Annotated in this window: 46 protein-coding genes; 30 read left to right on the top strand and 16 right to left on the bottom strand. The window is 62.5% G+C overall.

The window, feature by feature from the left end:
* The first annotated feature begins 129 nt into the window (after nt 1-129).
* The 6 genes from ACFCU0_RS01605 (at nt 130) to ACFCU0_RS01580 (ending at nt 6,131) form a co-directional block, all read left to right on the top strand.
* On the top strand, nt 130-1,500 hold the full coding sequence (locus ACFCU0_RS01605) for an alpha,alpha-trehalose-phosphate synthase (UDP-forming) (RefSeq protein WP_434971909.1): 1,371 nt from the start codon (nt 130-132) through the stop codon (nt 1,498-1,500).
* 144 nt (nt 1,501-1,644) lie between these two features.
* Complete coding sequence (otsB, locus tag ACFCU0_RS01600; protein ID WP_434971908.1) at nt 1,645-2,361, top strand: trehalose-phosphatase; 717 nt, start codon at nt 1,645-1,647, stop codon at nt 2,359-2,361.
* A 368-nt stretch (nt 2,362-2,729) separates the two neighbouring features.
* Nucleotides 2,730-3,602, top strand: coding sequence for a sulfurtransferase (locus ACFCU0_RS01595; protein WP_434971907.1), 873 nt, complete (start codon nt 2,730-2,732; stop codon nt 3,600-3,602).
* A 146-nt stretch (nt 3,603-3,748) separates the two neighbouring features.
* Nucleotides 3,749-4,168, top strand: coding sequence for a SufE family protein (locus ACFCU0_RS01590; RefSeq protein ID WP_434971906.1), 420 nt, complete (start codon nt 3,749-3,751; stop codon nt 4,166-4,168).
* Between the two features lie 661 nt (nt 4,169-4,829).
* On the top strand, nt 4,830-5,276 hold the full coding sequence (locus ACFCU0_RS01585; RefSeq protein ID WP_434971905.1) for an Hsp20/alpha crystallin family protein: 447 nt from the start codon (nt 4,830-4,832) through the stop codon (nt 5,274-5,276).
* 207 nt (nt 5,277-5,483) lie between these two features.
* On the top strand, nt 5,484-6,131 hold the full coding sequence (locus ACFCU0_RS01580; protein ID WP_434971904.1) for an NUDIX hydrolase: 648 nt from the start codon (nt 5,484-5,486) through the stop codon (nt 6,129-6,131).
* Nucleotides 6,132-6,284: 153 nt separating this feature from the next.
* On the opposite strand, the gene fahA is transcribed toward ACFCU0_RS01580, so the two are convergent.
* Both fahA and ACFCU0_RS01570 read right to left on the bottom strand, forming a co-directional pair.
* Nucleotides 6,285-7,568, bottom strand: a complete 1,284-nt coding sequence (gene fahA, locus ACFCU0_RS01575; RefSeq protein ID WP_434971903.1) for a fumarylacetoacetase — start codon at nt 7,566-7,568, stop codon at nt 6,285-6,287.
* Between the two features lie 74 nt (nt 7,569-7,642).
* Nucleotides 7,643-8,650 (bottom strand): hypothetical protein, encoded by a 1,008-nt coding sequence (locus tag ACFCU0_RS01570; RefSeq protein WP_434971902.1) that lies wholly within the window; start codon nt 8,648-8,650, stop codon nt 7,643-7,645.
* A gap of 569 nt (nt 8,651-9,219) precedes the next feature.
* Between ACFCU0_RS01570 and ACFCU0_RS01565 the strand changes: the two genes are divergently transcribed.
* Complete coding sequence (locus tag ACFCU0_RS01565) at nt 9,220-10,440, top strand: tetratricopeptide repeat protein (RefSeq protein WP_434971901.1); 1,221 nt, start codon at nt 9,220-9,222, stop codon at nt 10,438-10,440.
* A 303-nt stretch (nt 10,441-10,743) separates the two neighbouring features.
* A complete protein-coding gene (locus tag ACFCU0_RS01560; RefSeq protein ID WP_434971900.1) occupies nt 10,744-11,916 on the top strand; it encodes a cystathionine gamma-synthase in 1,173 nt (390 codons plus the stop codon).
* Nucleotides 11,917-11,932: 16 nt separating this feature from the next.
* Here ACFCU0_RS01560 and ACFCU0_RS01555 read toward each other — a convergent pair whose 3' ends face one another.
* The 5 genes from ACFCU0_RS01555 to ACFCU0_RS01535 form a co-directional block, all read right to left on the bottom strand.
* Entirely contained in the window at nt 11,933-12,424 is a 492-nt protein-coding gene (locus tag ACFCU0_RS01555; RefSeq protein WP_434971899.1) for a DUF427 domain-containing protein, read from the bottom strand.
* Between the two features lie 33 nt (nt 12,425-12,457).
* A complete protein-coding gene (locus ACFCU0_RS01550; protein WP_434971898.1) occupies nt 12,458-14,008 on the bottom strand; it encodes an HAL/PAL/TAL family ammonia-lyase in 1,551 nt (516 codons plus the stop codon).
* 9 nt (nt 14,009-14,017) lie between these two features.
* Nucleotides 14,018-15,637 carry a class I adenylate-forming enzyme family protein gene (locus ACFCU0_RS01545; RefSeq protein WP_434971897.1) on the bottom strand — a complete coding sequence of 540 codons (1,620 nt, stop codon included), beginning with the start codon at nt 15,635-15,637 and terminating at the stop codon, nt 14,018-14,020.
* Between the two features lie 316 nt (nt 15,638-15,953).
* Nucleotides 15,954-16,427: a PAS domain-containing protein gene (locus ACFCU0_RS01540; protein ID WP_434971896.1), complete on the bottom strand. Its 474-nt coding sequence runs from the start codon at nt 16,425-16,427 to the stop codon at nt 15,954-15,956.
* A 134-nt stretch (nt 16,428-16,561) separates the two neighbouring features.
* The gene (locus tag ACFCU0_RS01535) at nt 16,562-18,205 is read right to left on the bottom strand and encodes a hypothetical protein (RefSeq protein WP_434971895.1); all 1,644 of its coding nucleotides are present in this window, start codon (nt 18,203-18,205) and stop codon (nt 16,562-16,564) included.
* A gap of 396 nt (nt 18,206-18,601) precedes the next feature.
* On the opposite strand from ACFCU0_RS01535, the gene ACFCU0_RS01530 reads away from it, so the two are divergent.
* Both ACFCU0_RS01530 and ACFCU0_RS01525 read left to right on the top strand, forming a co-directional pair.
* Complete coding sequence (locus tag ACFCU0_RS01530; protein ID WP_434971894.1) at nt 18,602-21,997, top strand: PAS domain S-box protein; 3,396 nt, start codon at nt 18,602-18,604, stop codon at nt 21,995-21,997.
* 425 nt (nt 21,998-22,422) lie between these two features.
* Nucleotides 22,423-23,109: a response regulator transcription factor gene (locus ACFCU0_RS01525; RefSeq protein ID WP_434971893.1), complete on the top strand. Its 687-nt coding sequence runs from the start codon at nt 22,423-22,425 to the stop codon at nt 23,107-23,109.
* A 101-nt stretch (nt 23,110-23,210) separates the two neighbouring features.
* Here the strand turns inward: ACFCU0_RS01525 and ACFCU0_RS01520 are convergent, their stop codons facing one another.
* The 4 genes from ACFCU0_RS01520 to ACFCU0_RS01505 all read right to left on the bottom strand — a co-directional run bounded on the left by ACFCU0_RS01520 (nt 23,211) and on the right by ACFCU0_RS01505 (nt 28,750).
* Nucleotides 23,211-23,918 carry a hypothetical protein gene (locus ACFCU0_RS01520; protein ID WP_434971892.1) on the bottom strand — a complete coding sequence of 236 codons (708 nt, stop codon included), beginning with the start codon at nt 23,916-23,918 and terminating at the stop codon, nt 23,211-23,213.
* Between the two features lie 87 nt (nt 23,919-24,005).
* A complete protein-coding gene (locus tag ACFCU0_RS01515) occupies nt 24,006-24,494 on the bottom strand; it encodes a PAS domain-containing protein (protein ID WP_434971891.1) in 489 nt (162 codons plus the stop codon).
* 139 nt (nt 24,495-24,633) lie between these two features.
* Nucleotides 24,634-25,161, bottom strand: a complete 528-nt coding sequence (locus tag ACFCU0_RS01510; RefSeq protein WP_434971890.1) for a PAS domain-containing protein — start codon at nt 25,159-25,161, stop codon at nt 24,634-24,636.
* 142 nt (nt 25,162-25,303) lie between these two features.
* Nucleotides 25,304-28,750: a hypothetical protein gene (locus ACFCU0_RS01505; RefSeq protein ID WP_434971889.1), complete on the bottom strand. Its 3,447-nt coding sequence runs from the start codon at nt 28,748-28,750 to the stop codon at nt 25,304-25,306.
* Between the two features lie 493 nt (nt 28,751-29,243).
* Between ACFCU0_RS01505 and ACFCU0_RS01500 the strand changes: the two genes are divergently transcribed.
* A complete protein-coding gene (locus tag ACFCU0_RS01500) occupies nt 29,244-29,681 on the top strand; it encodes a hypothetical protein (RefSeq protein WP_434971888.1) in 438 nt (145 codons plus the stop codon).
* 57 nt (nt 29,682-29,738) lie between these two features.
* Here the strand turns inward: ACFCU0_RS01500 and ACFCU0_RS01495 are convergent, their stop codons facing one another.
* Together ACFCU0_RS01495 and ACFCU0_RS01490 are read right to left on the bottom strand one after the other, a co-directional pair.
* Complete coding sequence (locus tag ACFCU0_RS01495; protein WP_434971887.1) at nt 29,739-30,569, bottom strand: hypothetical protein; 831 nt, start codon at nt 30,567-30,569, stop codon at nt 29,739-29,741.
* Between the two features lie 164 nt (nt 30,570-30,733).
* Nucleotides 30,734-32,059 (bottom strand): hypothetical protein, encoded by a 1,326-nt coding sequence (locus tag ACFCU0_RS01490; protein ID WP_434971886.1) that lies wholly within the window; start codon nt 32,057-32,059, stop codon nt 30,734-30,736.
* Nucleotides 32,060-32,635: 576 nt separating this feature from the next.
* On the opposite strand from ACFCU0_RS01490, the gene ACFCU0_RS01485 reads away from it, so the two are divergent.
* The 16 genes from ACFCU0_RS01485 (at nt 32,636) to pyk (ending at nt 46,827) form a co-directional block, all read left to right on the top strand.
* Nucleotides 32,636-33,616, top strand: a complete 981-nt coding sequence (locus ACFCU0_RS01485; protein ID WP_434971885.1) for a helix-hairpin-helix domain-containing protein — start codon at nt 32,636-32,638, stop codon at nt 33,614-33,616.
* A gap of 39 nt (nt 33,617-33,655) precedes the next feature.
* Nucleotides 33,656-33,925: a gas vesicle protein GvpG gene (locus ACFCU0_RS01480; protein WP_434971884.1), complete on the top strand. Its 270-nt coding sequence runs from the start codon at nt 33,656-33,658 to the stop codon at nt 33,923-33,925.
* Between the two features lie 38 nt (nt 33,926-33,963).
* Complete coding sequence (locus ACFCU0_RS01475) at nt 33,964-35,829, top strand: ArsA family ATPase (protein ID WP_434971883.1); 1,866 nt, start codon at nt 33,964-33,966, stop codon at nt 35,827-35,829.
* Nucleotides 35,830-35,881: 52 nt separating this feature from the next.
* Nucleotides 35,882-36,193 carry a gas vesicle protein gene (locus ACFCU0_RS01470; RefSeq protein ID WP_434971882.1) on the top strand — a complete coding sequence of 104 codons (312 nt, stop codon included), beginning with the start codon at nt 35,882-35,884 and terminating at the stop codon, nt 36,191-36,193.
* A 37-nt stretch (nt 36,194-36,230) separates the two neighbouring features.
* A complete protein-coding gene (locus ACFCU0_RS01465; protein ID WP_434971881.1) occupies nt 36,231-36,626 on the top strand; it encodes a gas vesicle protein K in 396 nt (131 codons plus the stop codon).
* A 126-nt stretch (nt 36,627-36,752) separates the two neighbouring features.
* Nucleotides 36,753-37,139 carry a gas vesicle protein gene (locus tag ACFCU0_RS01460; protein ID WP_434971880.1) on the top strand — a complete coding sequence of 129 codons (387 nt, stop codon included), beginning with the start codon at nt 36,753-36,755 and terminating at the stop codon, nt 37,137-37,139.
* A gap of 494 nt (nt 37,140-37,633) precedes the next feature.
* The gene (gvpA, locus tag ACFCU0_RS01455; protein ID WP_434971879.1) at nt 37,634-37,855 is read left to right on the top strand and encodes a gas vesicle structural protein GvpA; all 222 of its coding nucleotides are present in this window, start codon (nt 37,634-37,636) and stop codon (nt 37,853-37,855) included.
* Nucleotides 37,856-38,133: 278 nt separating this feature from the next.
* A complete protein-coding gene (gene gvpN, locus ACFCU0_RS01450; protein WP_434971878.1) occupies nt 38,134-39,105 on the top strand; it encodes a gas vesicle protein GvpN in 972 nt (323 codons plus the stop codon).
* Between the two features lie 248 nt (nt 39,106-39,353).
* Nucleotides 39,354-39,545, top strand: a complete 192-nt coding sequence (locus tag ACFCU0_RS01445; RefSeq protein ID WP_434971877.1) for a hypothetical protein — start codon at nt 39,354-39,356, stop codon at nt 39,543-39,545.
* 114 nt (nt 39,546-39,659) lie between these two features.
* Complete coding sequence (locus ACFCU0_RS01440; RefSeq protein ID WP_434971876.1) at nt 39,660-40,409, top strand: GvpL/GvpF family gas vesicle protein; 750 nt, start codon at nt 39,660-39,662, stop codon at nt 40,407-40,409.
* Nucleotides 40,410-40,440: 31 nt separating this feature from the next.
* Nucleotides 40,441-40,989: a hypothetical protein gene (locus ACFCU0_RS01435; protein WP_434971875.1), complete on the top strand. Its 549-nt coding sequence runs from the start codon at nt 40,441-40,443 to the stop codon at nt 40,987-40,989.
* A 147-nt stretch (nt 40,990-41,136) separates the two neighbouring features.
* The gene (locus ACFCU0_RS01430) at nt 41,137-41,943 is read left to right on the top strand and encodes a GvpL/GvpF family gas vesicle protein (RefSeq protein ID WP_434971874.1); all 807 of its coding nucleotides are present in this window, start codon (nt 41,137-41,139) and stop codon (nt 41,941-41,943) included.
* Nucleotides 41,944-42,125: 182 nt separating this feature from the next.
* Entirely contained in the window at nt 42,126-42,845 is a 720-nt protein-coding gene (locus ACFCU0_RS01425; protein WP_434971873.1) for a GvpL/GvpF family gas vesicle protein, read from the top strand.
* A 151-nt stretch (nt 42,846-42,996) separates the two neighbouring features.
* A complete protein-coding gene (locus ACFCU0_RS01420; protein ID WP_434971872.1) occupies nt 42,997-43,791 on the top strand; it encodes a TerC family protein in 795 nt (264 codons plus the stop codon).
* A 136-nt stretch (nt 43,792-43,927) separates the two neighbouring features.
* Nucleotides 43,928-45,172 (top strand): site-2 protease family protein, encoded by a 1,245-nt coding sequence (locus ACFCU0_RS01415; protein ID WP_434971871.1) that lies wholly within the window; start codon nt 43,928-43,930, stop codon nt 45,170-45,172.
* 224 nt (nt 45,173-45,396) lie between these two features.
* Entirely contained in the window at nt 45,397-46,827 is a 1,431-nt protein-coding gene (gene pyk / locus ACFCU0_RS01410) for a pyruvate kinase (RefSeq protein WP_434971870.1), read from the top strand.
* Nucleotides 46,828-46,888: 61 nt separating this feature from the next.
* On the opposite strand, the gene malQ is transcribed toward pyk, so the two are convergent.
* The 3 genes from malQ to ACFCU0_RS01395 form a co-directional block, all read right to left on the bottom strand.
* Nucleotides 46,889-48,394 carry a 4-alpha-glucanotransferase gene (gene malQ, locus ACFCU0_RS01405; RefSeq protein WP_434971869.1) on the bottom strand — a complete coding sequence of 502 codons (1,506 nt, stop codon included), beginning with the start codon at nt 48,392-48,394 and terminating at the stop codon, nt 46,889-46,891.
* Between the two features lie 115 nt (nt 48,395-48,509).
* On the bottom strand, nt 48,510-50,447 hold the full coding sequence (locus ACFCU0_RS01400) for a PH domain-containing protein (RefSeq protein ID WP_434971868.1): 1,938 nt from the start codon (nt 50,445-50,447) through the stop codon (nt 48,510-48,512).
* Nucleotides 50,448-50,542: 95 nt separating this feature from the next.
* Nucleotides 50,543-51,067, bottom strand: coding sequence for a PH domain-containing protein (locus ACFCU0_RS01395; protein ID WP_434971867.1), 525 nt, complete (start codon nt 51,065-51,067; stop codon nt 50,543-50,545).
* Between the two features lie 508 nt (nt 51,068-51,575).
* On the opposite strand from ACFCU0_RS01395, the gene ACFCU0_RS01390 reads away from it, so the two are divergent.
* From ACFCU0_RS01390 to egtB, 3 genes are all read left to right on the top strand, one after another.
* The gene (locus tag ACFCU0_RS01390) at nt 51,576-55,118 is read left to right on the top strand and encodes an ATP-binding protein (protein ID WP_434971866.1); all 3,543 of its coding nucleotides are present in this window, start codon (nt 51,576-51,578) and stop codon (nt 55,116-55,118) included.
* 205 nt (nt 55,119-55,323) lie between these two features.
* Nucleotides 55,324-56,145 carry an SDR family oxidoreductase gene (locus tag ACFCU0_RS01385; protein ID WP_434971865.1) on the top strand — a complete coding sequence of 274 codons (822 nt, stop codon included), beginning with the start codon at nt 55,324-55,326 and terminating at the stop codon, nt 56,143-56,145.
* Between the two features lie 318 nt (nt 56,146-56,463).
* Nucleotides 56,464-57,671, top strand: a 1,208-nt coding sequence (gene egtB, locus ACFCU0_RS01380) for an ergothioneine biosynthesis protein EgtB (protein ID WP_434971864.1), incomplete at its 3' end; no start/stop codon positions are given.

Below are 57,671 nucleotides of genomic sequence, written 5' to 3'. Positions count from 1 at the left end.
TCCTGCGTGAAATATGCTATTGTAAAGATGAGACGACGTGCGGGATCGCGACGAACCGATCCGCGCGGGCGAAATACGATTCGTGTGTCTAACGTCCTTTTGTCCTCGCTCCTTAGGGAATTTTCGACCTTGAGTCTTACAGTCGTTGCGAACCGTGTCCCCATTCGGCAGACCGATGATGGATGGAAAACTTCCGTTGGCGGGCTTACTACGGCGCTTCTTCCGGTCCTTGAGCAGCAGGGAGGCGTCTGGGTCGGGATGGGTGAGGACGCGGAATTGCCCGTCCGGCAACCGTATCCGCAGGATGATCCCGACTTTCTCGTGCGTCGCGTTCCCCTGAGCGAGGAAGAGCTGGAGAACTACTACTACGGGATGGCGAACCGGGTGCTCTGGCCGGTGTCGCACTACCTGATCCAGCATCTGGAGCTCAAGAACGAGTTCATCGACACCTACCGAAGCGTCAACGAGCGCTTTGCCCAGGCCGTGCTCGAGGAGAGTCCTGACGACCCGGGAGAGATCATCTGGATCCAGGATTACCATCTCATGCTCGCGCCCCGCCACATACGCGAGGAACGGCCCGACGCGACGATCGGGCATTTCTGGCACATCCCCTGGCCGGCCATGGAGGTGTTTCGCATCTTACCCTGGTCCCGCGAGCTTCTTCGCGGCATGCTGGGCTGCGATCTCATCGGATTTCACGTGCAGGAGTACGTCGACAATTTTATCGAGAGTGCGGAGGTGCTGCTCGATGCTGAGGTGACAGAGGACACGGTCACCTACACCGGGCAAACGACGCGCGTCGAAGCCCATCCCATCGGCATCGACGTCGACCGGTTCCGGCGCATGTCGGCCACCGATGAGGTGAAACAGAAAGCGGCCAAACTACGCGACCGGCTCGGCACGCAGAACATCGTTATCGGTATCGACCGGCTTGATTACACCAAAGGCATTCTCTCGCGGCTGACCGCATTTGAGCGGTTTCTCGAAGAGAATCCGCAGTACCACGGAAAGGTTAGCTTCTATCAGATCGCCACGCCGAGCCGCACGAAGGTCGAATCGTACCAGCAGCTCAAGCGGGAGGTGGACGAGGCCGTCGGTAGGATCAACGGGCAGTTTGCCCGCGACAACTGGGTGCCCGTCAACTATCGGTATCGCACATACACACAGTTTGAGCTCTGCGCCTTTTACCGGGCGGCCGATGCGGCGCTTATCACACCGCTTCGCGACGGCATGAACGTCGTCACCCAGGAGTTCATCACCGCCACGCAGAGCGGGGCACTGATCCTGTCGGAGCTTACCGGAGCGGCGTATCTCCTGCCGGAAGCGATACAGGTCAACCCGTACGATCAGGACGGGCTCGCCGGCGCGATCAAGCGTGCGCTCGAAATGCCAGATGAGGAGCGCCGTCGCCGGCTCACCTCGCTGAAGACGTCGGTCGACGAACTGGACGTCCACCGGTGGGCGGGTCGCTTCTTGGACTCCTTCACGACCCCCGCGTAAGGACGCCCGGTCGTCGCTGCACGGATTGTCTCCCGGGCTCTACGCGGTCCCCGTCGTGCCCGATTGCGCGCGGGTTGGCCGAAGGCTCCGCGCCCCGACGGGCCTCCATCTGTCCTTCTTGTTTTTCGACATGATCGCTCTACCATGCCTCCCACGGTCGAAGCCCCCCTTTTCTTCCTGGATTACGACGGGACCCTCGCCCCGATCGTCGAGGACCCGGACCAGGCGATGCCCCATCCGGCGATTCCGCCGATCCTGGAGGTCCTCGACAACGCCTATCCGGTATGGATCGTCACGGGACGCGATATTGCCCAGCTTTCCTCGTTCATCGATCGGCCCCTGCGTGCGATCGGGCTTCACGGCGCCCAGTCCGGCGTGATCGGTCGAGAGGTGGAGTACCTCGTCTCGGACGAAGCGGCCGACGCCATCGCCTCGCTACGTGCCTCGCTTCCCTCCCTCGACGGGATCCGGGTGGAGGACAAGAGCCAGGCGTTCGCGGTCCACTATCGGCACGCGTCCGATGAAGAGGAGGCACGCGAACGTCTCCGTGCGTGGACGGACACCATCCCGGAGATGCTGGAGGCCATTTGGGGGAAAAAGGTCGTCGAGCTCCGGCCGAAAGGCTGGACCAAAGGCACGGCCGTGCTCCGAATCAGTGAAGAATACCCGGACAGGACGTCCGTCTACATCGGTGACGATGTCACGGACGAAGATGCGTTCGATGCGTTGCACGAACTGGACCGGGAAGCCGTGACCGTCAAGGTCGGGGATGAACCCACGGGGGCGGCCTATCGTCTTGCAGGGCCGGACGAGGTCGTCGCCTATCTGAGGACATATGTAGATGTTGGTGAAGAGAATTGAAACGATGTCGGCCGATCGACCGCGACGGATCGCAGCCGTTCGCGGCCCGTGAACAATTGCCGGGGTAGGTCGTGGTACACGGTACCTGAACAACGTCGACAAACTGTCGCAGTCCCGAGACTATGCTCACCGCCGTCCTCCCGTGTTGTTGCTGTTTCCCGATCCTCGGGAGGGGGATGTCTGCTGCCGGTGGCATGGGCTCGCACTGAGTTCATCGACTCGTTGTGCAGGACTGTCGCCCCTCTCGGTACCGCCGCGGGGGGCTTTGCTATGCCCGTTCGCGGGACCCCGCCGCATCGACGCCGGCACACCGAAGGTCGCAGCGCTGATTTCACCCTCGTACCTCAACCGACACTGATATTCAGACTATGGCCGATTACGCACAACCCGATGTGCTCGTCACGACCGACTGGGTCGCCGAGCACGTGAACGACACAGCGTCCGTCCGCCTCGTCGAGGCCAATGAGGACGTGCTTCTGTACGAAACCGGACACATTCCGAACGCCGTCAAGATCGACTGGGTGCAGGACCTGCAGGACGATACGGTCCGTGACTTCATCGGTCCGGATGCGTTCGCCAATCTGTGTGAGGAAAAAGGCATTTCGGATGACACCACGGTCGTGTTTTACGGCGACCGAAACAACTGGTGGGCCTGCTACGCCTTCTGGGTCTTCAAACTCTACGGCCACGACAATGCCGTCATCATGGACGGCGGCCGGAAGAAGTGGGTCGATGAAGGTCGGGAGATGACGAAGGAGAAGCCCGAATTTGACCGAGGGACTTACACCGCGCCGGATGGACCGAACGTCTCGATTCGTTCGTTCCGCGATGAGGTGCTCGAGCACCAGAAGAAGCAGGGTCAGATGGTGGATGTCCGGTCCCCCGAGGAATTCCGTGGCGAGATCACGCATCTGCCCGACCTTCCGGAAGAAAGTTCAATGCGCGGAGGACATATCCCGGGCGCCCGGAATGTCCCGTGGTCGACGGCCGTCAATGAGGACGGCACGTTCAAGTCTCGCGAAGAGCTCGAAGCGATCTACGAGCGCGGCGAAGCCCTCGACCGCTCATCTGAAACGATCGCCTACTGCCGCATCGGCGAGCGGTCCAGCCACACCTGGTTCGTCCTGACCTATCTGCTCGGATTCGACAACGTTAGCAATTACGACGGGTCGTGGACCGAGTGGGGAAATCTCGTCGGTATGCCCATCGAACGTGGAGATGCAACGCCGGTGGAAGCGTAGACGACGCTTCGCCTCCCACGATCTCATAACGATCCGCGCCGGGGCATCGCCGTTAGAGCATGCCCCGGCGCGCATGTGTTGGATAGAAAGCGCTCCTCCGGCTGTATACGTATTGTGTGTCTCTTTTCTCAAAAACCGTACTGCGCATGAATCGACTCGAGGAGATCGCCGAGCCTTTTCAGATGGCCGACCGCGACTTTCGTCTGGAGCTTTTACTGGAATACGCGGACAAGCTGCCGCCGCTGCCCGACGACTATACAGAACTGCGGGATCAGGGCCTGAACATGGTCCACGAGTGCCAGTCGCCGGTCTTTCTGATGGCGGAGGTCCGAGACGGTACGGTCCACGTCATCGGCGATGTACCCCGCGAAGCCCCAACGGCCCGGGCGTTCGTCTCCATTCTGCGAGAGGCGTTCCACGGCGAGTCCCCGGAGGAGGTGCTGGATGCGCCCCCCGACGCGCTACGGGTGCTCGGTTTGTCGCAACTCCTCGGCATGCAACGCACTCAGGGCCTCAGCGCCATCTACGGCCGCCTGCGGAAGCAGGTGAAGGAGAAAATGGTTTGAAGGTGTTAATGGTTGAGAACCTGTTTGGCGGACTGTCTGCGGCCTGCGACTTCGCGGATCTCGCTCCACGAAGCTACTGCACTCGCCCGGTAGCTCCACTACAGGGCTTGTTTGAGCGCGCCGTGGAGGCTTCGACCGCTATGTCTCGGCGTCGCGTCCATCCACCAAACAGGTTCTGAATGCGTTAAAGTGTTGAGGTGTTAAGGTGTGTGGATAGGTGTCTATGTCTGTATGTGTATTGGCTGCGGGTGTTGGGGCGGGAGGTTGATGTGATGGGTGGTCTGGAACCTTCAAGTATTGATCCCCAACCGTCAATCCTCAATTCCCAATCCCCGATCCGTACGAGCCAACGCTCCAACGCTCCAACGAGCCAATGCATCAACGCCTAAGCGGGCCAACGGAAAAACGCGCCGACGCACAACTGGCAGGGATTCGGTTCTGGAGCTGTCGATTCGGCAAACGGAGAGAATCCGGGGCGTCACGGCGTCAGGCGGTGGTTTGGACGGGTCGGAAAGAGTGGCAGACGGCGGCGACGCGAAGGGGAATGGTACACGGATTGTCTATGAGATAGACAGACGTAGTTCGGTCGCGCGAGAACCACATATGGCGCGACCGGCTGCCGCCGAACCCGTTTCATCGCATATCCAGAAGACCAACAGCCATGACCAAGCTGATCCGCACACAGAATCGCAACCTGTCGTCTCTCCAGCAGGAAATCGACCGCCTCTTCGAGGGCTTCTTCTCCTCTCGCGTCACGGACGAGGATTCCTCCCGGTACGCGTCCATGTGGTCCCCTCGAACGGACCTCGTGGAGACGCCGGAAGCCTACCGCATCGAGCTTGATGTGCCCGGAATGAGCCGCGAGGATATCCACATCAATTTTCAGAATGACCGCCTCACGGTAAGCGGCGAGCGGTCGCACGAGACGCGGGAAGAGAATGAGGAGCGCGTTCGCGTGGAGCGCTCATTCGGCAACTTCTTCCGGTCGTTTACCCTCCCGAGTACGGTCAACGCAGAGCACATCTCCGCCGAGCACGATAATGGCGTGTTGACCATCACGGTGCCGAAGGCGGAAGAGAGCAAGCCCCGTCGGATCGCAATCAAATAGCGACCGACTCGGACGCTCTATCGCACACGAGGCACGTGCGGCAAGCCGACGCCCTGGATCGTCCGACCGGGGTGTCGGCATTTTATGCCTATCGTACGATCCGGCGGGCCGGCCGGGAAGGATCCCCGCCCCGTCGCCCGTGTACAGCGACGTGCATCACCGGGTGCGATGACGCACCGCCCTTCCTCTTGCCCAACGCTGTTCTGGATGGCTGCCCCGTCTCTTCCCGTTTCCATTGACGAACTGGCCACACGGCTGGGTGCCCGTCTCGAGGCTGACCTGCCGGGGATGGACGCGCAGGTACAGATGGCTCCCCGGTACCGTGCGAGGAAAACGGCCATGTCCATCAGCGACCGGGACTGCCGGGAGGCCGGCGTGCTGGCCCTGCTGTATCCGGACGACGAACCGCATCTCGTGCTCACGGTCCGCCGTGACGATCTGCCGGATCATCCCGGGCAGGTGTCCTTCCCCGGCGGGCAGCGCGAAGCCGGGGAGGCGTTGCCGGAAACCGCCCTCCGGGAGGCGAACGAGGAGGTGAACCTGTCGCCAGAGCCCGTCCGGTTGATCGGCGCGCTGACCCCGCTCTTCGTCCCGCCGTCCAACTTCTGCGTGCATCCGTTCGTGGGGACCCTCGATCACCGTCCTGATCTACGCCCGACGGACCGGGAGGTCGGGGCGATCCTGCATGTGCCGGTCGCTCACCTCCTGGATCCGGAGACGCGAGTGGTCGAAACGTGGACGCTTCACGGCACGGAGATCGATGTGCCGTTTTACCGCGTCGGTGATTACACCGTCTGGGGCGCCACGGCCATGATGCTGTCGGAGCTCCTCGCATGCGTGGGCGACGCCGTCTGAGCGCCCCGCACCCCGATCGAACGTCAGCCGGTTCGAAGGCCGTCATTAGCAAGCCGCCGGTCGTCGACGAAAAAAACCGCAGCCGCCTCCGGAGAGGGGCAGCGGCTTGCCGTATGTGACCGCATCAAATGGACGACGGCGCCGTGACAACGACTATTGTGCGGGCAACACGTTTCCTTCCGCCGTCCCGAAGCCGACGCGGTAGCCGTTCCCGCTTGCGTGCCCGGACATGACGACAGTATCTCCGTCCTGCAGGAACGAGCGTGTTTCTCCAGAGGGCATCTCCAGCGGCCGTTCGCCGCGCCAGGAAAGTTCCAGCATGGATCCGTAGCTGTCCTCGGTCGGACCCGAGATCGTCCCGGAGGCGAGCATGTCGCCCGGACGCAGGTTGCATCCGTTCACCGTGTGGTGTGCCACCTGCTGGGCGACGCTCCAGTACATGTAGTTGAAGTTGGTTTCACAGATGGTATGCGGGGCGTCCATCTGGTCGGTCTGCAGGCCGACGCGGAGCTCGATGTCGAAGTTCTGCGGACCGGACTGTTGCAGATAGGGGAGGGGCTCCGGGTCCTGTTCAGGGCCATCGACGCGGAACGGCTCCAGGGCCGCCATCGGCACCACCCACGGCGAAATCGTTGTTGCGAAGCTCTTCCCGAGGAACGGCCCCAGCGGCACGTATTCCCACTTCTGAATGTCTCGGGCGCTCCAGTCGTTGACGAGCACCAGACCGAAGACGTGATCGCCGGCCTCGTCGATGTCGATGCGGGAACCGAGGTTGTTGCCCGGACCCATCAGCGCGCCGACCTCGAGCTCAAAGTCGAGCAACTGGCTCGAGCCGTAGACGGGCGGCTGGTCTTCGTCCGGCTTGAGCTGGCCCTTCGGCCGGCGTACCGGCTGGCCGCTCGGAATGATGGAGCTGGCGCGTCCATGGTACCCGACCGGCAGGTGAAGCCAGTTCGGCTTGAGTGCGTTCTCTGGACCGCGAAACATGGTGCCGATGTTCGTCGCGTGCTCCCGCGACGAGTAAAAGTCGGTGTAGTCGCCCACGTCCACGGGCATCATGAGATCCACGCTGCTGCGGTCGAACAGCACGCGTTCCCGCAGGTCCGCATCATCGCGCAGATCCGGTGTATCCGCGCGGAGGAGGTCGTGCACTCGCTCCCGAACCATCGACCAGATCTTGTTGCCGAGTCCCATCAGCGGGTTCAGCGTCGGCTGATGGAAGGGCATGTTCGACTGAAGCGCCTCATGGTCGAACAGACCGGCATCCTGGCAGCCGGCGAGGTCGAGCACCTGGTCGCCGATGGCAACGCCGACGCGCGGAATGTCGGCCGAGCCGGGCCGGAAGACGCCGTACGGAAGGTTCTGAATGGGAAAATCGCTTCCCGAATCGACTTCGATGAACGAAGGGATCGACGGATCGGTCGTAGGGTCAGGCATACAGGCGGTGCGTGTGCGTGAGAGAGTGCAGGTGAAGCGAAAGAGAGGGTCCGTCCCGGGTTACATATCCCGGGTTACATCAGGTCGAGATCCTGGAGGTCATCGACCGGCTCCTCGAAGCTGCAGCTTCCGAACGACGTCAGCAGCGACTCCCGCGCATGGTCCACGCCGTCGATCGGGCACCGGACGTCACGCCAGGCGAAGGCGTCTTTGTGAAACTGGAAGTTTTCGGCGTTTTCCTCCTTCAGGATCGTGCGGACCCCTTCCTCGTCGAGGTTGTGCTCGCTGGCCATAGCGGCTGCGCCAAACACGTTGAAGAAGCCATGCATCATGGTGCCGACATCGTCGTCGTGATGCCGTACCGGGTGGTGGAGGCCGGCTGTTGCTTTCATGCGAATGCCCGCGTCGCGGCAGGCTACGATGGCGTGAGCGACATGCTCGACGTCCGGAACGTCTTCCGGGTGGACGCCGCCACATCGCATCTTGAGGCCGATTGTGGTCCGGGCGGGGAGGGGCTGGCGGCTGTTGAACTCAGCCGCGGCCGCTGCGAACCGCTCGATCGCGTCGTGCGTCTGCGGGGCGAGCGGGATTTCGAGAAACAGGTCCAGTTTGGCGATGCCCGCGCGCGCGGTCGCCGCATCAACGGCATCCAAAAACGTTTCGATGGCTGATGTCTCCGCGGTAAGAAGGGCGGCGGGGAGGCGAACCTCCATCACCTCTGCCTGAGCCGATCCGGCGTGGTGCTCATCGAATGCGTCGATGACGGCCAGGTCGGACTCGTAGGCCGAGAGGAAGTCGCCTTCCGTTGCACCGCCGGTTCCGAGGACGGAAAAGGCAAAGGGTTCGTTCTGACGGAACTGCCCGGAATAGGAGGACAGCTCCTCCAGTCGGCTCACCGGGATGACGAACCGACTCAGCATCCAGCGCTCGTACTCCTGCCGGTACTGCATGTAATTGTGCATCGCCTCGTCCAGCGGCAGATCCGCCGGGGGGAAGAGGCCCGCGTAGTCGACGATGTCATGCAACAGCGCGCGCAGACTCGGATTGATCAGGGAGTCGGCGGCAGACTCGGTGGTTTCCATGGCAGGCGAGGAGGCGGAGGAAAAACGCGAGATCCGGATGCGACGCGTCCCGTACATGGGAGCGCTTCCAGTAAAAAGAAAAACAGGGGGTCCGATTTCAATGCCGTACCCGGGGGACTTCACGAAGGTATGAAGGAAAACAGTTGCATGCGCCGGGGAACGCCATTACCTTATCCCGACAGATCTAACCGCTGTGCTGTTCTTGCCTTCCTCATCCCGGGGTGGCTTCCGTAGGACGGAGCTTATGACGGGGCGGGGTTCGCGTGTGGTCCGCGAAGAGCAGATGATCGCCAGCAGAGCGTGGGTGTGCGACGGCGCGGATGGGGGGCCGGTTTCAGCCGGCCGCCGGAGGATCGCTTACCGCCACGTGACGCCCTGAGGCAGCATGCCGTCCCAGACGGTTTATTCGGCCTGTCGAACGCCATTCCATGTACGCCCCGGTCGTGTGCAAGCACGCCATCGACGCGTCATTCGGTGGATGTTCTTCGCACGCACCCATCGGCCCCGACAGACGCCGGACACGACGCATTCCTTCCCCACGACCGATTCGTCAAACCAAACGGTATAGAATGAATACGCGACTATCCGCACTCTTCGCCCTGCTCGTCGCCGGGCTCCTCGTCCTTGGCGGCTGCTCGGGTGGCAATCCGAATATCAGCGCGGCCGAGGACGCCATTGAGGCCGGCAACAACGATCAGGCCATTCAGAGCGCCGAAGCGGCTCTCGAGATGGACTCGACGAATGCCGAGGCGTACTCGCTCATCGCACAGGCCTACGTCAACAAGGCCAAGAACACGATGACGCCGAGCGAACGGTCTGAGCTCTTCACGCAGGCCCGCGAGGCCCAGGAAAACGCCGTTCGCTTCGATCCCGGTACGCGCGGCGACGTCCAGCAGCGCCGTCAGGTTGCCTACATCCAGGAGATGCAGCAGGGCATCGACGCATTCAACACGGCACGCGAATCAGGCGACTCGACCGATTACTCCCAGGCCGCTGCCTACTTCGGCGGTGCCAACGCACTGGAGCCGGATTCCCTCGACGCTCACCTGAATGAGGCCTACGCCCTGCTCAACGCCGGGCAGCAGCCACAGGCGATCGAGCCGCTCGAAACGTACGTTTCGCGAGCGGACAGTGTCGGCGAAAGCCCGTACACGATTCTCGGCCAGGTGTATCTCACGAACGAGAAGCCGGAGGACGCGATTACGCTTCTGACGGAGGCAACCCAGGAGTACCCGGACAATGAGGAACTCCAGTCGCTGTTGCTGAACGCGTTCAACCGGATCGGTGACACCGAGCGCGCCATGGAGGCGTACAGCAAACAGATCGAGCGCAACCCCAACAACGCTCAGTTCCGCTACAACTACGGTTCGATGCTTCTGACGGCCGATCGGTACGAAGAAGCCATCGAGCAGCTCGGGAAGGCAGCCGAGCTGGATCAGGACAACCCGCGGGTCTTCTACAATCTCGGTGCCGCCCATATCAATCGTGCGGCTGCGATCGATGACAGCATCACCGTCATGGAAGATCGTGCCCGCGAGGCCGAGCGCGACCTGACCGCCGAAGAAGATCAGATGATCGAGGATATGGTGGATGAGCGTGGCGATCAATTCCAGAGTGCCGTGCAGCCTCTCGAGAAAGCTTACCAGCTGACCGAGGAAGGCGATGAGTACCACCAGGACATCTGCCGTGCTCTCTTCCAGGTGTACGTCAACACCGACCAGCAGGACAAGGCCAAACAGGTCGAAGCCTGCGCGGGTATGGGTGACGGCGCCAGCGGCTCCATGGAGTAGCGCAAGCGCATCATCCGTTCGTCCCGTCCGGCGGGACACCGGGTATGGCCCGGCTCCATCCAGGGGCCGGGCCTTTTTGTTGCGTGACGTTTCTACGTGCCGGATTCGTTCAGTCTCAACGCTCCGCGCGTGAGATGCGCATGCAAGGAATGCGTGATCTCCGGCGCTTTCCCGCGGACGGCCGGTCACGCGATGCGTTCTACCGGAACGTTTGCAGGAAGCAGCGTTTTCCTCCGGAGCCGGTCCTGGCAGGCCGCTGCATCACCGGTTCATCGTATTCATCCAGACCCCAGACCTCCCCGCATGGCTGACGACTCCTCCTCCCACCCGCTCGGATTCGGTACACGTGCTGTTCACGCCGGTCAGCAGCCCGACCCCGCGACCGGTGCGGTGATGACGCCGATCTATCAGACGTCTACATACGCACAGGAAGCGCCGGGCAAGCACAAGGGACACGAATACTCGCGCGTTACGAACCCGACGCGTACGGCACTGGAAGGCAATCTTGCCGGGCTGGAGAATGCGAAGCACGGCATTGCGTTCAGTTCCGGTGTTGCCGGCATCGACGGGATCATGAAGGGGCTGCGTCCCGGCGATCATGTCGTGGCATCCGACGACCTGTACGGAGGCACCTTCCGGCTTTTCCGTCAGGTGTTCGAGCCATTCGGGCTGTCGTTCTCGTTCGTTGATATGACGGATCTGGAGGCGACGGAGTCCGCCATGACGGACGACACCAAACTCGTCTGGGTTGAAACGCCAACGAACCCGCTGATGCGAGTCGTTGACATCAAGGCCATCGTCGAGCGTGCCAGCGCGCGCGACATCGATGTCGCCGTCGACAATACCTTTGCGTCGCCGTACCTGCAGCAGCCTCTCGCACTGGGTGCCGACCTCGTTCTGCACTCCGCCACGAAGTATCTCGGCGGCCATTCCGACCTCATTCTGGGCGCCGTTTGCACCAACTCCGATGAGTGGGCGGAGAAGCTTCGCTTTCAGATTAAAAGCACCGGTGCCAATCCCGGGCCGATGGATTCCTTCCTCGTGCTTCGCGGGACCAAAACGCTGCACCTGCGCATGGAGCGCCACTGCTACAACGCGCGTCATCTCGCCGATTACCTGACCGACCACCCGAAGGTTGGGCGCGTCCTGTATCCCGGTCTGGAAAACCATCCGGGACACGAGATCGCGAAAACGCAGATGAAGGACTTCGGCGGGATGATTTCGTTCGAACTAGTGGACGACAGCATCGAAAAAGCCGTGGACGTGCTTCAGAGCACGAACGTGTTTACGCTTGCCGAAAGCCTGGGCGGAGTAGAAAGCCTGATCGAGCACCCGGCGTCGATGACGCACGCATCGATTCCCGCTGAGGAGCGGCAGAAGATCGGCCTGACCGATTCGCTGATTCGGATCAGCGTCGGCGTGGAAGACGTGGCCGACCTGCAGGCGGACCTGGATTCCGCACTCCAGGGTGTGTGACAGCTGGGGTCTCCGATTACCAGCCGATCGTACCGGGCCCTCCCTTAAAGGGGCCGACGACGGAATCGGTGACCCACCCACCGTAGAAGTCGCCTTCCTGGGCGTGTGCTTCCTCGTCGCCGACGAAGCATGCGCCCATTTTGCTTGCGTAGAACGAGATGTGATCCTGCAGATCGGCGTACTCGGGTCGGGGTGATGGATAGGCCCAGGCTGCCTGCCGGGCGGTTTTGTCGTTTACCGCGACGGTGTAGTAGATTGCCCGTCCCTTGTACTCGCACATCGATGTACGGCTCTCGCGCTCCAGATGCTGCATCCCCACGTCGTCGGGCGGAAGGTAATACGTAGGCGGATGGCTTGTCTCCAGTATCCGGAGGGCATTCGTCGTGTCGGCAATCGTTTCCCCGTTAAACAGCACGCGGATGCGCTCCGATACGGGTTCGAGAGCTGGAGGACGCGGATAATCCCACACGGATTCCTGTCCGGGTCCGGGTTCGATGCGTCGACTCATGGCAGCCGGGAAGTAGGGGGGAAAGACGGTCGGTTATGCGGACGTCGTCGCCGGATTATTCGCGGGGTGCAGCCAGTGAAGGGAAAGCCGTTCGATCTCGGAGCGTAGGGGACGGTCCTCCACGACGGCGGCGACCGGTGGCATCCACGGCGGCGGGGCCGGGGAGCGGCCCGGGGCGCGATCGGCTTCTCGGAGGTGCGTCAGTTGGGCAAGGGCGATGCCCAGGACGCCAAGAATCGGCGCGAGGCGTTCGGTTTGGCCGTAGGCTGTGCGCCCGGAGAGCGTCCCCATCGAGACGACGTCCTGGTTGTCCCCGTTGGTCGGGATCGAGCTCGTCGCACTCATTTGCGCGTGGTGACGGAGTTCTGCAACGAGCGCGGTTGCCGTGATCTGCGCCCCGGCGAGGCCGCTCGTTTGGCCCGGCGTCCAGGCAAGAAGGGGTGGTGCGTCGCCGTTGCGACCGGGCGTCAGGAGCAGATCAACCTGCCGCTCCGCGAGGACTCCGGCCTGCGTGATTGCGGCGTTCAGCGCGTCGGCCGCCATAGCAACGTGCTGTCCCTGGAAGTTGCCCCCATGCAGTACGTCCGGCTCCTCCCCGGCGATGACGACGGGATTGTCGTTGACGCCGTTCAATTCGGTTTCGATCACTCGTTCGGCGTAGGAAAGCTGGTCCCGGCAGGCGCCGATCACCTGCGGAGCGCACCGGATCGAATAGGGCTCCTGCAGCGGCCGGCGTTCGGGGCGGCCGTACGTCCCATCCCGGACGGCTTCCACGCGGATCATCTCGGCCGACGTACGCTGTCCGTCGTGTCCGCGTGCGTCGTGCAGGCGGGGGTCCAGGGCCTGCAGTTCGCAGCCGAGAAGGCGGTAGATCCAGCCCGTCAGGCGTTCAAGGTGGCACAGGAGGCGGCGTGTGCGAGCCACGGCGATGGCTGCGTAGGCCGTCATGAACGACGTGCCGTTAACGAGGGCGAGAGCGTCGCGGCCGTCGAGTGCGATCGGTGCGAGGCCTGCGGCACGCAGTGCCTCCCCGGCAGGAGCGACCGACCCGTCTTGCTGGAGGACGCGCCCCGTACCCGTCATGACCCGGGCAGCATGCGCGAGTGGTGTGAGGTCTCCGCTCGCGCCCACGGATCCGATCTCCGGGAGCGCCGGCGTCACGTCACGCTCCATCAGATCCGCGAGGCAACGGACGACGGGTGCGCGAATAGCGGAATGGCCCTGAGCCAGCGACTGGAGGCGCGCGAGGCACGTCCCGCGCGAAATCTCCCGCGGGGCGAGGTCGCCGCTTCCGGTCGACAGGTGCGCCAGAAGGCCTGCACCGTGGTCCGAGCCGCCTTGATCGGCGGACGGGTAGTCGACCAGCGGCCCGAACCCGGTGGTCACGCCGTAGACGGCATCCCCACGGTTCTGTACGGTCGCAAGGGCATCCCGTGCCTGTCGAAGGGCGTCGGACGCGGCGTCCGTTAGAGAGACGGAGAGGCGGTCCGCGCGAGCGGCAGACTCAAGGACGTCGCAGGAGAGCACAACATCGGGACCGAGCGCGAGAGGGGAAGAGTCGGCGTCGGAGGCGTCGGTCGGCATGCAGGACAGTCAGGAGGAAGAGAAAGGCGGGGAGAAAGAGGACGAGGCGCGTTCAGAAAAGGTTCGCTGGAGGAACGCCTTCATTTCCTGTCTTGCGACCGTCCCCTTCGGCGTGGTTTTCCATCGATCTGCAGGCACGGCGTGTGCACCAAGAAGTCGCTCGCCGACCGATCCGACGGCTGCACGAATCGCGTCTGTCGACGGGAGAGAGGCGTCCGGTGCGGAAAGGCGAACGGCGATAGCCACGTTGTGGCCGTCCGGTGTATACAGGAAGGCCTCGTCGACCGTGTCGAAGCGTTGTTCGAGATCGGCTTCGATTTTCCCGGCGGCGACGAGTCGCCCGTTCGAGAGTTTAAAGGTCTGATCCGTTCGTCCACGAAAAAACAGGTCATCGCCGTCGCAGGACACGAGGTCGCCGGTGGCGACGGTTCGCTCCGGATCGCGTCGCTGGAGGGCTCCGTCTTTCCAGACTCCGATGCAGGCGTTGTCGCCCTGGAAATGCAGTTCCCCCCGGTCGTCGACGCGGGTGTCGCATCCGAGGGGGCGTCCGAGGTAGTTGGCCGACCAGCTCCCGGGGGGGCCGAGGGCGATGCCCGGGGAGGCTTCCGTTTGCCCGTACCCGGCCCGCAGGGATGTTCCGGAGAGCAATTGGGCGACTCCGCCCGACACCGGGGCGCCGCCGACAATGCCGCCTTCCAGTGAACATAGCATATCCGGCCCTCCGTCGACCTTTGAGAGGCGATCAATCACGAGCGGGACAGAGGAGAGGTGGGTTGCGCCCCAGGCCCGTGCAAGACGCAGGAGCTCCTCCGGGTCGCGGCCGCCGTACGGATCTCGGATGATTTCCGCTTCCGAAAGAAGCGCCGGGAGGAAGTCCAGTACGAGCCCGAAGGCGTGAGACCAGGGCAGCACGGAGAGCGTCCGGGCATTGCAGAGGGCGAGATGCGGCATGTGACTCGCGAGAACGGACAGGACGTTCCGGTCCGACAACGCCACCCAGGTCGGCTCGCCGGTGGTGCCGGACGTGCTTAGAAAAAAGCGAGCGTGCGGGGTCCGGGGCTTGTCCGTGGGTCGGAGTTCCTTCGGTTCCGTCTGTGGGCCGGCGGGGCCCTTCGCCTGCCATGTGTGCGATAGCGATGCATCCGATGGCGCAGTAGACGGGTCGTCGGTATCGATATCTACCACGGCCGCGCGGGCATCCATCGCGGCGAGGCGGGCTTCAACGTTGGCTCCGGGCCGCAGCATGACGAGTGACAGGCCCTGCCAGATCGCGGCGACGAAGACCTGCACGAATGCCGCGGACGGACTCATGGACAGGAGGAGACGGTCGCCGGGCTTCAGGCCCAGGGAACGAAACGAATCAAGCCACAGGCGTGAACCGGTCCAGAGCGACGCCGCCGGAGTAATGGTATCGTCCGCGATGAGCGCCGGCAGCGCACGATCCCGAAGCCGGTCGTAGAGGAGGCTATGCCACGGATTGACCCCGTCATCGTCCGCCACCGATGCACGATCCTCTGCTCGTGACAGCTCGTATGCCTCCTGCACGCTCGAGGGGTCGCCGGAGGACGACGACGGGCGACCCCAGCACGAGTCAGAGGAAGGTTGGATGGTTCCGTTGCGGCCGATCATCAGCGTTGAAGACGAAAATCTTGACGTCGCGTGCAGAGAACGTCCACGCGAAAAATGTACCGAGCCGGTTCGTGCCCGCGAGGGTAGAAGGGGTGTCGGTGATGCACCCCGGTCCAGGATATTCACGAATCCGGTTGTCGCAGTGAGCACGGTAGCATCGCCGTCGGGTCTGTCCGGAGAACCCTAATGCACCGTGCAAGAGGTTGAAGGCGGGGCAACTCTTTAGGATTCCTGTGCTCGCCGCACCGCCTTGTCTGTTACAGCAGTTTGTCAGACGTTCGGAGCAGCAGAGCGACGCTTCCGCCGGAGGGAGGCATTAAAATTTCTGGACCATGATCCAGTTGTTGCCGGATTCATCCCGGTACATGTGCACCTCAACGAGCGTCGGACGCATTTTGTACGTGTAGGTGTAGGTAAACGTCTCGTCGAGTTCTCCTCGTCGGACGCCCTTCTTGAATCGGCCGCGAAAGAGGCGGTTGTTGGTGCACGGCGCGACCTGCGTAAAGAAGTTGCGCCCCTCGGCCTCCTCTTTTTTCACACCACTGAGTTCCGACTCCCACTGATTGAAGAATTCGACGATGCCTTCATCGTCCACCTTAATGACGCCGAAGCCTGCTGTATCGAGCGCGTCGGCGTCTTGATGTCGGAGCTTTTCGCCCAGCTTATCATCGTCGAAGTAAAGGTCGGTGTCATTCACGGCATCGTCGGACACGTGTCCGTTGGAAGCGTTCATGGGGGTGTCGGTATCTGCGTCGAGGAAGGGGTATTTCTTTTTTCGGTCGTCAGCCATAAATCGAGTCGATCAAAGTCGGAGCCGCTGTGCAGGCCGCGCGCCGCCTCTCGGCACCCGTCAAAAAACGGAGGAACGCGGCGAGCCGCAAGTTACGGTATGCGCAATGAGGAAAGAGCGCGAACGCGGCCTGTTCAGGAGGAAAGGCGTCGAAGAAGAATCCAGTTGGTGTTGGTGCCGGTGCGATACAAGTGGACGGCGAGGTTGACGCGCGGCTGAGTCGGATGGATGATCGTGTATGGAAAGCGCACATCCAGGCGGTTCCGGTCAACTCCGTCCTTGAATCGGCCCCGGAAGAGCGAGTTGTTGGTGCCAGGGGCGAGCGAGAAGAAGAAGTTTCGGTCCGCAAGCGCGTCCCCCGTCGACCCGGACACGCCCGGAAGCGTCCGGGCGGCCGCGTCGTTTGCGTACATGACGCGGCCTTCGTCGTCCACGTGAAGGATACCGACGTCCATGGCGTTGCGCTCGGCTTCAGACATCTGGGATAGCTGCGTCAACCGCTCGCGGTCGAGCACCTCGGGGCCGCTGTCACCGCCACCCTCTTCGGCGACGGCCATATCCAGCGGCGCCTCCCGTTCGGCGTACATGTCTCGCAACTGCTGTTCCATACTCTGAACCAGTTGCACTACGTGTTCCGGGTCGGACACCCCGAGTTCTCGTTCCAGCGTCTCCTGTGCATCCCCTGATGACATCGCACGTCGCTGCTCCTGAAGGGCCTCCTTTTCGGCAGCCAGTTCGTCGAGTTTAGTTTCAAGTTCGCGGAGGCGATCGGGGTCGTCGGGCGCTGCCGGCGCGGTACGCTCCGCGTAGAGCGCTTCCAGCTGCGTTTCCATGCTCTCGATCATCGAGATCGCCTGATCGATGCTTTCGATGCCTCGCTCTGACATTCTTTCTCGATCTGCGTACAGCAACTCGAGCTGCTGCTCCATGCTCGAGATCATGCCGATGACGCTGTCTGCGTCCTCGAGGTTGACCTGGGCGAGACGCTCCCGTGCCTCATACAGCTCTTCGAGCTGCTGGACCAGGCCGTTGACCATCTCGACCACGTCGGCAGGGTCGGAGACGCCAAGTTCGCGCTGGAGCTTGCGCTCGCGTTCTGTTGCTGCCGTGCTGCCGTCTCCGGTTGCTGCCGGCGGGACCGGCTGGTCTGCCTCCCGGTCCTCATACAACTCATCGAGTTGAGACGCCAGACCGCGCACCATCTCGATGACCTCCTCGGATGTCGTCACGCCCAGTTCCCGCTGCAGGCGTTCTTCCCGGGCGAGGAGGCGCTGGAGCTGGTCGAACGTGTCTTCGTCGGCCAGGTCTGCCGTGCGCTCCTCCACACGGAGCTGCGTTTCTTTTTCCTGGTACATCTCGCGGAGCTGCTCCTCCATGCTTTCAATCATCGACAGCGCTTCCGAGGCGCCGTTGATACCAGCATCCACGAGCAGTTCGTGTTGCGATTCCAGGTCGCGGATTCGTTGCTTGATGAATCGGATCTCTTCCTTCGCTTCTGCGGGCTCCTCCGAATCCAGGGCGTCCAGAACGTGCTCCGGGAGCGCGGGTGAACGGCGCAGTTCGCTCAATCGCCCTTCGATTCGATGCAGTAGATCGTAGGCCTCGCTCGAGTCAAGCGCACTCGCGGCAGCGTCTGCGGTCTCCTGCAGGGCGTCAAGCTGGAGTTCCTGAACTTTCGCGATCGCTTCGTCTGCATCCGCCGCATTCAGAATGTCGCAGAGCTCTGCCCAGCGGGTCTGCAGGCGGTCGTGTGAAGAGCGGTCGTCGGGAGAGTCCATGGTGCGATCAATCGAGTACGGTCGGAACGTCGTGCAAATAGAAAGGAGGCCAGCGATCGATTCCTATCCCCTCATGAAAATGGCCGTTCCCCTGGGGCCCGTTCAATTCCGCGACCGTTACACCCGGAGCGGCATATGCTCTCCGACGGGGACCGGGCGAACCGACACCTTCTCGCCCAGGGAGTCGTAGCCCGGGGCGAACATGTGACCGAAGAACGTCGTCTCTATAGTACACTCCTGCCGGACTATTTAGCTGCGCTGCTCCCGTTTCGGTCCGCCCCGATTGCCCGTCCCGTGCTATCACCGAACGACATGTTCTCAGCACGCGTCGTCCATTTTCTGAAGTACGTCCATCGCCGCTTTTGTTGGAGGAACTGTAGCGTACGCATGTTCTCGATGGCGGTTTTGGTCGGGGGCGTGTGCCTGGGTCTGTCAACGGAAATAGCAGCCTGGCTGTTGCTGGCAATTCCGGCGATGGCCGTTGGTCCCGAGGAGGCAGACGTGTCGGATTCCGGTACCCGTGGGCCATCGTTGCATTCGACGGCGCAGGGAAACGGCGCTCCGGACGCTTTCCACGGATCGACACCGGCGGAGCACGCCGTCCCGGTGTCGGAGATGTCGCGTTCGGAGCTCGAGGCGGCGCTCAAGAATGAGCGCGAACTATCTCGCGGCGTTGTACGCGGTCTCGACGGACTGTTCGTGATCGTGAATGAAAACGGCGCGGTACTCCGATGGAACGACGCGTTTGCGAGCGCAGCCGGCATGGCGGGGGGAACCCTCCGCGGTCGTGTGCTGACGGACCTCTTTCCGGAAACCGGTCGGCGACTGGAACTCATCGTCCGGCGAGCACGCACCGAGGGGCGGGCGACGATGCAGGCCGAACTCGTAGGAAGCAGAGGCCACCGCTCGAAGGCGCTCCGGCCCCTGCGGCCGGTCCCGTACGTCCTCGCGGCCACCCGCATCAACAACGCGAGCGACCGCGTCAGCATCAGCGGGACGCGGCTCGATGAGCAAAGCATGGTGCGGCAGGCACTCCGCGAGCACGAGCAGCAGTACCACCTGATTGCTGAACACGTCGCGGACGTGATCTCCCGGCACGCCCCGGACACCACGTGTCTGTATGCGTCGCCATCGACGGCTGACCTCCTCGGGTATGACGCGGAGGATATTGTTGGACGCCGGATTATCGATCTGATTCACCCCGCGGATCGGCCGGTTATGGAGCAGAGCGCTACGGCGGTCCTGGACGGGGAAGTTACGAAGGATCGCGTGCGCCTTCGTCATGCGCGCGGTCATTACATCTGGGTGGAGGTGACCAGTCAGCTTCGATTCGACCCGGCGACGGGCGCACCGCTGGACGTGATCGCCTCGACGCGCGACGTCACCGACCGCGTCTCCGCCGAGCGCGCGCTGCAGGAAAGCGAGTCGCGCTTTCGGCAGATGGCCGAGAATGTGGAAGGCGTGTTCTTCCTGTCGACGCGCACCGACCTGCTCTATGTCAACCCGGCCTACGAGAGCGTCTGGCAGGCGGAAACGTCCGCGCTGTATGACGATCCGCTCTCGTTCCTGGCTCACATTCACCCTGATGATCTGGTGCGTGTCCAGCGCGCCCTTCGGGATCTCTGGCGGCTGGCTCCGGATGAGTCGCTGACGACGGAGTTTCGCCTCAATCTGCCCGACGGGGGGGAGCGGTGGATTCGTTCGGTGTGCTCGCGTGTGCCGATGGAGGGGCAGCCTGATCGGTTCGCCGGTTATGCGGTGAACGTGACCGACCAGAAGCGGCAGGAGGAAGCCACGCGACAGAGCGAGGAACGGTGGCGCCGTCTCGTAGAGTCGCACATGGACCCGATCATGATCAGCATCAACGGGCAGATCCGCTACATTAACCCCAGCGGGGCCGAGCTCTTCGGCGGACGACCGGAAGACCTGATCGGCCGTGGGCTGATGCAGTTTGTGGAGCCCTCGTTTCGGAATGAGGTGAAAGCCCGGGCTGAGCGTGTGTACGCGGGGCACAGCACAGATCCGTTCGAGCACCGAGTCCGACGCCTGGACGGGGATGTGCGAGTTGTGGTGGCCCAGTCGGTGGCTGTTCAGTACGACGGAGAGCCCGCCGCGCAGACGGTGATCCGTGATGTTACCGAATGGCGGCGCGCCCAGAGCAAGCTGGAGTACCGCGTCCTGATGGAGAACCTGATTGTTGACCTCTCGACCCGGCTAATCGACACCGGTTCGGAGATCACCGATGAGACGATCGAAGATGCCCTCGGTCGGATCGGCCCCTTCGTCGGCGCGGACCGGAGCTACGTCTTTCTCGCTTCCGACGATGGCTCGAACTACCGCTACACGCACGAGTGGTGCGCACCGGGCATCTCGCCGCAAAAAGATAAGGCCTCCGACGTGCCGGCGGAGACGTACCCCTGGTTTCACGACCAGCTTCGGAAGATGCGACCGATTCACATTCCGCGCGTCAAGGATCTACCCGACGCGGCGGACGGGTTTCGGGAATTACTCGAGCCGCAGGACATCGAGTCGCTCGTCGTCGTGCCGATGACGGAAGGATCGGAACTGGTCGGGTTCGTCGGGTTCGACGCGGTCCGGCAACCCCGGTCGTGGGAGGAGGAGACGATCATGCTCCTCCGCGTGCTCGGCGACACGTTCGCCAACTCGCTCGCGAGGATGGAGACCGAGCAGGCCTTGCGTGAGCGAGAGGCGCAGTATCGTACGGTTGTCGAAAACGTTCGCGACATCGTGTTTCAGACGGATACCGACGGTTGCTGGACGTTTCTGAATCCGGCGTGGGAGGACGCGACCGGCTTCCCCGTTGAAGAGAGCCTGGGGGAGCGATTCGATGAACATATCGTAAGCGAGCACGTCGATCGTCCCGAGGACACGCGCTCCATCCTCGGCGGGGCAGAAGAAGGACGCTTCGAGGTCCGGTTGCACGGCCGTTACGGGCAACGGTGGATGGCTATGTTCGCGCAGGTCCTCTATGACGAAGACGGGCGCCGAGCGGGTGTTGCGGGGACGCTCCACGACATCACGGAGCGTAAACGCATGGAGCAGAAAACGCGCGACGCTCTTCAGCGAGAGCGCGAGCTAAATAAGCTCAAGTCCAGCTTCGTGAGCATGGTATCTCACGAGTTTCGAACGCCCCTATCGACCATCCGCAGCTCGTCTGAGATGATCGCTCGATTCATTGAGCAGGGGCGAGACGAGAAACGCGACAAGTACCTGCGGCGAATCCGCCGGCAGGTCGACCGGATGACGCGGTTGCTCGGAGATGTGATCACGACCAGCAAGCTCGACGCGCAGAATCACGGGCCGGATCGGGTGAACACCGACCTCCGGTACTTCATGCGGGAGATCGGCGAGGAGATGCGTTCGCACTTCGGACATCATCGTCGCCTGAACATCGAGATCGACGACCTCCCACGCCAGGTGCCGGTGGACCGAGACCTTCTCCATCACATCCTCGGCAATCTCGCCTCCAATGCCCTGAAATACAGCCCTGACGACCAGCCAGTAGACATCAAGCTCACGCTCCAGGACGGAGACCTTCGCCTGCGTGTGCGAGATCACGGTATTGGCATCGACCCGTCGGATGAGCCGCATCTATTTCAGGCATTCTACCGCGGCGGCAATGTCGGCAAAGTGGAGGGCGTCGGCCTCGGTATGACGATCGTTCGCCGGGCCATCGACGTCTACGAGGGATGGCTGGACTGGTCCTCGACCCCTGGCGGCGGGACGACGTTTACCGTTCATCTTCCACTTGATATCGACGGAGCGGCGTAAGCCGCGTGCGAACCGTCGTTGTCAGGCTACCTTTTGCCGTAGCTCTAACGCACGGTTGCATCTGTTGGTCGGCGGGGGCGCGACGGGACGGGGAGGATGATTGTGGAAGAGAAGGGCCCGATAAATACGATTCAAGAAAAAGCGCTACCCGGGCGGAGGAATCCGAGGTCGTATTGAAAAAGGGCAAATCGTTTCCGTAATTACCTTAAATCAGGCGATCCGAACGGCTGACCGGACGTCGAGATGTCGCGGATCTGTTCGTGCTCCATCCGCGATTCGAATACACTCCGTGCAGACAACGCGTGTCGCGCCGCCGGTCGTCCCGGGGGATGCGGCTCCTGCGCTGAAGGCGATGCGCCCGCGGACGACTCTTCACGGGTCCGTTTGAGACGGCAGCCGTTCCTCAAAGACATGCTTCTGTACGTATGAAACTCATCCTTCTTGTCGAAGACGAGCTGGAGCTGGCCGATACCCTTGTCGACGGCCTCGAAACCCACGGCTATCGTGTTCACCACACGGAAGATGCGGAAGAAGCGCTGGTTCAGACGGCGGTGCACCGGTACGACGCCATGATCGTCGACTGGATGCTTCCCGGCATGAACGGGCCTGATCTTATACGGAAGCTCCGGGACAAGGATTATGTTGCGCCGGCGCTGATGCTCACGGTTCGCGACAGCATCGAGGATCGCGTTCAGGGTCTGGAAAGCGGTGCCGACGACTATCTGACGAAGCCGTTCTCTTTCGAGGAGTTGCTGGCGCGGATTCGTGCGCTGTTGCGACGACCATCGGAATGGTCGGCGATCGACGAACTCCGCATCGGCGCTCTGCACATGGATACGGCGACGCGAAAGGTGGAGATCAAGGATGCGCAGGTGGAGCTTCGAAAAAAAGAGTTCGATCTGCTTCGCCTCCTCGTCGAACGCGCACCGGCCGTGGTGTCCCGGACGATGATTGCAGAGCGGGTCTGGGGGTCGGAGTACGTATCCGACAACGCTATCGACGTCACGATCTCCGGGCTCCGCCACAACATGCAGGACGCACAGAACGGCGGTGACGACGACATTCGCCTCGAGACGGTCCGAGGCGTCGGGTACCGCTTACACGCCGACTAACGTCACGGTGAAAATCTCCGTAGGCGTTCATCACCGCCGCGACATCGTGGCGACGGGGAGCTCCGACCGGGGACTGAGATTCAGACCGAGGCACCCTCCAACTACGAACGGCCGGTATCTCGAGTAGCCTTGCGTTCGAGCTCTGCGATTCGGTCGAGTCCATCCCGTAACCGGGCCGAGAGACCGTCGTTTTGTCTCTTGAGGCTGGCGCACTCATCCCGGAGGGACTGATTCTCGTCCGTGAGTCGTTCCATTTCCTCCTGAAGGCGATCGAGCAGGTGGTCGATGCTGCTCGAAGCGTCGCTCTCCCCGGGGTCGGGCTGGCCGGCCTCGACCCACAACTCCAACCGTAGCTCGTCGAGATTGCGGAGTACGGTATCGAAGGCACGTAGCATCGGGAAGGTCTCCGGACCGGCGGAGTGGTGTGCGGTGTCTTCTGGCCCGCCACCCTCGGTCACAGGAGTGCGCGCCATCTCATTTAAGCGCCGCCGCGCCACGCGGACGACGTCGAGCGCGGCATCCAGCGTCTCCACGTTCGCTCTGGCCTGCTGCCGGCGGGCGGCCCGCTCGGCATCCACAGACTGGCGCAGCCGGTCAATCTGGGACGCTGCGTCCATCGTCGATTCTACGCCGTACCGTTCGAGCTGCTTCTGCGCCCGGTAGTGGGTTCTCAGGATTCGTTTCATCGTCCGAATCTGGCGGAGCGCACCGTCGGGATGGCCGGCTCCGAGTTCGCGGCAAAGTACGTCGGTTACGTTCTGCGGGCGTCGGTGGGCGGGTCCGATACGATGCCGGTCGGTACCGTTCACGGCGTTTTTAACGTCTGTGGAAGGGGAGGACAGGGGGGCGGGATCGGTCGCCCGGGGCTATGAGCCCGGTTTAGAACAGAGCACGCGCTACCGCTCTCGGACCAGCACCCAGTTGTTGCTCTGTGTATCGCGGTACAGCCGGATCTCGACGAGCGTGGGGCGCATCTTGTACGTAAACGTGTACGTGAACTGTTCGTCGAGCGACCCGGTGCGGACGCCTTTCTTGAAGCGGCCCTGAAAGATCCGATTGTTCGCGCACGGGGCCAGTTGGTTGAAAAAGTTGCGCCCGATGGCGTCCTCCGGCGAGACGCCGGAAAGTTCCGATTCGTACTGGTTGTAGAACTCGACATTCCCGCCGTCGTCAACGCGCACGATACCAAACGACGCCGCGTGCAGCTGGTCGTCGCTGGACCGGTGCAGCTTTTCTCCGACATTCTCGCTGTCGAAGTCGAGGAACGCCTTCGAACCGTCTGGATTTTCCGTGGGCTCCGGATCAGCGGACGTGTCGGAGGACGGTTGGGGCGTCAACCCACGGTCTTTCAGGAACGAGTACAAGTCCCGCGAGGCGGAAGTCATGGGACGGAAAATCGATCGGTTCTGGGGACGTCCGAATTACGGCATCGCCGGCCCGGCGCGCGATTCCGCCGGCCATGGATGCGCGGTCCGTAGAAGCCGGGCGGGTACCGGCCGAACGCGCATCCTCCGCACCATCGAGTCAGCGTTTCTGGACGAATATCCAGTTCTGTCCGTCATTATCGCGGTAGAGACGAACTTCGACGAGGGTCGGCCGCATCTTGTACGTGTAGGTGTAGGTGAAGCGCTCGTCCATCTCGCCTTTTCGCACGCCGTCCTTAAACCGACCCCGGAAGAGGCGATTGTTGCTGCATGGGGCAAGATCGTTGAAAAAGTTTTGTCCGAGGGCCTCTTCCGGATCGACGCCGCTCAGGTCAGACTCGTATCGGTTAAAGAACTGGACGATGCCGTCGTCATCCAGACGGATGACGCCAAAGTCGACGCGGTTTAGCGTCTCTTTGTCTGCGTGGGCGAGCCTCGGCTCCAGGTCCTCAGCACCGAACGACAATTCATCGGAGGCGGAGTCGCTGTCGCGATCACGGTCATCGGAGTCGTCTACGGCGCGCAACTGCGGTTCGGTGTCGTCGTCGGCGGCATCGGCGTCCGCATCGGACGAGACGAAGTCCTTCGACCGGAGGAAGGAGTAGAGGTCACGGGCGGGGTCGGGCATGAAGCTGGGTCTGGATGGTGCGGAGGCGAAAAGGTGTACGTCACAGGAGCGAAAGAGCCATGTTTGCGGCTGGCCGCCGGCGTCTTCGACAACAACCGGTGCGGACAAACCACCGGGGGTACGGGCCCGGAATTGCGTGCTATCACATGGCACTGAAGAGGAGCCACTGCGCATCGCTATCGGGCTTGGAATGCAGGTGGACCATCAGAACCTTCGGTCCCTGGCCCGGACTGATGAAGGTATAAGGAAAGCGTGCATCCATCGCCCCCTGGTTCAGTCCTTCTTTGAATCGACCGAAGAAGAGATTATTGTTGGTACTCGGCGCGAGCTCGTAGAAAAAGTTTTTCCCCAGGATTGTGGTTTTGTTTTTCCGTCGTCTGAGACCTGGAAGCTCCAGACCGGTCTCGTTGACGAACTGCACGACGCCGCGATCGCTGAGCCGGATCACGCCAATGTCGAGATCGTCGAGTTGGTCGCTGCTCATTTCTTCCAGGCGTGAGAGGGTAGATGCTGGCACGAACGCGGGAGCGGCATCGATGAAGTAGCCGGGATGGTCGCCGTCGCTCGCGCCTGGGGATGGGGTCGCCTCAGACGATGATGGTAGCGAGGGGTCGGCGGATCGCGCGCTGCCTGCTCCCGATGCGTCTCGGACGAGGGAGAGGATCCCTTCCACGCCGGAGACGCCCAGTTCGCGTTCGAGCCGGTCGAAGCGCTCGCGGCACTCTGCGGAGGCCCGGGCAAGTTCGGATCGCTTTTGCTCGAGTGTTTCAATACGTTTGGCCGCCTCGTCCGCGCTGCCGTATCCGAGATCGATCAGGCGTTCCTTTTCTTTGTAAAGGTCGCGGAGCTGCTGCTCCATGCTCGCGAGCATGACCGATGCATCCTCTTCGGCTGCGTGTTCATCCACGAAGGCCTGCACATCTTCGCTCAGATCCTCAACGCTTTCGCGGTCGCGATACAGGTCGTCCAGCTGCGTGGCGAGTCCCTCGACCATTTCGATGACGTCATCGGCAGAGGAGAGACCGAGTTCGCGTTCCAGTTTCTCCTGTTCAGCGTAAAGCGCCTCGAGCTGCTGGAACGTGTCCTGTCCCTCGTCCAGGGCGCTGGCCCGGCGCGTGGTCGATTCCCGCTCCTGATACAGCTCTTCAAGCTGATCCTGCATGCTGGCGATCATGGAGATGGCGTCGTCCACAGATCGGAGACCGACATCGTTGAGTGCTTCCCGCTCCTGTTCGAGCTCGGCTATCTCGTCGTTCATCTCCCGGGCCATTCGTGCGATCTCCCGGGCTTCCTCGCCGGAGCGAACGCCGAGTGCGTCCTCGATGGCGTCGAGCTGCTGGGCCGCCGATGTGCTCTGCTCCCTTTCCCGGTATAGATCAGCGAGTTGCTCCTCCATGCTCCGGATCAGGGCGAGAACGTCTTCCGTGGACGACGTGCCCGTCTCCTCGAGCATACCGGCCTGCTCGGCCTGCATCTCGCGGATTTCCTCGTGTAGTGAGCGCACCGCGTCCGCGAGTTCGCGCGCTTCCTCCGGTGTTGTAACGCCGAGAACAGACTGCACAGTGCCGTACTCGTCCGCCGCCTGGCGCGTCGCTTCGCGGTCCTCGTACAGTTCCACGAGCTGCTCTTCCATACTGTCGATCATCTGCAGCGCGGTTTCGACCGTGAGGCCGGCCTCGACGAGTTTCTCCTGATCCTCCGTGAGCCGGTCCAGCTGGTTGCTCATGGAGTGGACGAGGTCGGCCAGTTCGTGCGCCTCATCCGGTGTACCAACACCCAGGATCTCGAGCACCTCGCTTTCGGCCTCGGCGGCGGGATCGGCCGCCCCGTGTCGCGATGCTGTGAACCCGGCCTGCTCGATGATTTCCCCGTCGGCTCGGCCCTCGGCCCGATCCTGGTACAGGTCGACGAGCTGTTCTTCCATCGTGTCGATCATGGCGATGGCTTGCTCGGCAGTCAGCCCCGCTCGATCCAGCTTCTCCTGCTCTTCGGTCAGCCGTTCGAGCTGATCGGTCATGTCCTGCACGAGGAACGCCAGCTCTTCGGCCTCATCGACCGACGTGACGCCAAGGACGCGGCCGATGCCCGTCGCCTCCGGTTCCGATGCATCTGTCGTTTCGGCTTCCGCTGCCTCTGGCGCTACCAGACGCCCGCGAAGGGCACGGACCTCTTCCTCCACGACGCGAATACCGTCCAGGACCGTCGAATCATGAGGCGTCTCGGCGGGGGGAGAGGCGTCCTCGCCGGAAACGCCGAGGCCGGCCAGGGTATTGCCGATCGATGCGACCGTTTCCCGGAGATCGCGCGCCTCCTGGTGCGACTGGATTCCGAGGACGTTGCCAACCTCCGGGTCGAGGCTTTTCCCTACGTATGCGTACAGGTCGACGAGCTGCTCCTCCATGCTGTGAATCATCTCCAGCACACCGTCCACGTCCTCCACGGACAGCTCCGTTCCGACGCGAGCGGGCTCGCTCCGATATTGTTCGAGGCGTTCTCCCATCACACGCACGGTGGATACGAGCTCGCGCGCTTCGGATTCTGTACGGACGCCGAGGATGTCGCCAACCTCGGGTGCAAGGCTGTCCTGCTGGTGTTCGTACAGGTCCACCAGCTGCTCTTCCATGCTTGCGATCATCTCAAGGACGCCGTCAGCTGTCCGGACCCCCGTCTCCTCATTGATGCGCTCTCGTTCTGCGTGGTAGGCCTGGACGCGGTCGCCGAGGGAGGTGACCATCTCGGCCAGTCGCTTCGCATCGTCCAGCGTCTGAACGCCGAGCACCTCGGTCACTTCATCGGGAATCGATGCACCGTTCGAGGTTGCGTCCTCATTCCGCTCGCGCTCTACTGTAGAGAGGCGCTCGTCCATCTCGTCCACGAGCGCGCTAAGATCGTCTGCCGAGTCGTCGTGGTCGCTTGGATCGTGATCCGAGCCGGCAAGATCGCCCAGGCGGGCGTGAAGTTGTCGAATTGCGTGGACCAGATCTTCGGCTTCCCCGATCGTGGACACGCCAATCATGTTGCGTATGGTCGTGGCCGCATGGAAGACGGATGTGTCCGGCTTGGATTCGTCGCTCTGCAGCTTCTCCCGTAGGGTATCGATCTCCTCCAGTGCCTCCGACGTCTGCGTGTACCCGGCCTCCACCAGGATTTCCTTCTCGCGGTAGAGGTTTTCGAGCTGTCGGTTCATGCTGTCGACCCGCTTCATTCCCTCCTCGACGCTCGCCACGCCGAGCGCCTCGAGGAGTTCTTCCGTCTCGCGGTGCAGTTCCTTGAAGGCGGTTTCGACCCCTTCCTCGCCCTCTTCCTCCAGTTGCTCGACGAGTTGCGCGTTTCGTTCACGAAGCTTGCGGAGACGCTCATTCAACTCGCGAAACACCTCCTCGACCTCGCTGATCGTCACGAAACTCTCCTGCGGACGCGCCGCCTCCTCGTCGATGCGGTCCATGTTCTTTTTGAGTGTACGGACGCGTGGGAGCACCTCCTCGGGATCGGATGTGCCGAGGACGTCGCAGAGTTCAGACCACTCATTGGCAAGCCAATCGGACGGAGGCGTGGGCGCCGCCGCGTTGGAATCTTGTCGGTCAGCCATCAGATTCGGTTCGAGTGCACAAGAGGTTGAAGGGAGTCGCCGGCCGGTCAAGTTCACCGGCCGGATGCCCGCGATCGGAGAACGGGGTCGCGCTTGGTTCGGGGCGGCGCGCAACGCCGGGCATTGACCCGACACGGGACGAGGTCAACAGGGTCTTTGTATGGGGTGCACGGAGGGTCGATCCGTACGATCTCGCGTCCCGATGCGCGGCCCGATCTCCATAGCACCCGGCGACGGTGACGATGGACAAAAAACATGCCCGATCGTCGCTACAAGGCGTTCTCTGGGACCTCCGAGGACCCACTACGGTCGCGTACGAACGTGGCCTCAGGCGGACCCACCTTCTGAGAGCGGGGACTGTAACCAATTCGGTATGTGTCGGCTACATGATCGAAACGTAGAATCCTGTAGAATGCGAGTCGTGTTTGGCAGTGTAGTTTTCGCATCAACCGCAGGATTTGCCCGGTGTCCTCCTCCGACCGTTCGACCGCCAATGACGTTCGCCACTACCGATTCATCAGAAAAAGTAGCATCCGTTCATTCAAAGATCGAGTCAGCCCTTCGCGGCGAGCTTGACGAGAAGTGGGGTATGGTTCTGGACGAGTGGCCGGACGCGGCGCAGTCGCAGCGAAAAGCCGTGCGCGCTTACGTATCCGGGCTCCGCAACCGGATGTACCGGACCTTGATGGAAATTGACTCCCTGGAGGAGTTGGAGCGGGGTGTGGGCATTCAATACGTGGAGGTGAAGGCGCACTGGATGATGCTGAACACGCAGATTCAACACCAGACCGATCGTAATGGCCGCGCCGCTGATGATCTGATCTACCGGGCAACGTGCGTAAGCCTTATTGTGCAGGCGCTGGAGCCGCTGCTCAGCCAGACCCGAGTGGATTCCCTCACAAACTTCCTCGCGGAGCCCTTCGACGAGTAAGTTCGCGTGGTGTCATCTGCGGGCAGACGATTCTTCCGCATCCTGCCGTCCGCTCGATCAATTGTACCGGACGGTTCCAAGTCCAGCATGGTCGAACAGGTCGAGCCAGTAAAACTTTACGCTCTGCGCACCGGTCTTGGTTGCCAGCGGCCCCATGACGACGCGCACCGTCACCCCGTCGAGGTGTTCGCGCCTTAGCACCATATGTTTGCTGAGCGCCTGTGCGTCCTTCTCGGCCCACGTCTCTGCTTCGGATCGGCCGGCGGGTGCCCTTCGGTCGAAATTCCGCCTATCGCTACCGGGCATGCTTTCAAACATGTCGCTGAAGTAGTAGATGGCGGCATTGCTGGGGTCCGCGATTTCCTCACTTGCTACGCCAAGCGTACCCCAGAGATCGGTCCATCGGGCAAACGTTCCACCGTCGAGTGATCGAAGGAAGCTCGTGGCTTCCGCCGTCAATCGGCGGAGTTCCTCCTGCTGGTCTTTCCTGAACCGTGCCGCTTCCAGTGCCCGTTCATCGGCGAACGGTTTCTCCTCGATCGGTCGAACGTCGTTGGTGAGCTCCAGGCGGGGAGATTTACTTAGCGTCTTTTCGTGCACCACGAAAAGAGACAGCCGGTCCCCGGAGCGCTGCATCCGCTGTCGAATCATGTGACGCAGTGAATCGGCGAAGAGGGCCTTCGCGGCGGGAAATGCACCTGCACTGGTGCTACCATCTAAAAAGACGAGCGTCGTTCGGCTCTCCGGGACGGGCGTCGTAGTGTCCTGGTCGCCCCTGCAGCCGCTGAGTAGCAAGAGCGCGACGGCCACGACGGTTTGAAAAATTGCGGCGGGGGGGGGAACGCATCGGTCGAGTGGGGACGGCGACTTGGTGAGGGAAAGTGGCATTGATGGGTGGAGGAGAGAGGGTCGTCAGGGAGACGCACCGGACCATTCGATTTCGATCTGCTTCGAAGTGCGTGTCCGGGCGAGGGGCTATGCTGTATTGACAGACTGCCATTCGTCGCACAAGGCATCAGGAGTCATGACGAAGGATGTCCCGAAGTGTCTCGTCAGGGTGTTTCGTCGGCTGCACTGTGTTCGTCCGGCGATGGTGACGGTCCGCCGGGACGGGATACGTCCGGGTGACCGTCCCCGCCGAGACCTGCCGATCCGTCCGTTGCGCGATCGGCGGGGTGAAGGCCGGCCTGGCCCTGTGCATGGCTACGACGATACATGGCGTCGAGACGGTCGCAGGAAGACCGCGCAATGTTGTCCATGAGCGTCTGCTCCCGCTCTCGCAGATCGGACCGCCGTTCCAGCAGATCGGCTGTTGTCGGCAACGCGTCGAGCGAGTGGCGCGCGGTTTCCTGCGCCACATCGAGGTCGCCGAGCTCCTGGCGAATCTGTGCAAGACGATCGGACGTGGCCTCGCGTTGTTGCGATAACTCCCGGTGCGTCCGATGGAGCGACCAGCGCAGGTGATAAGCGTCGCGAAAGTGACGGAGCCCGATTCCGAGGCATACTGCGCCGGCGAGAGCGAACAGGACGCCTGATAGGACGAACGCCCAGTACCCGAGCGGGCTTGCAATCAGGGATTGCTGAAGCATTCCGACCTGTGCTTCGATCTCGGCGATCCGTCCCGGATCCTGCGTCTGAAGCAGCTCGGTCGTCAGCCGCTGCATTTTCGTATTGCTAACGAACGCCGTCGACCGGAAGGCGCCGAGGATCCAGAGGGTGGCGAGAGCCCCCGTTGCGCACACGGAGATCGTCGCGGTGAACCAGCCCGTCCGACCGTCCCAGTACCGGTCTTCGACAAGTCGATCGTACGCCGGTTTAACGAGGATGGCGAGCATCGCAAGTCCGATGGCGAACACCCAGGGTTCGACGGTTCCAGGCAACTTGAGCGCGTTGGCCACGATCTCGCGCGACATGATGACATCGCCGGCGATAAAGAACACCCCGGCGATGGTGTACAGCGTGGCGTACAGGACGGAGCCCCGCTTTTTCTTCGCGAGTTGCTCCTGTTCCGTCGCCTCGATGCCCGTCTCGAGATTCCTGTGCCGTTGCTGCAGACGTGAGGCCTCCCGGGTAAGGTGCCGCGTCCGGGCCGCTGCCGCCGTGCGTTCGCGCGCGAGTCGCCGGACATCGTCGATCTGCTGCGCGACGTTTCGGAGTCGATCTCGAACCACTTCAAGGCGACCCTCGAAGCGCTGCTTCGCAGCCTCGTGGTGCAGGGCGCTCGTAAACAGTTCCGGGTCGACATTGGCTATACCGTCCGTTCGCCCCGCGCGGACGACGGACGCGTTTACTACCCGCGAGTGTGATGAGGACGTGTCGAGGGTATCGGGTTTATCCGGCGCTGCCGTTTCAGCGTCGATGGATGTGTCCGTGGACATGACCGTGTCGAATGAGACTGAATGGGGGCGGGGGCCTTCACGCACGTGTGACGGCATGAACCTGCGGAGTGTCGAGTGTCCCGGCCCCGTCCGGGATGTCCGCGCTGTGCAACCGGTTGCCGTCGGTGATCCCGTCTGAGCGCGGGGAATGCGAGAGCTATGGGACGTCTGGCGACACGACATCGGCCATGACGGCTTGGACGTCGAAGCAGGGGCGAGAGGACGCGGGGCGCGGCGAGAACGCGAAAGAAGGAAATGAGCCGTTTCCATTTGTCCGCGTCGCATGGCTTCAAAACAAGAATAGGGCGGGATCTGCCCACCGGCAAATCATTTGTCATGCCCGTTACGAAGCCGCGTAGGGGCGGGGAGACCGTTTCAATACCGGGCCTGTGCGTCGTAAGCGGCTCCCAACATTCTTCCCGATCGCCGTCCGCTTCCTCCGTGGTCCACACCGGCAGATGGGCGGCTTGAAGTTTGATCCGCAATGCGGTAGTTGTGGAAGGATTGCTCAGGCCGCTTTGGCGCGGTCTGATCCATCGTATCGTTACTGTTCACTGGATCAATGTGCCCTCTGTCATGGGAATGAATAGCGACCGACTGCGTCACCTGAAGGACGAGATGGAAGAGCTCCGAGCTGCTCATCGCAAACGGATCCAGGAACTTCGAGACGAGGTGCGCCGGTCGACGGAGGGTCTTGCAGATGAACTCTCCCGGTTTCGTGCCACCCTGGAAAAAACGACAAAGGAGGACCGTCGTCACAGGAGTGAACGCATCGCCCAGATTCGGGCAGAGGTCAAAGAAATTAGTGCGGACGTCGCGGTCCAGCTCGAGTCATTCCGTGAGTCCATGGCGGCGGAGGCAGAGCGGGCACGCGCCGAGCGGCCGAACGTCATGCGGGAAACGCGAGCGTTTGTCAACAACGTCCGGCGGGCGGTCGTGGACTTGACGGCTGGGTTTGCCGACGAGCGCCGCCGTCGCTACGGCGAGGACGCCCGGCAACGATCGGAATTCCTCGATGGGGTAAGGGCCTCCGTGTCTGAACTGCTCGCCGGATACCGCGCCGAGCGGTTGCAGCGAGAGCAGGCGCGAGCAGAGGCCGTGGCAATCCCCGGCCGTGCCCCGTTTCCGGGTCGGGCTCGTGCATCCGCACCGGCGGCGGAAGTCCCCCGCGATGACGCCGGCGCAGGTAGCAAAAGTGCCGGCGCAGGGGAATTGAGCAGGGTAGCTGCACCGCCCGACGACACAACACGTGACGACGCAACACCCGACGAGGGCGGCTCCCGGCTCGCGGCCGTAATGGATCAGGCGCGACAGGAGTCGGCAGAGCCTTCGGACCCCGCCGAGGCCACCGGCGATGAGGATGGCATTGACAACCTCGCCGTCATTCAGGGGATCGGCCCCAAGATGGCCTTTCGCCTACGCGAGCAGGGCGTTCACACGTTCGACGATCTGGCCGGGGCGACTGCGGACGAGATACGCGAACTGATGGGAGGCTTGCCATCCTTTGCCGATGTTGACGCGTGGATCGAGCAGGCGGAGGAGCGTGCCTCGACCTGACGCAGCCGACCTCTTGTCTCCCGCATGTCGTGCCCGATTATGTTTCTTATCGACGATCTTCTGCTGGCCCCTTTCAAAGGCATTCGGTTCATTGCTGAATCCGTACATGATGCCGCCGAGGACGAAATTGCGAATCGGCGCACGGCACTCCGCGATGAGTTGAACGAGCTGTACATCCAGCTCGACATCGGCGAAATCACGGAGGAGGAATTCGACCGGCGAGAGGAAGAGGTTCTTGACGCCCTGGACGCACTGGAAGAGGCGCGGTCCACGCTTGATGGGGAAGATGGACCGGCCGCGTCATCGTAATGTCCGTTCGCCGTAGTCTCACCGAGAGTCCAGCAGGTATGTCCGTTGAATTGCCCGTACTGAGCGAGCCACCCCGACTCCTGTGGGTCGTCGGGAAGGGAGGGGTCGGAAAAACAACGGTGGCGAGCGCACTCGCGCTTACGCTCGGTTCGCGACACAGAACGCACCTCCTATCGACGGATCCGGCTCACTCAATCGGAGATGTTCTCACGCCGGCATCACCAATTCGACTTTCCGTGGAGGAAATCAATGCCGCGGAACGCACGGACTCCTTTCGCGCAGCACACGGTGACGTCATCGCCTCCATCATCGAACGCGGGACCTTCTTCGTAGAGGACGAGGTCAGCCGTCTCCTGGAGTCGTCGTTCCCGGGAATGGACGTTGTAATGGCATTCCTCCGGCTCACGGATTATCTGCCGGGTGGCGGTGACACGTCCGCCGATACCGTCATCATCGACACGGCACCGACGGGTCACCTGATGCGCCTTCTGGACACGCCCGGGCGGTTTCGGAGCTGGCTCGATGTGCTCGATCAGATGCTCGCAAAACACCGCTACATGCGATCGGTCTTCGGCGGAGGCGGGCGGGATGAGATGGATACCTTTCTGGATGACATGTACGACCGGACCGACCGCTTCGAATCCGCCGTGTGCGACGAATCGCTGTCCCGGGCGGTGGTGGTAATGCGCGCCGAGCCGGTTGTCCGACGCGAAACGCAGCGTCTCTGCTCTCATCTCGCCGATCGGGACGTATCTCTGGCCATGCTGGTCGTCAACGAGGTCGCGGGTGACGTTATGCCGAATTTGGCGCCCGGCGTTCCCTGTATCGCTGTACCGCGCCGCTCCGAACTGCGAAGCACCGACCCCGCGACACGCCGGCGTGCGCTCGACTCGTTCTGGAACGCTGCCCGACCCTGCGCCGAGGTATCGGACGAGACAGAACCGGAGGGGGTCGAGCGCTCACGGCCTATCCAGGTCGAACGCCCGGTTGCACTACCTTCTTCCCGGATTATCATGGTCGCGGGGAAAGGTGGCGTCGGAAAAACGACGCTTGCCGCTGCAACGGCGCTGGAAGCGGCACGGCGCGGGGCGTCGGTGCTGCTGGCGTCGACGGATCCCGCCCATTCCCTGTCGGATATTTTCGAGTCCGGCGCGGACAACGGCCTGGATGTCGGCACTGGGCGCGTGCACGTCATGGAAATCGACGCCGAGGCTCGGTTTGAGGCCCTTCGCGACCGGTACGCCGCAGAAGTGCGCCATTTCTTTGACGAAGCAGGTGGCAAACGCGTCGACTTGCCGTACGATCGTGCCGTTACGGAAGCCCTGATGGATCTCGCCCCGCCCGGGATCGACGAGGTCATGGGGTGGCTCGCCATCATGGAGTTTGTTGACGACGATGCCTATCATAGATGCGTCATCGATACGGCACCAACCGGTCACTTCCTGCAGCTGCTCGTGATGCCGCAGGTCTTTGTCGAATGGATCCGGGTCTTCTTTCGAATTCTCCGCGCCCATCAGGATATTCTGCATCTACCGGATTTGACGGATCGGCTCGTCCGCGTGTCGAAGCAAACCAAGGCGTGGACCCGACGGCAGAATCATGCAGAGATCCGCTACGTCGGCGTTGCCACACCAGAACCGGTTGTACAGGCCGAGACATCCCGGCTCGTCCAGCAGGCGGCCGAGGCCGGTGCGGGGATGGCTTTTCTCGCCGTGAACCGAGTAACCCCGCCGGACACTCGTGGCCCGGCCGAACAGGACGTGCTCACGTCCATCGACGCGATGTTGACGCCGGATGATTCCCGTGCGCGGCCGCTTCCACCCCGGGTGTACCGGACATCTGAGCTTCATCGCGTGGATCGTCTCAAAACGCTGGGGCAACGCCTCTACGCTGACGCTTCGTGATGCGCCGGCGCGCGTCACACCGCTTCGCTTCTTCCTTCAAACGTGTTCTTGCATGCCTTCTACTCGTCTCCAGCTTGCCGAGGCCATCGATCGCGTGCTCCATAAGGGCGCCGTCGTCCGTGGAGACCTGATCGTTTCCGTCGCCGGTGTCGATCTCCTGTATCTCGACCTTCGCGTGATCTTGAGCGCGGTGGATACGGCGATGCGGGAAGATGTGATCGGCGGGCCTTCACATAGGGATGGAGACCCCACCGCGGGAGGCCTCCCCGCGCAACCGGTGACATCGATCCACTCGTCCGCCACGTCCTCGACATCTGCCGACGATGAATCCGCTTCGGATCGCCCGGGTCCCCAAACGGCGTAGACGGCCTGGCATAGCCGCAACAAGATAATCGACCAGTATGACTTGCAAACAGGACGCACCTGGTAGTATCGCCTCGGACACGGAGGATGTCCCGGCCGCTGGTTCGATCGAGGAGACGCTCGACCGGATGCAGTCTCAGATCAAACGCGTATCGCTCGGCGAAACGACGCCGGCGTCGGAGGACGGCGAAACCGGCGGCTCGGATGGCCTGGCCCGGCTGGTCCTGACGCTCGTTCAGCTATTGCACGATGTGCTCGAACGGCAGGCCGTTCGGCGGATGGAGAACGATACGCTCACCCCGGACGAGGTGGAACGGGTCGGACGGGCGCTGATGCGCCAGGCAGAGGAAATCGAACGTATCTGCGAGGCGTTCGGCATCGATCCCGACGATCTCGACATCGACCTTGGGACGGTGCAGGTTGACGACGTATGACCTGGCCCCACGCACAATATCGCACCGTGGACCGTCTCCATCCTCTACAGCATCGAGCGAACGTTTGAATGTGCCGTCCCGCGGCGCCTGACCTACATTTTCCTTTCTTCTTTTTGCATCTCCCTCATGGCCGACCGCGCACGTAGCATTCGCCGCAACTCCAACTCGGACACCCTTGCCGATATCCTTGAGCGCGTGCTCGAGACCGGCATTGTCATCGCCGGTGATATCCGAGTAAATCTCAACGACGTGGAGCTTCTTACCATTCAGATTCGCCTCATCGTCTGCTCGGTCGATAAAGCCGAAGAGATGGGCATGGACTGGTGGAAACGAGCAAGCTATCTGACGTCCGGCGCGTCGGACGCGGATCGTTCTATCGACGACAGCGACGCTCGCTCGACGGCAAACGTACTGGCATCCCTGGATCGACGTCTGGAGCGTCTGGAGAAGCGGATCGAAGCCGGCTCCGGTCCCGCAGATGCGAATGATGGGGCGGGCAATGACCTCGCCTGACGACGCTTTTTCTGATCCCACGTCGCTGCGTTGCTCGTCGATTTGCCGGCAGTTGTAAAGATGGTGTTGGATGAGTAGAGCCCCCCGGGAGTGGGACTGATCCTTGCCGCTTACATACACAGAATATGCCCGAGTATTGGGGGAAGAACGGCCGGGTGTCGACCGGGCCTCACAACGTTTTCCCGATTTGATCCGGGCACTCACGTACCAGCAGTTGCAACTCGCGCTGCGGGTGGCTAACCTCCGGTTGCAGTTACTCGGGATACGCAGTTCAACCCCGTTACGAACGCGTCACGTGCCGTGCGAGCGCATCAATCCGCTCGATGTCGGTTCGGCGGCTCGTGCCGGACGGATCCGAGTCCAGCGTGTTGCCCGCCACGAAACAGGGCTCATTCTCGTTCGGTCGACGGTGTGCCGTTATCGAACATGAAATGTGAAACGAGTCCTCGCTCTGGCTCACTCTCTGTCCACTCATTTTATACTGAGGATTACACATGGCTGAAGTACAAAAATCTACGGATTCGAGCGGTCTTGCGGAAGTGGTCGATCGCATCCTTGATAAGGGGATCGTGATCGACGCTTTTGCTCGCGTATCCCTCGTTGGTATCGAGCTCGTTTCGGTCGAAGCCCGAATCGTGATCGCGTCCGTCGAGACGTATCTGAAGTACGCGGAAGGCATTGGCCTTACGGCAACGGCCGCCGCGCCGCAGGCCTAATCGGCCTGAGGCTTGCTATTGTGCGCAGCATGGCATCTGGCCCGGTCGATTCGTTCGGCCGGGTTCGGATGCTGTTGTGCATCATGGCCCACGCGGCGCGTCTGGGCCGTGCAGGATGCCTCTGCCATGCACCGACTGCCGCGTCCGTTGCCTGCGGTATCGTTGTCGCTACCGACCGTTTGGGCGAGCGACGTACAGAGGTCCCACCGTACACCCACTGCCGTCACCGGCCCCCTCCTTTTCTCATTTGTCACCGCACGACCGTGCGGTGCGTCGCTATGGAACATCCCCCGTCGGCTTCTCCCGTATCCGTCCGTGTTCAGGATCGCAACAACGCATTTCTCCCGAAGCCCAGCGAGCAGTTCGTCGCAACGCCCGAGATCGAATCTATCACTGACCGGGCGCTGAATTATATGGGTGCCGGTTATCCGGTCCATTTCACGGGTGTCGCGGGAACAGGCAAAACAAGTCTCGCTTTCCACGTGGCCGCCAAGCTGGATCAGCCGGCCGTGCTCATTCACGGCGACGACGAGTTCGGCCGTTCGGACCTCATCGGAGCCGAAGTCGGATACCGGAAATCCAAGGTCGTCGACAACTTCATCCGCTCGGTTCTGAAAACCGACGAGCAGGTCAAGCGGCTCTGGGAGGAGAACCGGCTCGCGCGAGCGTGCCGCGAAGGATATACGCTTATCTACGACGAGTTCACCCGGTCCCCTGCCGAGGCAAACAATGTGCTCCTGAGCATTCTGGAGGAGCGCATTCTACATCTACCCAGCCGGAGCGGAAGCAGCGACGGGTACGTGCGCGTTCACCCCAATTTCCGAGCGATCTTTACGTCCAACCCGGAGGAGTATGCCGGGACGCATAAGACCCAGAATGCGCTTCTTGACCGCCTCATTACCATCGAACTCGGATTCCAGGACCGGGACATGGAGATCGAGATCACGCAGTCCCGCTCCGGCATTTCCCGGGAGAGTGCGGAGGTGATCGTCGACATCGTGCGCACCGCCCGGCAGATCGACTCCGCCCAGCATGGCCCGTCGGTACGCGCCGCTATCACGCTCGCTCGCGTCTTCGCCGGTCGCGAGGACGACGTGGCCGCCGACAGCGCCATCTTCCGGGAGTCCTGCATAGACGTCCTCCGACCCAAACGCGGATCCATCGCGGGCCCCAACGGCTCGACCACCGAGGGAAGCAACATCCGAAACGAGATTGAAGCCCTGGTTCGCACGGTTTTCCGAAAGCGATAGCTCCGAACGCCCTTCCGAATGTGCGAGGAGCCGGCTACGCCTCGCCGCCCCACCGTCTCTCTCTCCGAATTGCCTTACATAACATGAAAAAGCGTACACGCCCCACTGGAGCGGCCCGGCGGCCGAGTCAGCCATCGCCACCCTCAACGCGACCCCCACGGCTGCAATCCAGCGTGCGGCCGCCGTCTACGACGCCGCGGCCGGAGAGAGCGTCGCATGAGGTATACGTTCAGATCGCCAACCTTCAGATGGCTCGCTCCCGGCAGAAGCGAATTCGCCGGGCACTGCAGGGGCAAGTGGACCGTTGCACCCGCGAAATCGAATCGATCAATGCCCGGATTCGAGGTCTCTACGACCAGGCAGGCCTCGAGCGCGTCGAGCCGGACGACCGTCCGGCCCCGTCCGAGCAAACAGACGACGGCTTCGAGTATCAGTATTAGCACATAGCGCTTGCTGTTGGAGGTGCCATTCGCACCGTCGATAGCCCAAACCCCGCGCCACTGGTCGGTTCGTGGCCCGTCGCCTTCCCGCTGCATCCATTTTGCAGAAACGCCATGTCAGACGCCCCACTTTATCTATACGGTATCATCGATGCCTCGACGGCCGCCCCGGACGTATCCGAATGGACCGGAATCAAGGGTGCGTCTGTCCGCATGCTTACCGGCGAGCAGGTTGCTGCCGTCGTCAGCGATGCCCCCGCCGGCAAGCTTCGGCCGCGCCGTCGCAACCTCAAGGCGCACCACGATACGCTTCGCTCTCTGACCGACCGGACGGCCGTACTACCGATGGCGTTCGGCGTGCTGGCCGATAGCGAGCAGGACGTGACCCACTTTTTGGACACGCATCGTGATGTCCTGATCGAACAGCTGGCCCGCGTGCGGGGACAGGCTGAGGTCACGCTCCGCGTTCGGTGGAACGTGGATGATATCTTCGACTACTTCGTGTCGCGCTACGAGCGGTTGCAGGACATGCGCGATGCCTTCTTCGGGAACGGCGCGTCTGCCAGTCGCCAGGATATGATTCAGCTCGGTGAGCAGTTCGAGTCGTTGCTGCAGGCCGAGCGCGAGGCTCACCTCGACACGGTGCTCGATCATGTCGAGGCGGTATGCCGGGCGATCGAAGTCCAGGACCCGAAAAATGAGTCGGAGGTGATGAATCTCGCGTGCCTGGTCCCGAAAACCGAGCAGGATGCGTTCGAAAAAGCCGTGCACGAGGCGGCGGGATCGTTCGGTGACGAGTTTCTATTCAAGTATACGGATCCGATGGCGCCGTACAGCTTCGCCGACGTCGCTTTCGAAAATTAACCGGCCGTTGTCCCAATCCTCCACTTCCGCTATGTCTACCGAACGTTCATCGACTGGCCTCGACGGCCTATTCCAGGAGCTTCGGTCGCTCTTCGACCGTCTCGGGGCGGAATCCGGAGTCGCTACCATTCACAGGACAACGCGCTTCGGTTCGAAGGATGGCGTCGAAGGCGTTGCAGGCGTGCACGTCCGAACGATCGTCGGAGGCGGTACTGCTCCGCGCGACGCGCCCGGGGCAACAGCGGGTGTGGAGCATCCGGGCGTGCAGGATGTCCGGGACGAAGAGGTCGAGCACGACGAGCCGGACCGTGAGGCGCGTGAACCGAACGTCGAGATGATCGACGAGTCCGGCCGCATCATCCTGATTGCAGAAATGCCCGGCGTGTCGGAAGAGGCGGTATCCTGCGTCGTCGATGGTGACACCGTCCGGCTCGAAGGCATCGGCCCGCGGGCTCGATACGCAACGCTGCGCCGCCTGCCCCGGAGTATAGCCGACGCAAACGTGGGCATCCGCGCTCGCCATGGCGTGGTGGAGGTGACGATTGCCGGGGATGAAGCGTCGTCCGAGTGGGACGACTAACGCGACGGACGGGGTGGCATCACAGGGCGACCCGCGAGACGGCCCATCGGGGATGGTCCGCCACGCAGAGCACGTTCTCCTTTTCAAGCGAGTGCGTCCGTACCACCTGGTCGTTACCGGCCTTTCTCGATACGAATGCATCGATTCATGAACGCCGACCCGGTTCGCAAAGCGGACATCAAAATCGCACCGAATGAAGCGCTCTACCTGTATGCGCTTCACCCGTCCGACGTCGCAGTTGGGTCCACGGAGGGGCTGTCCGGCGGGCCGGTTCGATCTCTGGTCTGCACGTCGCGTGTGCATGCGGTGGTCGATGTTGTGCCGCGCAGTGCGTGGGCCGGCGAGAACGGGGAGGAAAACCTGAAATCGCTCGCCTGGGTGGCGCCGCGAGCCACGCTGCACGAGGAGATCGTGGAGGCGGTCATGGAAACCGGTCCCTCATATCCTGCGCGGTTTGCCACGCTCTTTTCGTCCGCCCGCCGTCTGACTGACGTCGTCGACCGGGAGGAAGATACGTTGCTTTCGTTCTTTGAGCAGGTCAGGGATGCTGACGAGTGGTCGGTAAAGCTGCTTCTCGATCGCGAAGCGGCGACGTCGCACCTTGCCGGGGGGGATGATGAGCCCGAGACGGGCACGGCGTACCTCCAGCAAAAGAAGCGGCGCAAGGACGCGCGCGACGAGGTGGAGGCATGGCTGGATGAGGAGGCAGGCACGATCGCTGATGCCCTGTTGCCGCACAGCCGGGATGCCGTCATGTTGCCGGCCCGCGACCGTCCCGATGATCCGCGCGAGGTTTCGGCGCACCTCGCGTTCCTCGTTCCTGACGCGCACGCCGAGACGTTCTTCGATGCACTGCAAGCGTCCAATCAGCGATTGGACGGAACCGGTCTGCAGGTCGAATGCAAGGGACCCTGGCCGCCGTACAGCTTCCGACCGTCGATCTCGGATGCGTGAGTGCGGTCATTCCACCGATTTCCTTTACGAGATACGAATCAATGTGAATCGTGCAAGGGTACGGTGCTGTAGTATCGGAAGCGGTTCCAGACAGGCAGTACGCCGTCGCGCGACGGGTTGCATTGCGCATGCCCGACGTGCGACATGCCCTCTCTCTCCCTCACTCGCCCGGCTGATCCACCATGTCCGACGCAGCCGTTCACGCCCCGCAGTGGTTGATGTATGGCCTGTTCGATCCGAGCCGCACCCGGCCGGAAGTGATCGAAAGACTCGCCGACGTCACGGGGGTATACGATCAGTTCGTACGCACCATCGAGGGGGAATCCCTATCGGTGGTCGTCTCCGCCGTCCCGGAAGGTGTTCAACTCTCGTCTCCTTCCGTCCAGGAGATTATCGCCTTCAAGCGGGTCGTTGACGCGACCTTCGACGGCGGACCGGTGATCCCGCTTCGGTTCGGTACGGTCGTGCAAACGGAAGAACAGGCGAGGGCTGTGATGCGGGAGAAGGAGTCGATCTACGTCGACCTGCTCGGGCGCCTGGACGGACAGGTCGAGATGGGAATCTGTATGCGCCTGAAAGAACGGGAGACGGAGGAAGACGGGCCGCCGTCGTATCGAAGTGACCGACCTGGAACGGCGTATCTCCTCGCGCGCCAGCAGAGCATTGCGCGGCAGAGAGAGCGTGCTGAGGCTGCTGCGACACCCTTCCGCGAGGCGCTCGAACCACTCGCCACGTCCGTGTCCATGTCGCCGCGCCACGACGCGGAAGACCCCTTGTCGATTGCTTTTCTGGTCCCCCGGGAGTCAGCCGATGCGTTTCGGGAAACCGCCGGGACCGTCGCCGCGCCGGGCGTGGATGATGTCGAGGTCGTCGGCCCGTGGGCGCCGTATTCGTTTGTGTAAACGCAAACGTCCCATTCGGACGCGGGCGTACGGGCGTCCGAAACCGGGCCGTCCGACTGCATTGGGTCAATCAGCGGCAGGAGGAACCGTTTCGACGGATAGATTCGTTGGGGAGGCAGTCACAACGTCCCCTGTCTGCTCCCCCGTCTTTATGTCGTTCGAATGGATGTCGTCCCCGGAGGCCTGGATCGCCCTTGGCTCTTTGACGGTGCTGGAGATTGTACTCGGCATCGACAACATCGTCTTTATCTCGATCCTGTCCAACAAGCTTCCGGAGGAGCAGCAGCCCCGGGCACGCCGGATCGGACTGGCGCTGGCACTTATCGGACGGATCCTGCTCCTTCTATCGATCAGCTGGATCATGACGCTCACGGCGCCGCTCTTCGATGTGCTCACCCACGCGATCAGCGGACGCGACCTGATTCTCCTGGCTGGCGGCGTCTTTCTCATTACGAAAGCGACGCACGAGATCCACGGCAAGCTGGAAGGGGACGACGTGGACAGCACCATGGCCCAGGCGGCATCGTTCTTCAGCGTGATCGTCCAGATCCTTCTTCTTGACCTCGTGTTCTCACTGGACTCCGTGATTACGGCGGTGGGTATGGCAGAGCACATCGAGGTCATGATTATCGCTGTCACGATTGCAATCGGCATCATGCTTCTGTCCGCGTCTTCGATCGCCGACTTCATCAGCGACCATCCCACCGTGAAAATGCTCGCCCTCAGCTTTCTTCTGCTGATCGGCGTCACGCTCGTGGCCGAGGGGCTGGATCAGCACATTCCGAAGGGCTACATCTACTCCGCCATGGGCTTTTCGCTCATCGTGGAGATGCTGAATCTACGATCTACGGCCAAAAAGAAGCGAGAGCGTCGGCCCGTGCATTTGCATCAGCCGAGGCTACGTAACGCCGTGCATCGGGTCGTGCAGCAGGAGCGCGGTGCGTAGCCGTTGCCGCATCGCGGCGACCGGTGAGGCTGCTCGTTCGGATGGTTACGTGCTTCGTCGAGCGCCTTCGGAACTGCCGGTATTCGGTTGATCGTTGAATTCTGTGTTGCCCTTTTCCACGACCCCGCGGGTGGTCATGAAAACATCGCTGAGGATTGGCTCCGCTTTCGGTATCGGCATCTTTCTCCACTGGTCGTTTCTGCTGCTGGTGGTGGGGATCGTCGTCTTCTTCGTGGTCCAGAGCGGCCCGACAGCGGACGCCGTGACGAGTATCAGCGTCATTTTCGGCGTATTCGCCTGCGTCGTGCTCCATGAGCTTGGTCATGCCCTTGCAGCGCGAAGATTCGACGTTCCGACGCGCAGCATCACACTGTATCCGATCGGGGGTCTGGCGCGCCTGGAGCGGATCCCTTCCGACCCGATGAAGGAGTTCTGGATAGCCGTGGCCGGTCCCGCGGTAAATGTGGCGATCGCGATCATGCTCGGGTCGCTCGTCTACGCTACCGGGCGGACGATGAATCCGTCCGTGCTCATGGACCCGTTCACGGACCCCCTTCCGACCCTTGCCTGGCTGAATGTGGGCCTGGCCGCGTTTAACCTGCTCCCTGCGTTTCCGATGGATGGCGGACGTGTGCTGCGCGCGCTGCTGGCCCTCCGAACCGATTACGCGCAGGCAACGCAGACGGCAGCCAATATCGGGCAGGGAATGGCAATCCTGTTCGGCCTACTCGGCGTTCTCTCCTTTAACCCGATCCTGCTGTTCATCGCGCTCTTCGTATATGCCGGTGCGCAGCGCGAGTCGCAACAGGCGATGTTTCGCGCATTCACCCACGGAGCGACCGTTCGCCACGCCATGATGACGCGCTTCGCAACCCTGAACTCGGACGATACACTTGACGACGCAGTCGACGCGCTTCTTGCGGGGAGCGATCACGACTTTCCCGTGGTCGAACCCGACGCCGACGGGCACCCACGCCTGACCGGGATCCTGCGCCGACAGACGCTCATCCGTGCCCTGTCCACCCACGATGCGACCGATCCCGTCGGGCCCATTGCTGGAGAGCCGTGCTTCTCCGTAGGAGACGATGAGATGCTGGAAGACGTGTTCACGCGAATGAGCCAGGAGCAGTGCTCGACCGTGCCCGTCCTCAAGCACGGCGACCTCGTCGGCCTTCTGACGCTTGAGAACGTGGGCGAGCTCGTGATGGTGGCATCTGCCCTCGAGCAGCGGGAGGCGTCGGACGTTCGGAAGCAGATGGCGCCGGAGCTGCAGCAGCTTCGGGAGTCGCCGGCGTCGCTCGTGGAGAACAGCGATGTGCCCGAGAACAAAAACGACGGGGGGGCAGATCGACCGGCGGCTCCGGGGCGGCGCGACGAGTAATTCGACGAGATGTAATTCGGGGAGATGGTACGTCCAAGACCCTTCGATGGGGGAAGACGGTAGCCCATCGGGCCGATGAAGGGGGATTTATCGTCTTCCTTGTCGCGACTTCCCGTTTTGTTAACTCCGTACCGTAGTCGGCGTCACGCATTTCCGGTCGATGCGCCCTATCTTCCGGATTGGTTTTGCCGCACGGTGTCTCCTGACTACGTCTACCCCGCTTTATGAATCGTCGCACGAAGATCGTCTGCACGCTCGGCCCCGCCTCGTCGGACCCAGACACGATCGAGAATATGATCGAGGCCGGAATGAATGTCGCGCGGATGAACTTCAGTCACGGCAGTCACGACGACCACGCCGAGCGGATCCGCACGGTCCGGGAAGCGGCGAAGCGTCAGGGGCAGACGGTGACAATCTTGCAGGATCTTCAGGGACCGAAGATCCGTGTCGGCCAGATGCAGGATGGGAGCGTCATGCTGAAGGAGGGACAGAAGCTCGTGATCACCCCTGAGCCGCTGGAGGAGGGAACTGCCGAGCGGGTTCACATCGATTACCCAACGCTCGCCGACGATGCCGACGTCGGGGGCCGTATCCTTCTGGATGACGGTCTACTCGAACTCACGATTACGTCGATCGACGGCAAAGAGATCGTCACGGAAGTCGTTGAAGGCGGCCCGCTGCGTTCACGGAAGGGCGTCAACCTGCCCAATATTCGTACGTCGACGCCGTCGCTGACAGAGAAGGATCGAAAAGACCTTGAGTTCGGCCTGTCGATGGACGTGGACGTGGTCGCGCTATCGTTCGTTCGTGAGCGTTCCGACGTGGAGGAGCTTCTCGGCCTGATCGAGGACGCCGGCAAGAACGCGAGTGTCGTAGCGAAGATTGAGAAGCCCGAGGCGGTCCGCAATATCGAGGACATCCTCGAGGTCGTGGACGGCATCATGGTGGCCCGCGGAGATCTCGGCATCGAGATGCCGATGGAGGAGGTGCCGAGTACGCAGAAGATGCTCATCAGTCGAAGCATGGCGACCGCTCGGCCGGTCATCACGGCGACGCAGATGCTGGAAAGCATGGTCGACAACCCGCGCCCTACGCGTGCGGAAGCAAGCGACGTGGCCAATGCGGTGCTCGATGGAAGCGACGCCGTCATGCTGTCGGCCGAGACAGCCGTCGGCACGGATCCGGTTCGCGTCGTGCGCGCGATGAACAAAATCATCCGCCGGGCCGAGACGCACTGGCAGGACTTTCGTCAGACACTCTCCATGACGCCGGGCCATCTGGAGCGGACGGAGAACGTGACCGAGAGCGTCAGTTTCACCGCCTGCCGACTTGCGGAGCAGGTCAACGCCGCGGCGATCTGCTGCTTGACGAACTCCGGTGCCACCGCCCGGTCGATCGCTCGCCACCGTCCGAGCATGCCGAATTTTGCCTTTACCGACAACCAGCGCGTGGTCGGGCAGCTCGGCATGTTGTGGGGGACGCAGGCGTTCCATATTCCCTTCCAGCAGGATACGGACCAGGGCATTGCCCGCGTACACAGCATTCTGCGTGAGAAAGGACTCGTCGAGCCGGGGGGGCACGTCGTGATTACGGCCGGTATGCCGCTTCCGGCGCGTGGTCGCACGAACATGGTGCACGTATCCCGGGTGCAGTAGGCGTTCGTTCGAGACGCGACGCGCGCTTCGACGAGAGCAGCGCATTCGGCCGATCCCGACGCTATTCGTCCGAGTCTGTCGCAGCCCGACCGTACAGCCACGTCAGTTCCGCCAGATGGTCGAGGCGCTCGTCGTTGAGATCCTCTTCCGAGCAGCGCCACGTCCAGTTGCCGCTCCCTTCGCCGGGAACGTTCATCCGGGCATCCGCTCCAAGATCCAGGACATCCTGCAGGGGCGTCACCACGCGATCGGCCGCGGAGCCCAGAAGAGCGCGCAATGAGCGCTCAGACAGATTCTGATCGTTGGCCGACAGGTAGCGCCGGGCGAAGTCGCGCTGATCTTCCGGCATAGTGCCATTCCACCAGCCGCGGAGCGTGTCGTTGTCGTGCGTGCCCGTGTAGGCCACGAGGTTGCGGCTGTAGTTGTGGGGGAGGTACCCATGGTCCGGCTCGCCGCCAAATGCAAACTGGAGGATGGCCATCCCCGGGAAGTCGAATCGGTCGCGCAGGTCGCGGACCTTGTCCGTGATGATGCCGAGGTCTTCCGCGACGACGGGAAGATCGCCGAGGGCGTCTCCCAGCGCCTCAAATACAGCACCGCCCGGCCCCTCCGCCCAGTGCCCGTTTACGGCCGTCTTTTCATCCGCGGGAATCTCCCAGTACGCCTCGAACCCGCGGAAATGATCGATGCGAACGAGGTGGACTCGGTTCAGCACCTGCCGCACGCGGCGGATCCACCATTCGAATCCGTTCGCCTTCATGCGGTCCCACCGATAAAGGGGGTTCCCCCAGCGTTGGCCTTCCGGGGAAAAATAATCGGGCGGAACGCCGGCGACGGACGTTGGCTGGCCCTCCTCGTCCAGGAAAAAGAGGTCCTGATGGGCCCAGGTGTCGGCGCTATCGTGCGCTACGTAGATCGGGATGTCGCCGAACAGGCGGATGTCCCGATCCGCACAGTGCGCCCGTAGATCCGACCACTGACGGTCGAAAAGGTATTGCCAGTAGGCATGCATCCGGATCGCCTCCGAATGGTTCTCCCGCGCCTCCTCCATGGCTGCCGGCTGCCGGTGAACGAGCGCGTCGTCCCATGCATGCCACGGCGCGCCGTCGTACGCATCCTTCAGCGCCATGAACAGGGTGTATTCGTCCAACCATTCCGCATTGTTTTCGCGGAAGGCCCGGAAATCCTTCGTATCGCCGGCGTCGTCACGGTATCGCTGGAAAGCAGCTTCCAGCACGGCGCGCTTTCTGGGAATAAGGCGAGCGAAATCGACGTGTCCGTCGGGTAGCTCCCGGAGCGGAGCGACGTCGTCCTCGGTGAGAAGGCCGTCGCGGAGGAGCGGGGCGGGGCTGATGAGCAGCGGATTGCTCGCGAAGGTCGACAGGCTGGAGTAGGGGGACGCGCCGTGTCCGACGGGGCCGAGCGGAAGCACCTGCCAGAGCCGCTGATGCGTCTCGGCGAGTCGATCAACGAACCGGTGAGCCACCGGGCCCAGGTCGCCAATGCCGAAGGAGCCAGGCAGGGAGGTGATGTGAAGGAGGATACCGCTAACGCGTCGCGAGTGCACGGGGAGGGAAAGTTGAGGGCAAGAACAGAAGGACCGGACGGCTGCCGACCGGTCTCAGGGCATGAGAGGCGAGGTGGGGCCGGTGCCTCGCACGAAGGGGGTCCGGTCGACGGTGTCAGCCGTCGGCCCACTCACTCCGCGTAGCCTCCGGGAGCTGGGGACGTTCGTCGGATGAAAGTCGCGTGTCGGCCGAGCCAGTCGCCGCGCGGATGCGGTCCTGATATAGCGTGTGGAACCGGTCGTAGAGGCGATGGAGGGTACTGTCGGCCGTGTCCGCTGGTACGTCCACCACCTCCGGGTAGGCGTAGCCTGCGGCTCCGGCCGTGTCAACGAAAAAGGACTTGAGCCCAAGGCGTCGCTGAAAGACGGACGCAGTGGTGTAGAAGACGTGTTGCTTCTCCGTGGGCAGGACCCAGGTGTACCGGCTGATGACGCCCCGGCGGATGTAGAGCCCGTCTTGCGAGAGGGTGTAGCCGTGGTGCGTGTACTGCAGGTACGCCCAGAGGAGGAGCAACGGCGTCAGTGCATACGCCCAGTATGGAAGGGCGGCGTCCATGGGCGCGGCCCAGTCGCTGGGCCAGAAGTAGACCGCTGGGGCGACCACGACCGACAGCGCGACCATGTACCGGACGAAGGACCGGCGGATCGTCAGGGGGGAGACACGTTGGAATGAGTCCGGCAGGTTAAACTCGCGGACGCGTCGTCCGACATCGAGTACCTGCTCGCGACGGGCGAAGGGGACGACGACCCGGTGCCCCTGTTCGTCGACGTTGACCCCGACGGTCTGGGCCTCGAGGGCAAACCAGCCGAATGCCTCCATGAGCGGGTTCGTGCGGAGGATGAGCGCCTGCACCTTCTCCAGAGGAATCGTGCCCTCGGTTACGGTGAACAGACCGTGCTTTTTTCGCAGCTTGTCGCCTTCGAGCCAGAGATGGAAACCATAATATCGGTTCAGGTTGATCGCAATCCCCGTGAGCCAGCCGAAGAGCGCCGCGAATAGGACCGTGACGACGGCGGCGAAAAAGGGTGACGCGTAGATCGCATCGACGAAAGCCTGAAACTGCGACCGGGAGGCAAGCACGTAGTTAAGCAGCGTATCGGGCTCCACGAACTGGAAGACCGAGAACACGACCGCGATGTAGACGAGCGAAAAACGAAACATTCCGCTCAAAAAGACGCGCTGCAGGGGCATCCGAAATAGCACCTGCTCCTCCGCGCGTCGCGCTTCGTCCGGAGCCGTTGAGGCATCGGAGTCGTCCCCGGCCGTCGAGTTGGCGGGTGCGTCCTGTTCGGAGACCGTCTCCGCATTCGTCTTCTGACGTTGAAACGAGCGGATGACGTGCCGGATGCGTTGCGCCTCCTCAAGGCTGACGTATTCGAGTACGCCCTCCGTTCCGGTGCTTCCCGCGGTTTCGATCTTGACCTTCGCGATGCTCGCGACGCGGGCCAGGACGTTTTGCTCGATCTGAACATTTTGAACGCGTTCGATCGGGATGCTTCGGTTTTGCCGGTTGAATACCCCGCTCTGAATGATGATTTGCTTGGGCGTCAGCCGGTAGCTGAACCGGTAGTACTGCAGGAGGATGGACGGTAGCGCGATGACACCGAAGGCCACCGTCATGAAGAGATAAAAGACGTTTTCCCCACTCGGATTCATCAGGACCGGCACCATCAGCAGCAGGAGGGCCGGTAGGCTGGCCAGGAACCGCTGGAGAAGCGTCAGGGGATGTAGTCGTTGCGGCTCGTGAAGCTCACCCAGCGTGGCGGGACCGTCGTCGTCCGGGTTCGGCGCCGGGTCAACGTCACCGGGCGCCTCGTCACCGGGAGCGTCCGTTGCGTCGGAAGCGGTGGCATGCGAGTCGTCGGACGCGCCCTCGTGATTGGAAGCCGGGGCGTTCTCCTCCGTCGGTCCGGTGGGCTCCGGCGCCCCCTCGCCACCTGTGCCTGCGACGGGCTCCTGTGGTGACGAATCGCGGCTGCGCTCGTCCCCTCCGTGTTGGTCATTTCCCCCGGAAGCAGGGGCACGGGATCCGTTCGATAGGGGCGAAGCCATGGACAGGAACAGGAGCGCGGGGAGTAGGACGATCGAGAGGCGAGGGCCGGAGACGGGGGCAGGCCGGCTGTGAGTCGGGCCGGACGGCGGAGGGTTCAGACCGGATCCTCCATCAGCGGATCTTCGAGGATGAACTGCTTGACGCGGTCCCGGATACGTTCCGCTTCATTGAGGTTCAATCCGGGGATGACGACGTCGCTGGAGCGGGAGCCGGCCGTGTGGACGACGAGGCGGCCGAGCGAAAACTCTCGCTCGAGGAGGTCCTGGGAGACGTCGAGGTGCTGGATGCGGCGGAGCGGGACGACAGTGCGAATGTGATTCAGTACGCCGTGCTCAATGTAAATCTCCTCTGATCGAATGGAAAAGCCCCAGTTCCGGTACATCAGACGGGGCCAGATCAGCGCGTAAAGGAGGCCGAGAACGGCGACAATGGCCGTCAGCACACCGAACGGCAGGGCGCTCGTACCGAAGAGGTGGGCAAGGTCGTAGAAGAAGACCGCAAACGCCATGATCGTCGCGAATGCGCCGCGCTTGATCGACCACACGGTTTGCATGGACGGCTCAAGCGACTGCAGTTCGTCGGCAGAGGCGGTTTCGAGGGGAGGCGAAGCGGTCTCCATCCGGGGCGGTAAAATGGGAAAGCATATGCACCTGTGTTGAAAACCACGGTGCGGCAGAGGTTTCGCCCCGACCGACGCGCAACGCTGTGTTCTCGCGGGGAGCCTGCTGCGGTCGTTCCGCCTGTCGGCACCGAAGCCTGCTGCACTCGGCCCTGAGGTGTCGGATCAAGGGACAGCGAGGACACGCGCGCTCGTGTGAAGATGGTGTTCGCAGCAAGGGCTGTGACAGGTTCAACGTCGCAATCGCGTATACCAAGATGTAGGGCACGGGCAAGATTAGGTGCAACCGAAATTCACAAACGGAGTATGCATGATTATCCATAGGAGCACGCGGTGCGAGTACCGGGTGTGTGTACTTTCGTCACCATTAGTGGCATTCAAAATATCCGTTTCGATATTTTCGTGCGATTCGGCCGAAACCAACCGTCTTGTCCTGCTGCACTGCGGCAGGTTGTAGGACCTGTACCCGCGCCCTCCGGCGGCTTACGTGTTTCCCATTCGATCGTCCATGCGCACTTCTCGCGTCTACATTGCTTTGGGGTTGGGCATGGTTGCCACTGCAGCGATCCTGTGGCTCCTGGCGGGATCCTTCTCTGTCGCTGAGGCGGGGCGCGTCCTGGAGTCGGGCCCACCCGTTTCCAACGGTCAGCAGGACATCACCGTCGAGCGCCCGGTGCGGCTCGTGTCGACTCCCACCTTCGACGAGGTGCCGGGCTACCCGCTTTTCCGCAATTACGTCCCCGACGACTACGGGCCGGATCTCCCCAGTCAGAACTGGGCGATTACCCAGGACGATCGCGGGATCATTTACGTTGGCAATCCGGCCGGCGTCCTGGCCTACGACGGAGCGGAATGGCGGCTCATCCCGACCGAGAACCGCACCCTGGTGCGGACGGTCTTTCGCGATTCAACCGGTCGGGTTTACGTCGGTGCATACGGTGAAATCGGATATCTGGCGCCGGATGCATCCGGAACGATGCAGTTCATGTCCCTGCAGGACAAGATTCCTCCGGCCCATCGCAGCTTCGGGCATACGTGGAGCGGGATCGCCGTGAGCAGTGGCATCTACTTTCAGACGCGCCGTGCGATTTATCGATGGGACGGGTCGAAGATGGACGTCTGGACGACGTCGGAAGCCGCGCGCTTCTACAAGTTGTTCGCCGTCCGCGACACGGTGTACGTCGCTCGAGAGAACGTGGGACTGCATCAGATCGCGAACGGCCGACTTGAGCCCGTGCCCGGCGGGGAGCGATTCACCAACACGAGCGTTGCCACGATCATGCCCTATGGCGACGAAGGCCTTCTCATCGGGACGGTCGCCAGTGAACTGTTTCTCCGCCGGAACGGTCAAATCGAGCGGTTTCAAACCGACGTGGACGGCTTTCTCCAGGCGAATGAATTGTACACCGCGACGGTCCTTCCTGACGGGTCGTACGCCTTTGCTACCCTGTGGGGCGGGGTCGTCATCACAGACCGCTCGGGTCGGGCACTTCGCATCCTTGACAAACGGGCGGGCTTAATCGGGGACGACGTCAAGGCGCTCTTCGTCGACCGGCAGGAGGGTCTCTGGATGGCGTACGAGAGTGGCATTGCGCGGGCCGAAATCATGCTGCCGATCAGCATGTTCGACGACCGAACGGGGCTGGATGGTGTCGCCCTATCGATCACGCGGCATAACGGCGCGTTGCATGTTGGAACCACGTCAGGCGTGTTTCGGCTGTCGCGCGACCTCGCGGCCGACGGGACCGTGCGTCCATCGTTTCAACGCGTCACGGCGCTTCGCGCCCAGGCTTTCGCCCTCCTGTCGCATCCGGCCGGTCTTCTGACCGCCACTGATCGCGGGGTTTTCCAACTGACCGGTGGGCGTGCCCGCTCGGTTGCCGAGAGCCGGACCGCGTACGGCCTCCACGCATCACGTCATACGGACGGCCTGGTCTACGTCGGATACATCGACGGCGTCGGCAGCATGCAGTATCGAAACGGGCGATGGGAGAGCCAGCCGACGATCCCGGGCTTAGACCGCGGCATCTTCTTCCTCGAAGAAGACGATCGCGGGGACCTCTGGGTGGCATCGGCGTACGGCGGCCTGTGGAACGTGTCGACCTCCGACGGCCTGCAGAACCAGCCCAGCGTGACGGAAATAGCGTCCGAAGGACAACGCCCGCAGCACGTCTTTCGGATGGCGTACGTCCCGGAAAACGGTCTTCGAATCGTTACGCGAAAAGGCGTATCGCGACCGGAGCGCGACGAGACGGGCCGGATCGCCCTCATGCCGGACACCAGCATCACCTCGCGCCTTCCAGCGGACGCCGGTCGCGTTCTGAATCTGACCGCCGCGCCGGACGGAGATCTTTGGGTGACGGCGGAGGCTGAAACCTACTGGTTTGATCAAGCGCCGGGCCGTGATGTCGACGTGCGCGTCCCCTTCGCCTACGTCCCCGAGTTCAATGCGTACGCCTCCCGCGCGGAGACCAGCGGTCGGTTCTGGGTCGTCGGGGAGGAGGGAGTTGCGTCGCATCATCCGGTCACGATGTCCCATGAACTCCGGCCGGTCCGGACGCTGATCCGGAGCGTGTCGTTGATCCGGAGCGATTCGGTTCTTTACGGCGGGACCGAGCCGATGCAGGGAGCACCGGTACGCCGTCTCGGTGCATTGAATGTGACGGGAATGGACTCGGACCGGAGTGCGGGGCAGGCTGACCGGGAGCCGGACGACGGGAACAGTAACGGATCATCCAGGGCGGCGGGACCGGGTGCATCCGGACGGGCGGTTCGGGCGGCCGCGCAGGCATCCCCGCCGTCCGGACCTTCGGGCACGCAGCAGTCCCGCGAGCGCGGCTCGTCCGCGCGCTCCGCCACGAGCCGGGAGGGCGATGATCGCACGCTTACGACGATCGGGTACGAGGACAACGCGGTCCGACTCGAGTTTGCCGCGCCGGGATTCGGACAGGAGGAGAGCGTCGAGTATCAATACCGGCTCGACGGCTTCGATGCGGAATGGTCGGCCTGGTCCGCCGAAACCAAGAAGGAGTACACGAATCTGCCTCCGGGGCGGTATCAATTCGACGTGCGTGCACGCAACCCGCGGGTCTGGACCGCGACGACCGCGCATTATGCCTTCGAGGTGCTTGCCCCGTGGTATCGGACGATCTGGGCGTACGCCGCTTATGCCTTCCTCATGGGAGGGCTGGTGTTTGGTGTCGTGCAGTGGCGCTCTGCCCAGCTTGAACACCGCGCGGAGGCGCTCGAGAAGGTCATCGCCCGGCGAACCGCCGAGGTGAAGGAGCAGGCCCGCCAGCTCGAGGTGTACAACACCGAACTGGTTCGTAGCAATGAAGTGCTGCAGGAAACCGTCGAGCAGAAGTCCAAGCTCCTCGGCGTTGCTGCGCATGACCTCAAGAATCCCCTGTTCGGTATCCGGGCGCTGTCGGAGGTGCTCCTCGAGCGCGGGGACGTAGACGACAACGCGAAGCGCAAGCTGGATCTGATTCGTTCCTCCGCGGATGAAACGCTGACGTTGATCAACGACCTTCTGGCGTCCGCGGCATCGTCCGCGCAGGCTCAGGCAGAGATGGAGATGATCGACGCCGGCGCGCTCGCGGAGTGGGTGGCTCACAGCTTCCAGCATCAGGCCGAGCGGAAGGAGCAGCGGCTGACGGCCGCGGTCCCGTCCGAGCCGTGCATCGTGGAGGCAGACAAGCGCAAGCTCCGCGAGGCGATGAATAACCTCATCAGCAATGCAATCAAGTATTCGCCCCACGGTGCGCCCATTCTGGTCCGGGTCGACCGTTCCGACGATGAGATCCATTTCAGCGTGGAAGATCAGGGCCCGGGCCTCAGCGTCGAGGATCAGCACCGCCTCTTCGCGCCGTTCCAGCGCCTAACGCCGGAACCGACCGGGGACGAAGGCTCATCCGGTCTCGGTTTATACATCGTCAAGCAGATTGCGGAACTCCATGACGGCGACGTGGACGTCGAGACCAGCCCCGGGGAGGGAAGCACATTCACCCTGATTATCCCGGCTGCTTCTGCCGGTCCGCGTCGGTCGTAGACGTGCCTCGCCGGTCCGTCGCGTCGCGAGAGAGCCCCAGTCTCTCATCGTTGTACCGTCGGCGTTGTGGCCGTCGCCTCGACCGGTGCGGTGTGGCCGCAGGCCATGCTGGCCCTGCGCGATGGAGAACCGGAACGAGCGGAGGGCACCGTCTTTTGATCCGAACGGTCAGCACCTTGAACAGGCATGGACTTGCTCCACCGGTATGGACACAATCAGTATTCTCGGATGCGGCTGGCTCGGACTGCCGCTCGGTCGCCATCTCGTCAAGAAGGGCTACCGCGTCAAGGGAGCCACTACGACACCGGACAAGCTTGAGACGATTGAGGAGGCCGGGGTCGAGCCGTACATGATCAAGCTGGACCCCGACCCAATGGGTGACCCGGAAGACTTTTTCGAGTCGGATATCATCTTCGTGAATGTGCCGCCGCCACGGGGTCGCGACGACGCCGCGGCCTTTCACCAGCGACAAATGGAGGTCGTCGGAGCGGCAATGACCGCAGACTGGGTTCTCTTCGCCAGTTCGACGGGCGTGTATCCCGACGCAGACCGGTCCGTCGAGGAAGACGATCTTCCGCCCGGTGGTCCCGCAACGTATGACGGTCCCCGACGCGATACGGGGGAGATTCTGGAAACGGTTGAGGGGATGTGGTGGACGCACGAGGCAGCGGCGACAATTCTGCGCTTCGGCGGATTGTACGGACCCGACCGGCACCCGGGCCGGTTCCTTGCGGGGCGGTCCGGGCTTTCGCGTCCGTCTGCGCCCGTCAATCTCATCCACTTGGACGACTGCATCGGAGTTGTCGCATCGGTGCTCGATCGGAATGCCCGCGGCCGGGTCTTCAACGCCGTCGCGGATCGGCATCCGTCGCGCCGCGAAACGTATATCCGTGCTGCGCGGTCGCTGGGACTTGAGCCCCCGGACTTCGACCTGGACGACACCCGTGGGGGGAAGAGCATCCGGAACGACAGGGTGCGCAGCTTGCTCGGATACACATTCGATCATCCGGACCCGAGCAACCTGTAACGATCCGTCGATTCAGCGCTCCAAAGGGCTAACCACGTTGACTTCCCTCGTCGGGGTGCGTTACTGTGTATGTTGGATGAAGCGGCTCGTCGGTCGTGATCGTCCCAGTGCGCGGCCCGTGGTCGCTGCCTGCTACACTGTCTCACCGGTTGCCCCCTCCCCTGAAGAGCGCACGTCCACCCTCCGTATCCCCGTTTCGTCGTGGTCGCTCGACGCGGACACGGTGAACCGGGGCCCTGCACTGTGGGTGGTTTGCATGCCAAGGATCGGGCAACGAATGAGAACACACGTCTTCTCTGCCTTTCCCCTCTGCCCATCATGGCTACCAACGCTGCTGCCCCTGCCGCGACCCCGGATGCCCTTCGATGTACGGACGCGTCTTCACTTTCCAAGCGGTTTAACGCGGTGCGCGGGTTCACCGAAGAATTCTGTGAGCCGCTCAACACCGAGGACTATGTCGTTCAAACCGTCGAGAACGTCAGTCCCACCAAGTGGCATCTCGCCCACACGACCTGGTTTTTCGAGACGTTTATTCTCAACGAGCACGCCCCCGATTATACCCCGCTGAATGAGACCTACGCGTATCTTTTCAATTCGTACTACATCCAGGCGGGCGAGCGCCATTGCCGGGACCGACGCGGGTACATCTCGCGTCCGACCGTGGAGGAGGTGTACGCCTATCGCGAGCACGTAGACGATGCGATGCGCGATCTAATAGCGACTGCCGACGGGACGAAGATGGACGAACTCGGCCCGTTAATTGAAATCGGTCTTCACCACGAGCAGCAGCATCAGGAGCTTATGGTGACGGACATGAAGCACGTCTTGTCCGTCAATCCTCTCCGCCCGGCCTATCGCGACGATCTGACGCCCGCGGGCCGGACATCCGTTCCTCCGCTTGACTGGGTCGGTTTCGACGAAGGGCTCTACGAGATCGGCTTCGACGCAGATGACCCCGAGGCCGGGTTCTGCTACGACAACGAGACGCCACGCCATCGGGAGTTTCTGGAATCCTTCCAACTCGCGAACCGACTCGTGACCTGCGGTGAGTACCTCGAATTCATGGAGGACGGCGGATACGAACGGCCGGAGTTGTGGCTGTCGGCCGGCTGGGCAACGGTTCAAGAGAAGAACTGGACGGAGCCGTTCTACTGGGAACCGCACGACGGCGTCTACTACCTGTACACGCTCGGCGGATTGCGCGAGGTGAACCCCGCCGAGCCGGTGTCGCACCTGAGTTACTACGAAGCGGAGGCCTTCGCGCGGTGGGCTGATGCACGCCTGCCGACGGAGGCGGAGTGGGAGATTGCAGCGCGCGGCCTGCCGGTGGATGGCAATTTCGTAGATCGGGGCGCGTTTCACCCGCAGCCATTGCCCGAGGACGCCACCGGCCACGTCCCGGATGACGGGGACGGACCGCTGCATCAGATGTACGGGGACGTATGGGAATGGACACAGAGCCACTACTCCCCGTACCCAGGCTACGAACCGCTCCCCGGGGCCCTTGGTGAGTACAACGGTAAGTT

It is taken from the genome of Longibacter sp. (assembly GCF_051155795.1).
Classification (GTDB): Bacteria; Bacteroidota; Rhodothermia; order Rhodothermales; family Salinibacteraceae; genus Longibacter.
The sequence above is the reverse complement of the archived record's forward strand: the minus strand, read 5'-3'. Positions and strand labels throughout refer to the sequence as shown.

Coding starts and splice junctions, on each gene's coding strand:
- otsB (WP_434971908.1), top strand. CDS start 1,645: ATGCCTCCCACGGTCGAAGCCCCCCTTTTCTTCCTGGATTACGACGGG.
- ACFCU0_RS01595 (WP_434971907.1), top strand. CDS start 2,730: ATGGCCGATTACGCACAACCCGATGTGCTCGTCACGACCGACTGGGTC.
- ACFCU0_RS01590 (WP_434971906.1), top strand. CDS start 3,749: ATGAATCGACTCGAGGAGATCGCCGAGCCTTTTCAGATGGCCGACCGC.
- ACFCU0_RS01585 (WP_434971905.1), top strand. CDS start 4,830: ATGACCAAGCTGATCCGCACACAGAATCGCAACCTGTCGTCTCTCCAG.
- ACFCU0_RS01580 (WP_434971904.1), top strand. CDS start 5,484: ATGGCTGCCCCGTCTCTTCCCGTTTCCATTGACGAACTGGCCACACGG.
- fahA (WP_434971903.1), bottom strand. CDS start 7,568: ATGCCTGACCCTACGACCGATCCGTCGATCCCTTCGTTCATCGAAGTC.
- ACFCU0_RS01570 (WP_434971902.1), bottom strand. CDS start 8,650: ATGGAAACCACCGAGTCTGCCGCCGACTCCCTGATCAATCCGAGTCTG.
- ACFCU0_RS01565 (WP_434971901.1), top strand. CDS start 9,220: ATGAATACGCGACTATCCGCACTCTTCGCCCTGCTCGTCGCCGGGCTC.
- ACFCU0_RS01560 (WP_434971900.1), top strand. CDS start 10,744: ATGGCTGACGACTCCTCCTCCCACCCGCTCGGATTCGGTACACGTGCT.
- ACFCU0_RS01555 (WP_434971899.1), bottom strand. CDS start 12,424: ATGAGTCGACGCATCGAACCCGGACCCGGACAGGAATCCGTGTGGGAT.
- ACFCU0_RS01550 (WP_434971898.1), bottom strand. CDS start 14,008: ATGCCGACCGACGCCTCCGACGCCGACTCTTCCCCTCTCGCGCTCGGT.
- ACFCU0_RS01545 (WP_434971897.1), bottom strand. CDS start 15,637: ATGATCGGCCGCAACGGAACCATCCAACCTTCCTCTGACTCGTGCTGG.
- ACFCU0_RS01540 (WP_434971896.1), bottom strand. CDS start 16,427: ATGGCTGACGACCGAAAAAAGAAATACCCCTTCCTCGACGCAGATACC.
- ACFCU0_RS01535 (WP_434971895.1), bottom strand. CDS start 18,205: ATGGACTCTCCCGACGACCGCTCTTCACACGACCGCCTGCAGACCCGC.
- ACFCU0_RS01530 (WP_434971894.1), top strand. CDS start 18,602: ATGGCGGTTTTGGTCGGGGGCGTGTGCCTGGGTCTGTCAACGGAAATA.
- ACFCU0_RS01525 (WP_434971893.1), top strand. CDS start 22,423: ATGAAACTCATCCTTCTTGTCGAAGACGAGCTGGAGCTGGCCGATACC.
- ACFCU0_RS01515 (WP_434971891.1), bottom strand. CDS start 24,494: ATGACTTCCGCCTCGCGGGACTTGTACTCGTTCCTGAAAGACCGTGGG.
- ACFCU0_RS01510 (WP_434971890.1), bottom strand. CDS start 25,161: ATGCCCGACCCCGCCCGTGACCTCTACTCCTTCCTCCGGTCGAAGGAC.
- ACFCU0_RS01505 (WP_434971889.1), bottom strand. CDS start 28,750: ATGGCTGACCGACAAGATTCCAACGCGGCGGCGCCCACGCCTCCGTCC.
- ACFCU0_RS01500 (WP_434971888.1), top strand. CDS start 29,244: ATGACGTTCGCCACTACCGATTCATCAGAAAAAGTAGCATCCGTTCAT.
- ACFCU0_RS01495 (WP_434971887.1), bottom strand. CDS start 30,569: ATGCCACTTTCCCTCACCAAGTCGCCGTCCCCACTCGACCGATGCGTT.
- ACFCU0_RS01490 (WP_434971886.1), bottom strand. CDS start 32,059: ATGTCCACGGACACATCCATCGACGCTGAAACGGCAGCGCCGGATAAA.
- ACFCU0_RS01485 (WP_434971885.1), top strand. CDS start 32,636: ATGGGAATGAATAGCGACCGACTGCGTCACCTGAAGGACGAGATGGAA.
- ACFCU0_RS01480 (WP_434971884.1), top strand. CDS start 33,656: ATGTTTCTTATCGACGATCTTCTGCTGGCCCCTTTCAAAGGCATTCGG.
- ACFCU0_RS01475 (WP_434971883.1), top strand. CDS start 33,964: ATGTCCGTTGAATTGCCCGTACTGAGCGAGCCACCCCGACTCCTGTGG.
- ACFCU0_RS01470 (WP_434971882.1), top strand. CDS start 35,882: ATGCCTTCTACTCGTCTCCAGCTTGCCGAGGCCATCGATCGCGTGCTC.
- ACFCU0_RS01465 (WP_434971881.1), top strand. CDS start 36,231: ATGACTTGCAAACAGGACGCACCTGGTAGTATCGCCTCGGACACGGAG.
- ACFCU0_RS01460 (WP_434971880.1), top strand. CDS start 36,753: ATGGCCGACCGCGCACGTAGCATTCGCCGCAACTCCAACTCGGACACC.
- gvpA (WP_434971879.1), top strand. CDS start 37,634: ATGGCTGAAGTACAAAAATCTACGGATTCGAGCGGTCTTGCGGAAGTG.
- gvpN (WP_434971878.1), top strand. CDS start 38,134: ATGGAACATCCCCCGTCGGCTTCTCCCGTATCCGTCCGTGTTCAGGAT.
- ACFCU0_RS01445 (WP_434971877.1), top strand. CDS start 39,354: ATGGCTCGCTCCCGGCAGAAGCGAATTCGCCGGGCACTGCAGGGGCAA.
- ACFCU0_RS01440 (WP_434971876.1), top strand. CDS start 39,660: ATGTCAGACGCCCCACTTTATCTATACGGTATCATCGATGCCTCGACG.
- ACFCU0_RS01435 (WP_434971875.1), top strand. CDS start 40,441: ATGTCTACCGAACGTTCATCGACTGGCCTCGACGGCCTATTCCAGGAG.
- ACFCU0_RS01430 (WP_434971874.1), top strand. CDS start 41,137: ATGAACGCCGACCCGGTTCGCAAAGCGGACATCAAAATCGCACCGAAT.
- ACFCU0_RS01425 (WP_434971873.1), top strand. CDS start 42,126: ATGTCCGACGCAGCCGTTCACGCCCCGCAGTGGTTGATGTATGGCCTG.
- ACFCU0_RS01420 (WP_434971872.1), top strand. CDS start 42,997: ATGTCGTTCGAATGGATGTCGTCCCCGGAGGCCTGGATCGCCCTTGGC.
- ACFCU0_RS01415 (WP_434971871.1), top strand. CDS start 43,928: ATGAAAACATCGCTGAGGATTGGCTCCGCTTTCGGTATCGGCATCTTT.
- pyk (WP_434971870.1), top strand. CDS start 45,397: ATGAATCGTCGCACGAAGATCGTCTGCACGCTCGGCCCCGCCTCGTCG.
- ACFCU0_RS01400 (WP_434971868.1), bottom strand. CDS start 50,447: ATGGCTTCGCCCCTATCGAACGGATCCCGTGCCCCTGCTTCCGGGGGA.
- ACFCU0_RS01395 (WP_434971867.1), bottom strand. CDS start 51,067: ATGGAGACCGCTTCGCCTCCCCTCGAAACCGCCTCTGCCGACGAACTG.
- ACFCU0_RS01390 (WP_434971866.1), top strand. CDS start 51,576: ATGCGCACTTCTCGCGTCTACATTGCTTTGGGGTTGGGCATGGTTGCC.
- ACFCU0_RS01385 (WP_434971865.1), top strand. CDS start 55,324: ATGGACACAATCAGTATTCTCGGATGCGGCTGGCTCGGACTGCCGCTC.